Origin of the sequence: Halothiobacillus diazotrophicus (assembly GCF_001663815.1) — a bacterium.
GTDB lineage: Bacteria > Pseudomonadota > Gammaproteobacteria > Halothiobacillales > Halothiobacillaceae > Halothiobacillus > Halothiobacillus diazotrophicus.
Map to the genome: position 1 here is coordinate 57,672 of NZ_CP016027.1, position 55,302 is coordinate 112,973.

The following is a 55,302-nucleotide window of genomic DNA, read 5'->3' on the forward strand; positions in this document are numbered from 1 at the left end:
CGAAAGCATCAGGCAGATGAACAGAAATAGGGAGACTAATTGCCAGAATCGGACAGGATTCCGCTGTAATAGGGGTCTGGCTGGGGGAAGCCCTTGAGCTTGACCACTTAGGCCCTGTTCGAGTTCGAAGGCGAATTCCATGCTGTCTTGCGGTCGCTCGGCAGGATCCGTGCTCAGCGCCTTGTCGAGCAGATGATCCAGCCATAGCGGGAGATCTGGTCGTAAGGTGCATAGGGACTTACGCTTGGCAAATCGCGGATGGCTGAAGGGTTCAATCTCGCCGTACGGGTAACTTCGGGTGAAAAGGTAGAATAGGGTGACGGCGAGGGCGTACACGTCCGTTGCCGTGTTTCCGCGCTCGCCATCGAACTGCTCGGGAGCCATGAAGCTGGGGGTTCCAGGTATGGCGTTCACAAGTGCGGGATCGTTGCGATCTTCCCAGCCAGGAAGTCGCGCGACACCGAGGTCGAGCAGCTTGAGTTCTCGATTTTCGAGTAGCAGGACGTTTTCGGGTTTGATGTCGCGATGGATGATCCGCTGGCGGTGGAGCGCATACAGTGCCTTGGCCAATTGAACGCCGATTCGCCCTCCCGTCGTCAGGCCGATGGGGTGCTGTTGCTCGATGAATGCACTCAATGTCTGGCCCGTGTAGTAGGGCATGACGGAATAGAGACAACTTTGCCGAGCCCTTGGGAGGGTGATGATTTCGGCGATCCAGGGGCTATGCACCCTACTGCCGATCAGTGCTTCTCGGACGAAAGCGGCACGATATTCTCGGTCGCTGGCAACGCGGGGTTGCGGAAACTTGAGGACGACCGGACGGGGTTGCTTCTCCGCGGCATCCGTCTCCTGGGCAAGCATTAACCGACTATAGCGGCCATTGGAGATCGTGCGAATCAGCTGAAACCCATCGATGATTTCCCCTGCTGCGGGTGGCTCCTTGATGGGGAGAAGACCAAAAGTCGTTTCGAGGTGATGGCGGTCCGTTGCCGGCAGACCGCGAATATGCACAACGAGCGCGGTGACGTTGTCCTGACTGCCCTGCCGTAGTGCCTCTGCCACGATTCGCTCACTAAGTACCTGAGGTTCCGTGCCGCTTGCCAACAGGTCGCGAAGCGTTTCGGTGCTCAAGGCGCCATGGACACCGTCGCTACAGAGCAGAAGGCGGTCGTTGACCTGAAGTTCGCGGGTTTGGTGGTCGACGCGAATCTGCTCCTCGAGTCCGACGGCCCGATAGAGTACATGCTGAAGATCCGGTTGTTTGAGGGTATGGTCCTCGGTCAGAATTTCACAGTGCCCCGCCTGAAGGAGATAGGCTCGGGAATCCCCAATATGGACGACATGGAGATTCCGGCCGCGCAGAATCAATGCCGTAAATGTCGTAGCCATGCCTGAAAGATTCGGATCCTGTCGTCCCTGCGCATGGATCCAGCTGTTGATTGCCCCGAGGGAGCGAGCCGCCAGCGCCTCGATGCCAAGTGTATCGGCAAGCGCATAAAAGCCTTCTAGAAAATTTCCGACGGTGAGCTCGGCGGCGATACGACCGCCTGCGTGACCACCCACGCCGTCCGCCACGCAGAAGGTGGCCCCGCGAAGGCTGAGCGCCGGTTCGTTCGGTATGACTGCACCAACGAAATCCTGATTCTCTCCCCGTCGACCGGGATCGGTCGCGAAACCGAAGTCGACTTGCAGCCCAGGCGTTTCGATGTCGGTCATCTTCGAGGGTGCGTCATACTCGAGCGCCGGAGGTGGCGCCCCAGGTCGTGCGCCAGCGGTGGCGGACACGCACCAGGCCGATAATGCCGATCACGGGCAGGGCGGCAAATACCAGGAAACCGAGCATGAAGCTGTGGGTGTTGCCGTAGGAGATGCCAAGCGCCTTCGCGAGCAGAAAGCCCCCGATGCCGCCTGCCGCACCGATCAGCCCGGTCATCACGCCGATTTCGCCACGGAAGCGGAGTGGGACGAGTTGGAACACGGAACCGTTACCCATACCAAGGCCGATGGCGCCGATGAAGAACACCAGGGTCGAGATCCAGGCGATCGCCGGCATGGTGGACAGGCTCCATCCGGCGACCTTCGCGTTCGTGAGGTCGGCGGCAGGCGGCATGGCCGCGCTTGGCATGAAGGCGACCGTGAGATAGCTGAGTGCGACGATGCCGAACAGAATCGTCAGGGCGCGAATTCCGCCCATGCGATCGGCCACGTAACCCCCGACCGGACGGAATAGGGAGCCTGCCGCCACTACGATGGCCACCATCAGGCCGGCGGTGATGCCGGACACGTGGTGCCAGATGGTGAAGTACAGAGGCAGCGCGTTACCGAGGCCGACAAAACCGCCAAAGGTGATCGAATAGAAGAACATGAACCACCAGCTGTCCGGGTCGCGCAGGAGCAGACCGTAGTTTTTCAACGTCACGGGTTTGCGCGCCTCGGGGGCGTCTTTGGCCATCAGGCTGTAGGCGATAAAGATGATGACCAAGGGGATCAGCAGGAATCCGAACACCTGTTGCCAGCCGTAGACCTCCGCCAGCCATGGCACGATCATCGAATCCAGGACGACGCCCAGGTTGCCTGCCCCGGCGATGCCGAGCACGATGCCCTGGAATTTCGGCGGATACCAGCGGCTCGCCTGGGGCAGCGCCACGGCGAAACTGGCGCCCGCCAGACCGAGGAATACGCCCAGGATTTCCACGGCGAGTTTGGAGTGCAGGCCGAACAGGAACACATAGGCCATGGCGGCCATGACCAGGATCTGGGCAAACTGTCCCGCCCGCTTTGGCCCGATTTGATCGGCCAACATCCCGAGAGGAATGCGCAGCAGGGCACCGAAGAGGATGGGGATGGCCACCAGGGTGAATTTCTCGCTGAGCGGGATGTTCAGATCCTGGGTGATGTACAGGGAGAGCGGGCCGAGGACCACCCAGACCATGAAGGAGACGTCGAAGTAGAGAAAGGCCGCGAGTAACGTGGGCCAGTGGCCGGCCTGCTTGAATTCCTTGAGATTCATGGGGCTCCCTGCGGGATCGGGCCCGCGCAATGCTGTCGGTGGATGGGTTCTTTGACTTAGGTAAAGACAAAAGGTGCCCGGCTGCGCGAGAGAACTCGGCGGCTCTGGACACCTTTGTCGACTTTTCGGCTGAACCCACATTGGTTCAACGGCGGGCATTAGAGCATTTTTTTTCCTGGGGCGTAAGCCCCGGTGATCGCATCGTCCGGGGCGGCCAAGGACGGTGTGTTCGCGTCGTGTCTCGCGGCTATGGATCAGCGACGGCCTGGCTTCATGCGGCTCAGCGCAGCAGTTCCTCGGCAGTAATCAGCATGCGGGCGATCTCGATAAGTCGGGCGTTCCGGTCCATGGCCATCTTGCGAAGGGCGGCGTAGGCGGCTGGTTCGTCCATATTTTTGGCCCGCATGAGGATGCCTTTCGCACGTTCGATGTCCTTGCGTTCCGCGAGTTGGTTGCGGGTGGTTTCCAGCTCGGATTTCAGCGCCTGGTGCTCCTTGAAGCGGGCGATGGCGACATCCATGATCGGGCGGAGCCGACGGGGGTCGAGCCCATCGACGACATAGGCGCTGACCCCGCTGGCGATCGCTTCGTTGATGGTCTGACTGTCGCTTTGTTCCGCGAACATGACGATCGGACGGGGGATTTCGTTCGTGATCAGCCGCATGGCTTCGAGCGTGTCCCGGTCGGGAAGCGCCATGTCGATCAGGATGACGTCCGGCTTGTTTTGATGGACGGCCGTCAGGATGTCGTCATTGGCCCCGAGCAGTGCCACGACCTTGTGGCCGAGGTCGAGCATGGCCTGCTCCAGGACGGCGGTACGATCCGGGTTCTGGTCGATGATGATGACTTTCAGTGCCATGTTGGACGTATTTCGGTTTCCTTTGCAACGGCGCCAATGCAAAGCACTGCAACCACTGGATCGGTGAGGTGGGCTGGCAGGGTTCTATCGCGCAGAACGTGAAGCATGCCAGCGCCCGCAATTTTTCAATGTCGTTTGCCATAAAGCAAGCATAAGCCAAGCCAGATCGGTCGAGACGGTTTTATCCCGATTTTCCTGCTCCCTCCAAGAATATCGCGCCAATCGAGTGCAGGCCGTGTCTGATTCTGGTGCGTGGGCAGGGGGGGGTCTCGTGTGAATATTGGTAACCATATGTATTTTATATGGAAAAATAATTGGCACCCGTCTTGCATAGTTGTTTGTCGTTGATGGGCCAACGGTGGTCTGTCTGCTAATCGAAGGGTGATGAGCAATGGCGCTCACGCGGGATAGTCCTGCGTGGGCGTTTTTTTTTGCAAATTTTGATGAGGTACAGAAGATCATGACGGATTCAAAGGCTTTTAACGCACAGCGACGCAACTTCCTGAAAATGACGGCGACCGCCGCAGCAGTCGGCACCGCCCTCGGCAGCGGTCTGGCAGCGATGCCCGTGTGGGCGGATGAAAAGCTCGGCTATCCCGAGAAGCCGCAACTGACCTTCGGCTTCATCAAACTCACCGACATGGCGCCGTTGGCCATTGCCTACGAAAAGGGCTTCTTCGAGGACGAAGGACTCTACGTTTCCCTGCAGGCTCAGGCGAACTGGAAAGTACTGCTCGACGGCGTTGTGAGCGGCACGCTCGACGGCGCACACATGCTGGCGGGGCAACCGCTGGCGGCGACGATCGGCTACGGTACCAAGGCCCACATCATCACGCCGTACTCCATGGATCTGAATGGCAACGGCATCACGGTTTCCAACCAGGTGTGGGCCGATATGCTGCCCAATCTGCCCAAGCAGCCGGATGGCAAGCCGGTGCACCCGATTTCGGCGAAATACCTCAAGCCGGTGGTCGACGAGTACAAGAAGGAAGGCAAGCCGTTCAAGATGGGCATGGTGTTCCCGGTATCCACGCATAACTACTATCTGCGCTACTGGCTTGCCGCGGGCGGTCTGAATCCGGGCTTCTACAATCCCCTCAAGGGCGATACATCCGGTCAGCTTAATGCCGACGTGCTGCTGTCCGTCACGCCGCCGCCGCAGATGCCGGCGACGCTGCAGGCGGGCACCATCGACGGCTACTGTGTGGGCGAGCCGTGGAACGAGCAGGCGATCGTCAAGGGCATCGGCGTGCCGGTGATCACCGACTACGAAATCTGGCAGAACAATCCGGAGAAGGTCTTCGGCATGACGGCGGATTTCGTCAAGAAATATCCGAACACGGCCGTTCGGGTGGTCAAGGCATTGATCCGTGCCGGTTACTGGCTGGATGCGAACAACAACGCCAATCGGGAAGAGGCGGTGAAGATCCTGTCCAAGCCGCAGTACGTGGGTGCCGATCCATCCGTGATCGCCAAGTCCATGACCGGTACCTTCGAATACGAGAAGGGGGACATCCGCAAGGTGCCGGACTTCAACGTGTTCTTCCGTTACAACGCGACCTATCCGTTCTATTCGGATGCCGTCTGGTTCCTGACCCAGATGCGCCGCTGGGGTCAGATTCCGACCGAAAAGACCGATGCCTGGTACGCGGAAACCGCCAAGTCGGTCTACCGTCCGGACATCTATCAACGTGCGGCAATGGCCCTGATTGCCGAAGGCAAGTTCAAGCCGTCCGACTTCCCGGACTTCGCCAAGGAGACGGGTTACAAGCCGGCTACCGCGAACTTCATCGACGGCGTGACCTACGACGGTACCAAGCCCAACGCGTACCTGAAGAGTTTCACCCTGGGTCTGAAGGGTGATCAGACCATCTAACGCGTCGGTCGTCCGGTCAGGGTGGCCGGGCGCCTTCCAGTCACATTCGGGAGTTTTCCATGACTAAGAACATGTCTCTACCGGCCTTTCTCATGCCGGTCGTCAAGTTGCTGCGGGGCGAAAATCCGCGCGATCAGCTGGCGATCATGGGACGAACCTTGGGTTTGCCCTTGATCGGGATCGCCGTATTCCTGGTGATCTGGTCGGTGGTGGCCGAACAGATTCATACCTCGCTGGGTACCTTTCCGGGCCCGGTGCAGGTTGCGACGCAGGCCGACAACCTGTATCAGGAGTACGAACAGGCTCAGAAAAAAGAGGCGGCTTTCTATGCGCGCCAGAAAGAGCGCGATGCCGAGCGGATGGCCAAGGATCCGAGCTACAAGCCGGTCATCATTCCCTACACCGGCCAGCCGACCTTTTTCAGCCAGATCGGGACCAGTCTCTTCACGGTGCTTTCGGGCTTCATCGTCGCGTCGTTGATCGCGATTCCGATCGGCATTGCCATCGGGCTTTCGTCGGGGCTGTATGCGGCGATCAATCCATTGATCCAGTTGTTCCGACCCGTGTCGCCGCTGGCCTGGCTGCCGCTGGTGACCATCGTCGTCAGTGCGGTGTACGTCAGCAGCGATCCGATGTTCTCGAAGTCCTATCTCGTGTCCATGATTACGGTGCTGCTGTGCTGTCTGTGGCCGACGATCATCAATACGGCCGTGGGCGTGGCCCAAGTCAGCCAGGACCTGAAGAACGTATCCCGCGTCCTGCGTCTGGGCTGGCTGACCCATGTGCGCCGCATCGTGCTGCCGTCCGCCGTGCCGATGATGTTCACCGGTCTTCGCCTCTCCCTGTCCATCGCCTGGATGGTGCTGATTGCGGCCGAGATGCTGGCGCAGAACCCGGGTCTGGGCAAATTCGTGTGGGATCAGTTCCAGAACGGCTCTTCCGATTCGCTCAGCCGCATCATGGTGGCGGTCATCGTGATCGGCCTGATCGGCTTCATCCTCGATCGCATCATGCTCATGCTGCAACGCTGGGTTTCCTGGGACAAGGGCGCAGTACTGCGTTGAACGAATAAGAATTGAGGAGTAAATCAAGATGAGTACGGCCCACTTGGAATTAAGTCAGGTTTCGATCGACTTCCCCACGTCGAACGGTATGTTCCGGGCGTTGGACAAGGTCGATCTCAAGATCGATCGGGGCGAGTTCGTTTCGCTGATCGGCCACTCGGGCTGCGGCAAGTCGACGGTGCTGAACATCGTCGCCGGCTTGTATCAGGCCACGGAAGGCGGCGTCCTGCTGGAAAACCGGGAGGTGACCGAACCGGGTCCCGAGCGTGCCGTCGTGTTCCAGAACCACTCGCTGCTGCCCTGGCTGACGGCCTACGAGAACGTCGAACTGGCGGTGCAGCAGGTGTTCAAGGGAAAGAAGACCAAGGCCGAGATGAAGGATTGGATCGAGCACAACCTGAAACTGGTGCATATGGACCATGCCATGCACAAGCGGCCTGATCAGATCTCCGGCGGGATGAAGCAGCGGGTGGGGATTGCCCGTGCGTTGGCGATGCAGCCCTCGGTGATGCTGATGGACGAACCGTTCGGTGCGCTGGACGCCCTGACGCGGGCGCATCTGCAGGATTCGCTGATGGAGATCCAGGCGGATCTCAAGAACACCGTGATCATGATCACCCACGACGTGGACGAGGCGGTGCTGCTCTCCGACCGTATCGTGATGATGACCAATGGTCCGGCGGCGACGATCGGCGAGATTCTCTCGGTCGAGCTGCCGCGTCCGCGCGACCGGCTGGCCCTGGCGGACGATCCCCAGTACAACCACTATCGGCACGAGGTGTTGAAGTTCCTGTACGAGAAGCAGCGCAAGCCGGCATAGCGTGGCCGCATCGCCCTCAAGGCATGGCGCGTTCGGACGGATTCAACGGGGTGGCGGGCATGAGAATGTCCGCCACCCTTTTTTGCAGCGCGGGAATCACGTCGCGCTCGAACCAGTCATGCTGTTTCAGCCAGCGGTTGTTGCGCGGGCTGGGGTGCGGCAGGGGGATGATGTCCGGCCAGTGTTTCTGCCAATCCGCCACCACTGTCGACACGCCGGGATTCCGCCCATAGTCGGGCAGATGATAGGCGATGGCGTAGCGGCCGATGACGACGGTCAATCGAATGTTGGGCAGCCGCGCCAGCAGGGGCGCACGCCAAGTGTCGGCACATTCCGGCCTCGGGGGCAGGTCGCCGGATTTTCCTGTCCCCGGATAGCAGAACCCCATGGGAACGATGGCCATGGCAGTCGGGTCATAGAACTGGCTGCGATCGATGCCCAGCCAGGTCCGAAGGCGGTCTCCGCTGGGATCGTTGAAAGGCAGGCCGGTCTTGTGCACCCGCGTGCCGGGCGCCTGTCCCACGATCAGGATTTTCGCGAGTTCGGCTGCCTGCAGAACGGGACGCGGACCCAGCGGGAGGTGGGGCGCACAGAGGCGGCAATCCCGGATTTCGGTCAGAAGCTCCTCAAGGTTTTGCATGATCGGCGCCTTTTTTCATCGAATCGGGCTAGAGTACAAGCAGTGTCGCAGGTGTGCGAGCCTGAGGGCGGGGCGTCAATGAAGGGCAGGGGGGCAAGATGTCGGACTTGAACGATCCACGGGTATTCTTCGCGGCGGAGCGTACGCTCATGGCCTGGAATCGGACCGGGCTGACCCTGATGGCCTTCGGTTTTGTGATCGAACGGTTCGATCTCTTCGTCAACATGCTCGCCAAGATGCCCCCGGCCCAGATGTCCCGGGGGGTATCGTTCTGGATCGGTCTTTCCTTCATCCTGCTGGGCGCGGTCGTGTGTGCGGTGGCGATCAAGCAGTACCGGACGACGCTCGATACCTTGCGACCCGTCGAGATTCCGCCCGGGTACTGGGTGCACATGGGGGTGCTGACCAATGCCCTGGTGGCTTTGCTCGGGTTGGCACTGACCGGCTATCTGTTCACGCACCAGGCCTGATCACCGGCCCCCGTGCGTTGTGGGATTTGCAGGGGGCAAAAAAAGAAAAGGCGCGGAAGTCCGCGCCTTTGCGTCGTCTGAAAGCGGTGCCGTCGGGGCGGGGCTCAGAATGGTATGTAGGAGTGATCCTTGGTGAACTGCATGTAGCCGACGGAGGCGCCCAGTCGCATGCCGACACCCACGCGGATCGGGGCGACGACGATATCCTGTGAACGCAGGTAGTTCATGCCCAGGCCACCGACGAAATACAGCGAGCCGTTGACACCGGCGAAGCGCTGATAGATCAGGTCCGGTTGCGGCAGGTTGTAGACCAGGATGAATACCTTGCCGGCATCGGCGCCGAAATCCCAGCCCACGGAGGGGCCTTGCCAGTAGACGGTGGTCTTGAAGCCCGATTTCGTCACGAGTTCGCCCTTGCCGTAGCGGACGCCGAACACGAATGCACCGCCGCCTTCCTCCCCCTTGATGTAGGCGTTGGGCCGGCCATATTCGGCAAAGGCCTTGTCCATGAGTTTGGCGACCGCTTCAGCCGATCCCCCCAGGAAATTGACTGCTTCGTTGGTGGTTTCGTACTTGTCGTAGCCGCTGCTATCCGCCGCCGCCGAGTTGCTCGCATTCGGCGCGCTCGTCGCGGGGGCGGCGTTGGCTGAGTCGCTGGCGGGGGGATTGCTTGCGCAGCCGCCGATGCCCAGTGCCAGTACGGCGGCCAGCAGGGCGGCGCCCAGTTTGCGATGGGTGCCGTTGAACGGGGGATGGGTGCGATGGTGAACGCTGCGCATGGAATAACCCTCAGGTAATGGTTGAGAAGGCTGTGCCCGGTGGATTCGGTGCCTCGGTGACATTTTAGCATTGTCTGGCGTTGGCCGACGCCGCCAGCTGTCTGGGTCTGCTCAATAATAGTGCCCCGGTGTTTTTCGAGGTTCAAGTTGGTGCGACGGCCCGTCTTGCTCCATCGGAGAATTACCGGGTTCTTATGGAAAAAGAGGGGGTTGGATCGATGGCGCGTTATTTGCATCTCGATAGGGCAATCAAGCTCACCTGAGATCAAGGGGTAAATGATGGATCCTGAATTAATGCAGTTGGTTGCACGATTCAAACTCAAACTGCTCCGTGCCCTGAACGTCAAAGTCGATACCTACCGGTTCATTGCCGAGAAGGATTATGCGATGAAGATTCTCCAGATCGCGGACCAATCGGAGGAAGAGGATCTGATTCTCCTGGCATTGCAGTTGGCCGAGCATCAGGGACTGCTCGGCGATGGTGAAAAGGCCCCGCCCGCGAAGAAGTCCGCGCCAAAACCGAGTGCCCGGGACGATGCGGATGGCGACGCGGAGGACAAAAAGCGCTATATGTTCGGTGCAAGAGGCTGATCGCACCGCAATTCCTGCTGGACATCGGTTGCCCGCGTCACCAAAATGCGGACGCAATCAACCGGTTTACTGTAGGAGTGGGGTATGAGTATCAAATCGGATCGCTGGATCCGCGAAATGGCGGAGAAGCACGGCATGATCGAACCGTTTGCACCGCAGCAGGTGCGGGGCGGCTCGGGTGATCAGCGGCTGATTTCCTATGGAACGTCGAGCTACGGCTACGATGTGCGTTGCGCCAACGAATTCAAGATATTCACCAACATCAACTCCACCATCGTCGACCCGAAAGCCTTCGACGAGCGCAGTTTCGTGGATGTCGAGTCCGACGTCTGCATCATTCCGCCCAACTCCTTCGCCCTGGCGCGGACCATCGAGTATTTCCGCATCCCGCGCAACGTGCTCACGATCTGTCTGGGCAAGTCCACCTATGCCCGTTGCGGCATTATCGTGAACGTGACGCCCCTCGAGCCCGAGTGGGAAGGCCATGTGACCCTGGAGTTCTCGAACACCACGCCGTTGCCGGCGCGTATCTACGCGAACGAGGGTGTGGCGCAGATGCTGTTCCTGGAATCCGATGAGGTCTGCGAGACCTCCTACAAGGATCGGGGCGGGAAGTATCAGGGTCAGCGGGGCGTAACCCTGCCGACGACCTGATCCACGCGGGGCGTATGCTCGTTACCGATCGGGTCCAACCCGATCACACGCGTCCCGATCAGGAACGCAGGGAAATGATCGACCAGCCTTCGTTTTCGGCGTGCTGCTTCAGGACCGTGTCCGGGTCGACGGCGACCGGGTGATCCACGGTGGCCAGGAGCGGGATGTCGTTGCGCGAGTCCGAGTAGAACCAGGTCTTGGTCGGCTGCACGCCACGTTCGTTCAACCATTCGTCGAGGGCGACCCGTTTGCCCGCCTGGAAGGTGGGCGTACCCACATAGTTGCCGGTGTACCGATCATCCTTGATTTCCGGACGGGTGGAGAGCAGATGCTCGATCCCGAACAGGGCGGCGATCGGTTCCGTGACGAAGGCGTTGGTCGCGGAAATGATCATCAGTTCGTCGCCTTTCTCGCGGTGGTGGGCGACCAGATCCCGGGCCGGTTCGCGGATCATCGGCACGATGATGTCGTTCACGAACTGCGATCGCCAGGCGTAGAGCTGTTCCCTCGGGTACCGAGTCAGCGGCGCCAGCGAGAACTTCAGGAAGGCTTGGATATCCAGTGTGCCGCGCTGATATTCCTCGTAGAACATCTGGTTGCGTTGGGCATACTCCGTGCCGTCGACGGCGCCGATGTCCGCGAGATATTGTCCCCAGGCATGGTCGGAATCCCCTTCGATCAGGGTGTAGTCCAAATCGAAAATCGCTAACTGCATGATGTGCTCGACGTCTTGTGGTGAATGAGCCGAGGGCGGTCCGGCAGGACTGGCCCGGCGTGAAACGGGCCGAAAGTATACGCACAGCCCGGCGTCGAAACCAAGATCAACGGACAAATTCAACTCGCCACTCGTCGGGCGGAATGGTTTGCCTGGACGATCCAGCGTCTGTTTGATCGATTTTCCGGACTTGGCCGAATTTTCGACCGTGGTTCTGCTTATTGCAAAGTGTCATGGAATATTCATAAATTTTATGGGTTCTGCGTGATAGATTCCCGGCCTAATTTTTTGCAGGGGACCTTCAACGATGCAATTCAAGTCAGTCGCCCAGGCCGTGGCCTGGAGCATGGCCGCGATGATCTTCGGCTTAGCCGTGACCAAGGTATCCACGGTGCAGGCCGGAGAAATCACGGTCTACACCGCACTGGAAGAGCCGGAAATCGCCGATTACCTGGCTGCAGCGCGCAAGGACATGCCGGATCTCACGGTCCACGTCCTGCGTTTGTCCACGGGTGATCTTGGTGCGCGCATCCTGAGCGAGGGCAATCATCCGCGCTACGACGTGATCTGGGGTTGGGCACTGACCAACATGATGGATCCCCGCGTGCAGGCGTTGCTGCAGCCCTACACGCCCAAGGGTATCGACCGGGTGCCGGCCCAGTTCAAGGACCCCAACGGCAAATGGTTCGCGCCGACGGGTTACATGGCTGCACTGTGCGTCAACACCGATCGCCTGAAGCGCAAGCATCTGCCCATGCCGACAGGCTGGCACGATCTGCTGAATCCGGTCTACAAGGGCGAAATCGTCATGCCGAACCCGGCCTCCTCCGGTACGGGCTATCTGCAGATCGTCTCCATCCTGCAGGGGCTTGGCGACCAGCAGGGCTGGGATTTTCTCCAGAAGCTGAACGGCAACGTCGCGCAGTACGCCAAGTCCGGATCGCGGCCCTGCAGCATGGCCAGTACCGGTGAGTACGCCATCGGGGCATCTTCGGCCATCGTGGCCATGCAGGCCGTGCGCCAGGGTTATCCCGTGAAGATGGTGATTCCTAAGGAGGGTGCGGGCTACGAGCTGGAAGCCGATGCTCTCGTCGCCGGCGCCGCGCATCCGGCAGACGCGAAGCGTTTTCTCGACTGGACGCTGTCCGATTCCGCCGCAAAGCTCTACCACAAGTACAAGGAGATCGTGAGCATCGAGTCGCCCGCCGTCGCGGCGGAGGCTGATGCCGGAATGCCCACGGACGTGAAGAAGCTGCTGTTCCCGATGGACTTCACGAAGTCGATGGAAACCCGTCCGGCCACGCTGGCGCGCTGGCAGAAAGACATCGAGAAACACTGATCCCGCTCTTCGGCAGAGTGGCCCCAGTTCCGCGCTGCCAATCCATTGGTTTGATTGCCCATGACTCAGCCCAACAACGCCGCCTTCCTGCGCCTGTCCGGAATCGGCAAGACCTTCCAGAACCGAACGGTGCTCCAGTCGATCGATCTCGATATCGCACCGGGGGAGTCCCTCTGCTTCCTCGGCCCCTCGGGCTGTGGGAAGACCACCCTGTTGCGCATGATCGCCGGACTGGAAACGCCCGACGCCGGGCAGATCCTGCTGGCGGATACGGATATCACCCTGCTGCCACCGCGCAGCCGGAATTTCGGCATGGTGTTCCAGTCCTATTCGCTGTTCCCGCATCTCACGGCGGGTCAGAACGTGGCCTATGGTCTGCGCTGCCGGAAATGGGATCGCGCGACCACACGTCGCCGCGTACGGGAAATGCTGGATCTCGTGCAGTTGGCCGATCACGTGGACAAGTTGCCGAGTCAGTTGTCCGGCGGGCAGCAGCAGCGCGTCGCCATTGCGCGGGCGCTCGCGGTGGAGCCGCGCGTTCTGCTGCTGGATGAGCCCTTCTCGGCGCTCGATGCCAAGGTGCGCGGGCAGTTGCGCGCCGACATGCGTGCGCTGCAGCGGCAACTGGGGTTGACGACCATCCTCGTCACCCACGATCAGGAAGAAGCAATGGCTGTGGCCGATCGGATCGTCGTGATGAACGGCGGTCGGATCGAGCAGGTCGGTACCGGGCCGGAGATCTATCACCAGCCCGTATCGACATTCGTCGGCCATTTCGTTGGCGAGATGAATATCCTGCGGGTGCGTGCGGATGATCAGGGGCGCGTGTTGCTCGGCGATCGCGCCCTGGTTCTGGGCGAACCGCAGGCGGCAGGCGTAGCGCAGATTGCGATCCGTCCGGAATCGATCCGGATCGACCCGGAAGCCGGCTGTGTGAATCACTTCCCCGCGACGGTGGTGCAAAGCCGCTTCCTCGGCAAACAGACCCGCCTGGATCTGTCGCTGGATGGTCAGTCGCTGCTGGTGGATGTATATGGTCAGCGCGATCGGGTATTCAAGCCCGGTCAGGTGATCCCGGTGCATCTGCCGCCCGAAGAAATCCGTTTCATCGGTGCGGTGTGAGCATGCAGCGTGAATGGATGATGCCGCCGGCGATTGGGGCGGGCGGGGCGGGCTTCCGGGCGCGCGTCCTGGGGCGTCGGCAAATCGAGATTGGCATTGCACTGCTGGCATTGCTGCCGCTTGCCCTGTTTGTCCTCTATCCCCTGTGGACGATCCTGCGGGAAAGCCTGTTGCATCCGGACGGTCATTGGGGGCTGGATTACTACGATCTGTACATCCGCGATCCCCATTTCCGCCAGGCATTGCTCAACACGCTGTCGGTCTCCTTCTGGGCGACGCTGGCGACCGTGGTGATCGCATTCGGTTACGCCTTTGCCCTGAAGCGCACCCAGGCTCCGCTCAAGTGGCTGTGGCATTCGGTGATCCTGTTGCCCCTGTTCGCGCCGTCTCTGATCCAGGCGCTCGGTGTGCAGTTCCTGCTGGGGCGGAACGGGATCGTCAACCGCACTCTGGGTACCGACTTCGACATCTACGGATTCTGGGGGATTCTCATCTCCAACGTGCTGTACGGATTGCCGCATGCGTATCTCGTGCTGATGGTCGCCCTGACCGGCGCGGATGCCCGTCTCTACGACGCGGCCAAGATGCTGGGAGCGGGGGGATTGCGTCAGTTCCTGAGCGTGACTCTGCCGGGTGCCCGTTACGGGATTCTTTCCGCCGTATTCCTTGGTTTTGCCATCAATATCAGCGAGTTCGGTAATCCGATGGTGCTGGGTGGGGACTACAACGTTCTGGCCACCGAAATCTACAACCAGGTCGCAGGGCAGGCGAATTTCCACCTCGGCGCCGTCATCGGCGTGCTGCTGCTGGTCCCGGTACTGGTATCCGTCGTTGCCGAAAAATGGATCGCCCGACGCCAGCCGCCGATTTCGGCCCAGGCGACGCCGTACCGTCCGGCGCGCAGCTGGCGTCTGGACGGGGTCATGCTGGTCTTCCTGGGCGTCGTCGCCATGGCCATCGTTGCGGTGATGGGGGTCGTGATCGTCGCCAGTTTCATGCGGCTGTGGCCCTACAACCTCAGTTTCACCCTGCAGCACTATCGGCTCGATGTGCCGGGCGGTTACGGTGCCTTGTGGGTGAGCCTGAAGATGTCCCTGATCGCTGCCGCCATCGGGGTCGTCGTCGCCACGGTGGGGGCGATGATCGTGCAACGGTTGTCCAGCCGGTTGCGACAGGTGCTCTATCTCGCCTCGGTGGTGCCGGCCGCCGTGCCGGGCATGGTGCTGGGCCTCGGCTACGTGCTGGCGTTCAACCAGCCGTCGATCCCGGTGTACTGGCTATATGGCAGCATTCTGCTGCTGTCGCTCTGCACCGTGTACCACTACCACGCCCAAGCGTTCCTGATTGCCACCACCGGCCTGAAGCAGATCGATCACGGTTTGCAGGAGGCTTCTCAAGTGCTGGGTGCCGGCGTGCTGCATACCGCCCGGCATGTCACCCTGCCGTTGATCAGCCCGGCGATGGCCAGTATCGGGATGTTCTACTTCATGCACAGCATGGTGACGATTTCCGCACTCATCTTCCTGGTTTCGCCCGGCACCACGCCGGCGGCCGTTTCCGTACTTTTGCTGAACGATGCAGGTAATTGGCCCCAGGCAGCGGCCTTCGCCACCATCATCATGGTGACGATTGTCGCGGTCATCGGCGTGGCAAAGGCGCTGGTCTGGATCCTGGGAAAAGCGCGTCGCAGCGCGGTCGTCCCTTCGAGTTCATCGCATGTGAACCATTCGTAAACAAAACGTAATCAAACATTCACAATTAGGTCATAAACCATATTTATAGTTACCTAATTAATTGATTGGTTGATCAGGCGTCAGTCGCGCCGCCCCATCGGAGCGGCAGGAAGCAACCCGACAAACCCCCGAAAACTTTCGATGCGCCCCTTGGGGTGCAGGGGTTTCTCATGTCTGAAAAAGCCAATTACCCGCTCCCGAGCGCGTTCGCAGCCGGGGGATCCGGGGTCTGGATGACCCTGATGCGGCCCTCAGCCGTGAATCGCCGGCACGATCCGGAAGCGGTACCCCGTCCAGGAAGGGCGTTACGGTACCGGGAATAATTATTCAGGAGTTTTCAGATGTTTATTTGGGATAACGCACCACGCAAGAAGGGCCGAATCGAGATCATTCCCATGATCGACGTGATGATGTTCCTGCTGGTGTTCTTCGTGCTGATCAGCATGAACGTGATTCCGGCGACGGGCATCAAGACGCAACTGCCGGGTTCGGCCCAGCCTGATCGTCTTACGCGCTCGTTCCATGTGGTCATCATCATCGGTGCCCAGGGTCAGATTCAGATGGAAGGCAAGGATTACGACCTGACCACGCTGGGCCCGGCACTTAAGGCGCTGCGGCAGGAACACAAGGATATCGACCTCGTGATCGACGGCGACAAGGCGAGCGCGCTGCAGAATCTGGTGGATGTCATGGACGTGGTGAAGACTTCGGGAATCACCGCCGTTTCCATCGCAGCCAAGAAGAAGTGACGGGGAACGGATCGACTCTCATGCCGCAACGTCATCATCTCTTCACCAATCGCGAGTGGGTTGCCCGGGGCGTGGTCGTCCTGGCAATGGGTGCCCTGATCGCCTCCGACCAGATGCTGCATCTGAAGGAGCCCGTGCTGGTCAAGCCACCGGCCAAGCCTTTGAAGATTACCCTGGCCGCTCCGGAGCCGGAGCCCGTCCCGGTACCACCGGCGCCGCCGCAGCCGGTCGAGCCGCCGCCTCCGCCACCACCACCACCACCACCACCACCACCGCCGCCACCGCCGCCGCCTGAGCCAACGCCGGTCGAGCCACCGCCGCCACCGCCGCCGCCCGTGCCGACGCCGGCCCCCAAGCCGGTCGAGCCGCCGCCACCGCCGCCGAAGCCCGTGGAGAAGCCGAAAAAGCCAGTGGAAAAGCCGAAGCCCGTGAAGCATGTGCATCACGAGAAGAAGCAGCCGCCCAAGCAGCCGCCCAAGCAGCCGCCCAAGCAGCCACCAAAGCCCGTGGCCAAGCCAGCGCCGGTCAAGGAACCTGCGCCGCAGAAGCCGGTGGCTCCGGCACCTGCACCGGCGAAGCCGGTCGCGCCCCCGGCGCCGGCCAGCAATCCGAGTCATGAGGCGGCCTACGTCAGCGAAGTTCGCCGGCAGATCGAACATCACAAGATTTACCCGGCGCTTGCCCGTCGGCTCGATATGAGCGGCACCGTCGAGGTGGCCTATGTGCTCGATCGCCACGGCAAGTTGCTGAGCGTAAAGATCGTCAAGTCTTCCGGCAGCGACATTCTGGACAAGGCGGCATTGCAGGCGGTTCGTTCCGCGCTGTTCCCGCCGATTCCCGAAGATGCCTGGCGGGGGGATGGACAGAAACAGTTCCGAACCAGTCTTGTTTATTCACTTTCCGATAATTAATTAGGGAGAAAACGATGCGAGCGACTTTTAAACCGACGCCGGTATTCCTGGCGATCATGACCGCCCTGGCAGTCAATGCCCCGGCCCATGCGGACACCACCGACAGCGCTTCTGTCGACACCGGTTCCGTTTCCGTGATCGGCGAGGGCCAGGTCCGTGCCGCCAACGCGGTGGATCGCAAGGAATTCCAGGAACAGCAGCCGGGCAAGAACCCCGTCATGGCGCTGGAACGCGTGCCGGGCGTCAACGTCAACACGGCTGACCCGTACGGTATCTATGAGTACGGTACGAACATCGAAATGCGCGGTTTCAACTCCAGCCAGATCGGCGTGACCGTCGATGGCGTGCCGATGTCCAACAACGCGGCGGCGGGCGGCAACCCGGCCAGCCGTTTCATGGATAGCGAAAACCTGGAGTCCGCGAAGGTATCGCAGGGTTCCGGCGATCTGGCCACCCCGTCCTACAGCGCGCTGGGCGGCTCCATCGCCTACCAGACCATCGATCCGCGCAACAAGGCCGGCATCCAGGGTGAAGTTTCCGGCGGCAGCTTCAGCTCCCACCGCGAGTTCCTGCGTCTGGACACCGGCAAGTTCGCCGACAATACCAAGGCGTTCATCAGTGCGTCGCGGACCGACACCGAAAAGTGGCGCGCCAAGGGCAAGAACACCCGTGATCATTTCGCCACCAAGATCCAGAAGATCTTCGGCGAGAACAAGATCGGCCTGTCCTACACCTACAACAAGCGCCGTGACCACGATTACCTGGACATGAGCCTGGCGGATTACGAAAAGTACGGTCGCTACTATGGCCTGAACACCACCTGGACCGGCGATCCCCTGCAGGACCAGAACAACTACACCGGCTGGACCAACGGCCGTACCGACCAGCTGCTGAGCCTGCAGGGCGACTTCAAGCTGACCGATCGTGCACGTCTGTCCCTGGTTCCCTACTACCAGCGCGAGCATGGCTACGGTACTTACAACCCGGGCCACAACCCGATCACGGGTGCGGTTCAGCTGATGTACCGCGAATCCCGCTACTACACCGATCGCTACGGCGTAACCAGCAAGCTCACCTACGATCTGGGTCAGCATCAGCTGGCAGCCGGTGTCTGGCTGGAAAACTACAAGTACCGCAACGATCGCAACTGGTACACCACCATCGATCAGTCCGTCAGCGGCGCGCCGACGCATGACGTGGTCCAGACCGACTTCAACCGTCGCTTCGTGACCAAGTCCGCGACCTTCTACGTTCAGGACACCATCACGATGATGAACGACCGTCTGAAGCTGGACGTCGGTGCGAAGGCCATTCACGTGACCCGCGACTACACCAACCTGCTCGACGGCACCAACGATCGCAGCGCGACCTATTCCAAGTCGTTCCTGCCGCAGATCGGTGCGACCTATCAGCTGACCGCCAACGAGCAGATCTTCGGCAACATCGCCAAGAACTTCAGTGCCCCGTCCACCAGCGTGCTGACCGTCGGTACCTACAACCCGGATCTGAAGCCGGAGTCGTCCACGAACATCGACCTGGGTATCCGTACCAAGCGCGAGACCTTCGATGCGTCCCTGGCGCTGTATCACGTCAAGTACGACAACCGCATCCTGCAGATCAAGGATTCCACCAACCGCTACCTGCTGAATGCCGACATCTACTCGAACGTGGGCAGCATCACGAGCAAGGGTGTGGAACTGGCGTCCAACTGGCATCCGGTCCAGCAGTTCAACCTGTACACCTCGCTCACGCTGAACCAGTCCAAGTTCGACCAGAACTACCAGGCTTCGTCCACGACCGTGGTGCAGAGCGGTGGCAAGACCGTACCGGATTCGCCGAAAGCCATGCTGTTCGCCGATGCCAGCTACCACGTCGGTCCGTACTTCGCGGGCATCAACGGCAAGTATGTCGGCAAGCGTTACTCCACGGTGGACAACACCGAAAGCGCCCCGTCCTACACCGTGTTCGGTCTGCGGGCCGGCTACAAGGTCAAGAAGTTCTACGGTCTGAAGGACTTCCGCGTACAGGTGAACGTCGACAACCTCTTTGACAAGAGCTATCTGGCGTCCATGTACACCGGTACCACGGCGGGCAACCCGACCTACTTCACCGGTACCCCGCGTGCGGTCTACCTGACCATCGGCGGCTCGCTCTAAGGCGTCACCCTACGCGCTTGGATTCTTAAGCGCCTGGCGGGGTCTGGTACCCCGCCGCATTCGTTATACAAGAAGAGGAAATGACCATGTCTTTTAACCTGCTGCACGACGTGATCATGTACGCCATGATCGGCATGATCCTGCTCGCGACGTTCGTGATCGTCGAGCGATTGATCTTTTTCGGCTACGCGATGCGCGAAGGCAAACGCATTGCTGCTTTCGTCAACAGCCACCTGCACGACGCTAACTTGCACGAAGAACTGCGTGCCGAATTCACGGGCAGTCATAGCCCGCAGGCCCAGGCCCTGTGCGAAATCGTCGATGCGCCGGCCATGTCCCATGCGGCCTCGGAGTTCTTCGTTCAATCCGTCTATGTCGCCAAGCAGCCGCAGCTCAGCAAGCGCCTGTGGCTTCTGGATACCGTCGTGACCCTGTCGCCGCTGATGGGTCTGCTCGGCACCATCATGGGCATCATCGATGCATTCCACAGCCTGTCGACCAACGGCACCTCCGACCCGGCCGCCGTCAGCCACGGGATCGGTACCGCCCTGTTCGCGACCGGTCTCGGTATTGCGATCGCCCTCTACAGCCTGGCGTTCTTCAACTACTTCGGTGAGAAGGTCGAGCAGGTGAACAACCAGATGAAGCTGATCTCGCTGAAGTACCTGGCGACGAAATAACCGCGTTCGCCGGTTCCGTCGTCGTAACCGACCCGGTTCCTGCAGATTCCGGAGGCCTCAGATGTTGACGAAAATCGGTTCTGGTCACTGGGCATTCCATCCCGTCCGTCGTCTGGGAACGACTAAGACGTTGGTCGGGGCGATGTTCACGCTGGCGGTTCTCCTGCCCTTCGGTGCTGCCGATGCGCAAGGGGGTTCAGCCCAACTGGCGAGCACGCCACTGCCGACCGGGGCGCGCATTACGCCGACAGCCGCCCCGGGCGCCTTGTTTCAGCGGATGAATCCGAACCTGCCGACGTTGCCGGACTTTCAGGCAGGGCAGGCAGTCTCCACGGCGCTCAGCCCGGACGGCAAGACCCTGCTCGTGCTGACCAGCGGCTACAACCGGAACTGGAATCCGCAGGGCAAGATCGATCAGGCCACGTCCGAGGAATACATCTTCATCTACGACGTCGGTTCCGGTGCCCCCGTGAAGCGGCAGGTGCTCCGGGTGCCGGACAGCTTCTCCGGCATCGCCTGGCATCCGGATGGGCGACAGTTCTACGTGGCGGGTGGGGTCGATGATGACATCCACCGCTATATCCTCGACGTAAGCCAGTGGCATGAGGTTCTTCCGGCCATGCCCTTGGGGCACCACGATCAGGGGTTGGGCCTCAGGGTGCGACCCATGGCTGCGGGTGTTGCCGTCAGCCCCGATGGCAAGCGTCTGTTGGTCACCAACTTCGAGAACGACAGCGTCTCCGAGATCGATCTCGCCACGTCCAGGGTCATTCATGAGCTGGATCTGCGCCCCGGCAAGATCAATCCGGCTCGTGCCGGCGTACCGGGCGGCGAGTTCCCGTTCTGGGTGGCCTACCAGAGCGACGGGAAGGCCTATGTCACGAGCATGCGCGACCGGGAGGTCGTGGTGCTGCGCATCCGCGACGGCGCACTGTCGGTCATCAAGCGCATTCCCGTGGGCGGTCAACCGACCCGGATGGTTCTCAACCGCGCGAAAAGCCGACTGTACGTCGCCAACTCGAACAGCGACACCGTGACCGTGATCGATGCCAAGCGGGATCTGGTGCTGGATACGCTCGGCACGACCGCCCCGACGAAGACCTACGCCAACGCCAGCCAGCTGAAGGGCAGCAACCCCAACAGTCTTGCGCTGTCACCCGATGAAAAGACCCTGTACGTTACCAATGGCGGCACCAATGCCGTGGCCGTCATCGGGTTGTCGGCGCGCAAGGGCGACTCGGCTGTTCGCGGGCTGATCCCGACGGGCTGGTATCCCAACTCCGTCAGCGTGAGCCGGGACGGCAAAACCCTGTACGTCGTCAACGGCAAGAGCATGCCGGGCCCGAACGGCGGCAATTGTCGCGATTCCCTGTCGACGGAAAAGGCGGCGACCGTGCGCTGTCGTGCCCACAACCAGTACATCTGGCAATTGACCAAGGCCGGCTTTCTGACGCTGCCCGTACCGAGTGGCGTCGAACTGGCCAAGCTGACCCGACAAGTCGCTGTCAATAACAACTGGGCCGACGTGCGTGGCCGGGCGGCGGCAGCGCAGGATATGGCCTTCCTCCGGTCGCGCATCAAGCACGTGATCTATGTCGTGAAGGAAAACCGGACCTACGATCAGGTGCTGGGCGACCTGCGCCCCGGCAACGGCGATGAACATCTGGTGCTGCTGCCCGAACCGATCACCCCGAATCACCATGCTCTCGCCCGTCAGTTCGTGACGCTCGACAATTTCCTGGTGAGCGGCGCGGCCAGTAACGATGGCTGGATCTGGAGCACGGCAGCCCGTTCCACCGAATATTCCGAAAAGAACATCGCCATTAACTATGCCGGTCGGGGGCTGAGCTACGACAACGAAGGCCAGAATCGGAACATCAATCTGGGGCTGGCCGACCCGGAGGCCCGTCATGAGGAAGATGCGCGCGTGCCCGATGATCCCGACCTGCTGCCGGGGGATCGCGACGTGGCTGCACCGGATGGACCTGGCGGGGAAGAGGGCGCCGGGTACCTGTGGGATAGTGCCCTGCGCGCCGGTATCACAATCCGCAACTATGGTTTTTATGCGGACGAGGCACGCTACGACTTGCCGCACGACGATCCGGCCTACGTGCCGCCATCGCGTCACCCCTATGCCGACAAGATGGTTCAGGCCTACGCCAACAAGTCTGCCCTGAGACCGATTACCGATGTCTATTTCCGCGGCTTCGATCAGAACTACGCCGATTACTGGCGCTACACGGAATGGGCGCGGGAATTCGACAACTACGCCAAGTCCGGTACGCTGCCCGCTCTCGAACTGGTGCGTCTGCCGCACGACCACTTCGGCGATTTTGCGACTGCCGCCGATGGCGTGAACACCGTCGAAACCCAGATGGCCGACAACGATTACGCGCTGGGTCTCCTGGTACAGAAAATCGGCAACAGCCCGTTCCGCGACAATACCCTCATCTTCGTGGTGGAGGACGATGCCCAGGATGGCGGCGACCATGTCGATGCGCATCGCAGTCTCGCCTATGTAATCGGGCCCTACGTGAAACGCCATGCCGTGGTTTCCACCCGCTACACCACCGTCAACCTTCTGCGGACCATCGAGGACGTGTTGGGCTTGCGGCCCATGGGTCTGACGGACGGCAATGCCCTGCCGATGGCGGCCGTGTTCGACCGACAGTTGCAACCCATGGATTACACCGCAATCGTTCCCGAAGTGTTGCGGACGACCCAACTGCCTTTGCCGCCACGCACCGCACGGAACAGTCTGCCGGCCTCGGCCGAAACGGCCCGGTATGCCCACTCCCGACGGACGGCCGCCTATTGGTCCACCGTGATGGCCGGACAGGATTTCTCCTCGGAGGACCGGCTCGACACGCAGCGATTCAATCGTGCGCTGTGGATGGGGCTGCGCGGGGTCGATTACTCCGTTCCGTAATCCGCGCGGCATAAATCCCTTCTGCCAATCTCCGGTGGGGTCTCCCGCCCAGATGGACCCAGGCTGCCCCGGCAGCCTTTTCTTTGCCGCCCCGGAAAACCCTGATGCGACGGGTTTCAACCGGCCCATCGCCGAGGGATCCGAGTCGTTGCGTGAACCGTAGCCAAGGGCCTTTTGGTCCTCTTGTCGCGGTTGTCGCGCCTGTGCCTGCGCCATCCGGTGAAACAGATGTTTTGCTAAACCTCATCAACCTGTGGAAAATGAGGTGAACGACTCAAGGCACCGTTCGATCGTTGGGCGGAGCCTTGAGGGATCTGGGGACGATTCGTCGACGGTGCCCGTACGGGGTTATCGGTCACGGCGCCCCGTTTTATTGGCGCCTGACCTTTCTGTTCGAGTACAAACGTGATTGACCGTGATGGATTCCGCCCGAATGTCGGCATCATACTGATTAACCAGGCCGGCGAGGTATTCTGGGGCAAGCGTGCCGGGCATCGTTCCTGGCAGTTTCCGCAGGGGGGAATCAATGAGGACGAGCGGCCGCTGACCGCGATGTTCCGAGAACTCCACGAGGAAACCGGGTTGCTGCCCAGCGATGTCGAGGTGATCGGCTGGACCTGCGGCTGGCTGCGCTATCGATTGCCCAAGAACATGATCCGTCGGCATCTTCATCCGACCTGTATCGGCCAGAAGCAGAAATGGTTCCTGCTGCGTCTGCGTTCGTCAGACAGCGCCTTCAACCTGAATGCCACGTCCAAGCCGGAATTCGATGGTTGGGAATGGCGACCGTACTGGTCGATTCTGTCGGAAGTCATCTATTTCAAACGCGCCGTCTACCGGACGGCCATGAGCGTTCTTGCGCCGACCGCCGGCGCCGGCGAACCGCCGGCCGAGACGGACGAGCACTGGGATGGCCGCGAGGACAAGGAGTCCGCCCATGTTGGATGAACTGCGCCGGATCGTGACCGAAGTCACGCTGTCCGTCGACTTGCGGGCAGCGCTGGATCTGATCGCCCGTCGCGTACGCGATGCCCTTCAGGTCGAAGTCTGCTCCGTCTATGTGCTCGATCACCCGGAGGACGCCGAGGATACCGTCCTCGTCCTCCAGGCGACCGAAGGTCTGAACAAGAACATGATCGGCACGGTTGCCCTGCATCTGAACGAGGGCCTGGTCGGTCTCGTGGCGCGACGGGCCGAACTCGTCAACCTGGAAAATGCCCCGGATCACCCGGCGTTCAAGTTCGTGTCCAATATCGGCGAAGAGCGCTATCACGGCTTTCTGGGCGTGCCCATCATCTACCGGGGCGATGTGCTCGGCGTTCTGGTCGTGCAGACGCACGATCAGCGGCGTTTTTCCTCCGATCAGGAATCCTTCCTCGTCACGCTGGCTTCCCAGCTCGCCTCCGGTATCCGTCAGGCTCAGGTCAGCGGCGAGTTGTCGAGCACGACGATCGCCAAGCCAAAACTCGAATCCGCCGTCACGGCGCGTGGTCTGCCGGGCTCGCCCGGCGTGGTGTTCGGCACGGCGGTCAGCGTGCTCGATGTCGTCGATCTGGAAACCGTGGTGGATCGCGCCGTCAGCGACCCCGAGGAAGAGTGGCGCGTGCTCCAGGCGGCCATCGAGGCCGTCCGGGCAGAATTCGCCCAGTTGAAGCAGGACTTTGCCGAAGCGGCGGGCAATACCGACGAGAACATGCTCTTTGACGCCTTCATCCTGATGCTGGGGGGCGGTTCGCTCGTCGACAGCATGGAGCAGCGGGTGCGCAAGGGGCAATCGGCTTCCGCTGCCCTGCGGGATGCGGTGCGCGAACACACGGCCGTCTTCGAGAAGATGAGCGATCCCTATCTGCGCGAGCGGGCTCAGGACATTCGCGACCTCGGCTCGCGGATTCTCGCCAAGCTGCAGGCGCGCACCCAGGGCGAGCGCGAATGGCCGGAGCGGATCGTCCTCGTCGGCCGGGATCTGTCCGCCTCCCATCTCGCCGAAATCCCGACGAACCGGCTGGTGGGCATCGTGTCCAGCACCGGCTCGGGATCGTCGCATCTGGCGATTCTCGCCCGCGCGCTGGGCATTCCCGCCGCCATGGGCGTGCCGGACCTGCCTATCGCCCAGCTGAACGACCAGGAAGTGGTCGTCGATGGCTATCGCGGTCTGCTGATCGTCCGCCCGGTGGGATCGCTCCGCCAGGAATTGATGCGGCTGGCCCAGGAAGAAGCGCAACTCACGGCCGAGCTGAGCGGCCTGCGCGATCTGCCGGCGACTACGCCGGATGGTGTGCGTGTCGGCCTGCACGTGAACATCGGCCTGTTATCGGACATGGCACCGTCGATGACCGTGGGGGCCGAGGGCATCGGTCTGTACCGGACCGAAGTGCCGTTCCAGATCCGCAAGCAGTTTCCCGGCGAGGTCGAACAGGCCGGCATCTACCGCGAGGCACTGGAAACCTTCAAGGGCAAACCGGTCGTGCTGCGCACCCTGGATGTCGGCGGCGACAAGCCCTTGTCCTATTTCCCGATCAAGGAAGACAACCCCTTCCTGGGCTGGCGGGGCATCCGGTTGGTGCTCGATCACCCGGAAATCTTCCTGACGCAGATCCGGGCCATGCTCCGGGCTTCGGTCGGGCTGGACAACCTCGGCATCCTGCTGCCCATGGTGGGATCGGTGGACGAACTTGAAACGGCCAAAGTCTATATCCATCAGGCCCTCACCGAACTGCGGGAAGAGGGCGAGGCGGTCGCGACGCCACGAATCGGCGTGATGATTGAGGTGCCGTCCGCTGTCTACCAGATCGACATCATCGTCGGCATGGTGGATTTCCTGTCCATCGGCACCAACGACCTGACCCAGTACATCCTGGCCATCGACCGCAACAACGAACGCGTCGCCCCGCGCTATGACGCCCTCCATCCGGCCGTATTGCGCGCCATCGTCCAGGTGGTCTCCGCCTGCCAGGGCTCGGGGCGTGAAGTGGCCGTCTGCGGCGAACTGGCGGGCGACCCCATGGGGGCCGTGCTCCTGCTGGGCATGGGGATCGACGTCCTGTCGATGAGTGCCGGTTCCGTCCCGCGTATCAAGTGGGTCATGCGCACCATGTCCCATGCGGACGCCCGGAATCTGCTCGCCGAGGCCCTCAATTGCCATCGTCCGAGCGAGATCCGCCAGATGCTGTATCAGGCACTCCATGAGCGGGGGTTGGGCGGTCTCGTCCGGGCCGGTCGCTAGGGGATTGGCCCGCGGTGGAAAGCGCGATCATTTCCCGGGCCAAACCGCCCGAAAAGCCGTCAGACGAAGGTTGACATCCGAGGGTGAGATGCCTAATATGCGCGCTTCGCGTGGTTCGGGCTAGCGCCCGCATTTCACGAAGGCGCGGTCTCAAAGCCAAGCCGATCGGAGTGTAGCGCAGTCTGGTAGCGCACCTGGTTTGGGACCAGGTGGTCGTAGGTTCAAATCCTATCACTCCGACCAAACTGCATATTACTTGCGCCCGTAGCTCATCTGGATAGAGCATCGGCCTTCTAAGCCGAGGGTAGCGGGTTCGAGTCCTGCCGGGCGCACCAAGCGCTCATATACCAAACAATGGTGGCCGTAGCTCAGTTGGTAGAGTCCCGGATTGTGATTCCGGTTGTCGTGGGTTCGAGCCCCATCGGTCACCCCATATTCAGAAACGAAATTGCCCGGTTCCGACCGGGCTTTTTCGTTTCCGCCTTCCGTATGTCGTCCAGCAAGGCGACCGTTCTCATCCTTTGTGATGAGATGGACCTGTGGCCCTCAGTCGCGATTGATCAGACCCTGAGCAACCCTTTACAGGGTCGTCATTTCCATCGATTCACAAGCGCATCCACCGCCCGGAAACGGGGATTGATGTTGCACGCTTGCACCGTTCATGGATTGCCTCGGCCAAGGTGTCTCCCTTGTTGCCAACCGATCGTGCAGTTCCGCCGCCAGCTTCAGCACAAAGGACGGATCTGCCGCCTATTTTGTCGGTTAGTGCGAGCCGAGCAGTCGAGTGGCACTAAGTATTACTTCGCAGAACCGCAAAAATTGCCGTCATGTAATTGTCATATTTAAGTTTTTTTGGCGCACTGTTTGTCCTGAGTCTCTGGCGTGAAAAGTGGCGAGAACCAAGTGTTAATGCGGGATTTAAAGATTTGTTGCCATAAGCTCATGATAAAAAAGAAATATATAAATAGTCTAACGATTTTATTGTGTTTGAACCGTTGAAAAAGACTGGTTAGGGTGAGCAGCACATAAAGGACTGAACAGCATCCAAGGAGTGAGGATGACCAAGTCACAAAGTTTGTCAGAACAATCACAGCAAAGCGCAGTATCGGTTTGTGCAAAACACGGGCCGTGGGGTTTCGTTCAGCTCATTGCCATTATTCTCCATGATTGAAAAAAACAGCGGTCTGTCCCCTATAGTTCAGTTTTTTTATTGGGTAGGTGTCATGGGCTTCATTAATCAGAAAATCTCAAAACACTCCCTGAAGCATTTGAAATGGCTTTTGTTACCAATTGGTGCCGCAGCTTTCTATTACTATTTGTGGGTATGGAATCCACTGCCGAGCGACGAAGAAATGATCAGAAACTTCAAGGATCACAGGGCGGATTTCGTCGAAGTCGTGCGTCGCTACCGTGAATATCCACGTCCGCCGGGAACGAGCTCGGCATTTTGGTACAAGGAGGGCGATACGCTGGAACTCTTCAAGCGGGCGGGGATAGATAGCGTTGCTCGCTCAGCGCCATTGTGGTTACCCAATCCCTATACGCTTGAGACAGCTCGTCGGGAGTTAAGTCTCTTGAGCTCACCTCAAGAGCTCCATGCTGCCCTCTATCGGTATAGTCCCCTGCGTATTAAGCCTGCCACGACCCCGCGAATCGATCATCCTGATCAATCGGACGATCGTAGTTATCGCCGGAATACCCTGCTCTTTGGCATGATCTGGAAGGACTACATTTTCTTTCCTGAAATACCCAGAATCGAAAACGGAAAATTGTTAGAGCCACTACAGATAGTTGGCAAAGGCTTCGATGATGCCAAATTTCATGAGACGGAGGGTGTCTTCACACGCCAGACAACTAACCGCGCACTTCCCTCACTTAATTACCTGCCCAGTCACTGGAAAGGATTTGAATGTGTGTATCGGCAAATCGAGCCGCAGTGGTTCATCCGCATGTGCAATGGTCATTAATCGTTTTATGGAGGACTCTTCCCATGACAAAGGTCATCTATCTGAACAGAGCAACCAATGAATAATTGGGGTCAGAGTAAAATTACCAGCCTCTGAGTTTTGAAACCTCTCCAGGGAAGGCGGTTCGACGATGGCAAGATTGCCAAGACTATGCGTGCCGGATGTGCCGCAGCACATCATCCAGCGTGGCAATAATCGTCAGGTCTGCTTCGCGGGCACGGAAGATTTTGCCGCCTACGCGGGGTGGTTGGGTGAGTACGCGCGCAAATACGAGGTAGCGATTCATGCTGAACGGAACTGAGATAAATACACAGGGACGATTGAGATAAATGTGGGATATCCAGGGATGAACAGGGCTGTGATGGGATGGGCGATGAAAATATATTTCGCATCACGCAAGACCTAATCGCTCAGCAGATACCCTTGAACTATATCAATGATCGCTTTCTGATCAGCCGGTGAAATGGTACCAGCAACCGGGTCATCAAAAATCATTTGGCGGCCCGGCATGTAGCGCGTGCTGAATTCATGAAAGACCGCAACGGGATCACCAAACCCGATCTTCGAACTGTCACTGTCAGCCTGGAAATTCAGGCTATCGAGCATATCCCCGTAGCGATCGAGAATGCGGCCGTTTCCGTCCTCCGGGTAGCTTTTTTTCGTTGACTCGGCCCATTGTGCCCAGGGGTGCCCCATCGGATCGGTTTGGGTTTCAAATCGATTCGATATGCGGGTGACAAGCTCTTGTCCGATGCTGGCCATCGCCGGTTGCATGTCAGTGACGTGCTGCATCAGATGACTGAGCGCATCGACTACGAACCGGTCATTGACATTGATGGTGAGCATGATACGTTCTTCTCCAAGAAGTGGCGGCAAAGTCTCCCGGCAGCCGCTGAGGGCATACCTGAGGCCCAAAGGTTCCGTCGATGGTCAGGGGAGCCCATCGCGCCATTTCCACGGGGCAGTTCAGGTGCTGCCTCATTTTTTTTGCTTGTTCAGCAGGCGTGCAATCTCTCTGTCCCGCGCTGCTTCTTTGCGCGACAAACGCCGATAACTCGTCACGAATAGCCCTTTGCCCGTTTGGGTCGCCTTCACCACCAGCACGTACCCGCCCAGATCCGGCGTATCCTTGATTTGCACATAAATCAGGCTGTTTTGTTCCTGAGCCTTGATTTGCGCCTGATCGATCACCGATTGCGCCTGCAAATACTCGGCATCGGTCATTTCGACGTGCTTTCTATCCTGTTTCGCGATCGTTTCCGGTGACAGGCTGGCCACAGGATTTTTCCCCTGAATCAGCGATAGGTCATCAAGCGCCAAGAACGCCAGTGGCCAATTGCCTTGAGGGTTGGCCCGCCATGCGGAAAAGGCCTGCTCAGCATCTGCCCCGCTATTGATGGCTTCAAGGGCGGCCCTGCCAAGCGGAGGAGAAAGCCCGGCCAGTTTGTCGGCCGTCATCTTGAGCTGGTTGGCAAGGAATGCAGCTCCCGGGTTGTAGCCGAATCCCGGAGTAATGCCGACCGGAACACGGGTGACTTCACCGGTGCGCTTGTTGATGAATTCCTGCGTACCCAGATTGGGTGCGGCTGGTTTCAACGGGGTGCCGTCAGGTGCCTGGCCGGCCTCGAAATCGCCTTTGCTCATGGCCACCAGGCGACAACGGCAACGGTAACCCAGTGGGGGTGTATGGCTATGCCAAAAGGGATCATCGATCGGCAGGGTCACATTGTCGAAAACCCGGTGGCTGACCCGGACGCGCTCGTCGCGTTTGGTCACGTAACGCAGATAGGGATGACTGGCTCGTGTCGATTCAAACCGCTGCCAGCGTCCTGCAGCCTGGGCCGTACGGATGTTGGTGTCGTAGATCAGCTTCAGACGCGATGCATCGAAAGTGGTCGACAGCATTTTTCCCGTTTGAGGATCGAGCACCTGGTTCTCGCCCCACCAGCCCGCCTTTTGCAACTCGGATTTCATATCGCGCATGAAGTCGCGTCGCGACAGATCGCCTTTGACGGAAGCGGTGATTTTGTCCCGGAAGGTTTGCAGCAAATCGGCATGAGCCAGACGGCTTACCGTGAACGAGCGGGTATGTTCTTCCGCCCACAAGTCCTGCCAGTTGAAGGTTTTCTCGATGCGGCCGCGGGCTACCATGTACGCCACCGCCTCGGCCGGCGGTAGCTTCATCATGTTGGCGAAATCCGTGGCGTCGCTCATTGCGGCACATCGATTTGCAGTCCGCTTGCTGCGGCGAGTCGGGCGATGAAATTCTGACGGGTCAACTGAGCCTGCAATGCGGCCGAAGCCTGTGGCGTCAGCAGATCGGGCAATCGGGAAAGCAGTTGATCCGCCGTTTCGCCATTTTGAATTGCTTCATCGATCAGCTTTTGCAAGGGATCGACCATCGGCGCCAACACGGCCTGCCATTGATCCATTTCCGCAGTCACGGCCTGGTCGAGCGCATCCGTGGCGGATGGGTTCTGCCCATCGGAAAACTCGACCCCACTGCAGCAAGGGCACCCGGATCGAGTTCCCGACTCGGAAAATGCCGCCCCATTCGCCGCTCCGCCCTGCGGACTGGTGGGCGATGACGGCGGCGCTACGACCTCCAGATCGTCATCGCGCAGATCGTAGCTGCGCATATAGTAGGACTTGGTGAACTTCACACCCGTGCGGGACAGAATATCGTCGCGTTTGGCCTGGGTATCGTCGATTTCAGCCTGCTCGAATAGCTTGAAGGTCGGCGCTTCCCCGTCGCTGTTGATCTCGACGATCCAACGAATCAGTTCGTTCATCGCCTGTTCGATCATGGTCACGTCGGAATCGCGGATCTCGCGCGTCACTTCCAGGCCAGCCGTGGCGCTGGCGCGGTTGGCATTCGCCTCCGTCGTCTGGTTCTGACCCAGCAGCGCGATGCTGATCTCGCTGCGGCAGTACATCAACAGATCCTGGTAAATGCTCGACGAGCTCGTGCGCGCGGCATCGCCGACGATATCGACGCTCGAATCGTCCGGGATCACCGCCACCGCGTCCTGAACCATCGCCTCTAGTTGATCGAGCAGACGATCGGTTTCAGTCTTCGGTGTACCGCGCGGCGTTTTGCCGACGAGCCACGGCGTGCCGTACTTCTCGGTAAACACCACCCAGAACTTCAGCCCGCCGCGCTTGAAGGTCGCCGGCCAGAAGCACATCGACAGGTCGGCGATGCCGTAGGGATTGACATAACTGGCATCCTGACGCGGCAATAGGAATTTTCGTTCCGGCAGCAGTTCGCCATCGAACAGACGATCTTTCGAGCGGAAGCGCAAGCGCGACTCGGGATCGAACAGAAACCATTCCGGCGGCTTGGCGACGACCCGCTCGGGCACATTCCATCCATCGGCAAACCCGGCCGCCTTCGTCCACATCACTTCCAGCGGCTGATAACCGTACAGCGCCGCCTCCATCGCCTCGGCGCGCAGATGGTCCAGGTCAAGCCGTTGAAAAATGGCGTCGATGCGCTTGGTCACCCGTGCCGTGGCATTGCCTTGTTCAATGCGCCATTCCAGCGCCTTCACCGCGGCCTTGCGTCGACGAATGCAGCCGCCCACATGGGCATCGGCGCGCAGATCCCGATAGACCGCAATGTCCCGACCCATCTTCTTCAATACCGGATCCGGATTCGGCAGGTACTGACCCAGTGCATTAAAGTCCGGGCTGTGATCACGGCTGGCGATCTCGGCCGTCAGGTTCTGCCTGGCATTGTCCGCGAACTCGACGAACTGGTTGGGGGATACCCAGATGCCTTTGCGATTCATCAATACCCCTCCATCAACGCGGCAGACTGGCGACGGCGACGGGACGCCACTTCGATCGGGCCGCTATCCAGCATGCTGGCGAAATAAGCCAGGAACAGGGCGACCGCACTGTCCCCATGTCGTTTCCGGCCATCGCTGCCGATGTATTCGGCCTCCTTGTCCAGTTTGGGAACGCCCCGGACGACGGCAATCGATCGAAGATCGCGCCGAACGTCCGCATGGCGCGGGGTGCGGATCAAACCGTCTTCGAACGCCGCTTTGAAAATCGGCATGTTGGCACCGTAGAAGGCATCGTTGAACTTGATGGGGTGGATGCGGGAACCGAACTTGTCCCGGGTGTATTCGGCCATGGTTTCGCCGTTTCCGGTGCCATCCATGGCGCCAGCCTGGAAGCGCGGCAACCGTTCAACCACATACCAGAGGATCTGTTCCTGCTGACGGGTCGGCACGTTGCGCATTTCGATCATGAAGGGCACCGAGCGGACCAGATCAGGGGTGATCGCCATCGGCGCGATCACCGACAAGTGCCCGGATCGGGCAAAATCCTGGCCATACACATGCAGCAGATTCCCGTCGAGTTCGCGCAGTAACGGGTCCAGCTGTTGGGCGATCCAATCGGCAACGTCGGCGCGGCGGGTCGGCTCCGGCAACGCCCCGAAGGCATCATCGAACGCCAGGCGGAGAATCGGCACATCGACCATGGCCTTTTCGATCAGGATGGCCGGCAAATAACTGCCGCTGCCGGCCTTGGGGATGACGTCCAGTTCCTCGGTGGCATCATCGCCATAGAACGCATACACGCTGTCGATCCATGCCGCTTCGCCCTCGGGCTTCCATGCCTTACCCAGGCGCAAGCAAACGCGCTGATAGAGCCCCTGCGCCACGGCTTCGCGGAAGGTCGTGCGCTGCACGCTGCCGGCGCGCGCACCGGTTTTGATATCGTTGACGAGTTCGTTGAACGGGTTGTCTTCGCCGTCATGCGTGGAAATGACGCGTACCTTGCCGCCCCAGATCAGCAGCGCCAATGCAGCCTTGAGCAGTTCATCCAGTTTCTGGTGGAATGCCGCTTCGTCGATCACGATCACGCCCTGTTTGCCCCTGAGGTTGGCCGGGCGCGAGCTTAAGGCAACAATCCGGTGACCGGAGGCCGGAAAGCGGATCGTATAGGTTTTGATGTGCTTGTCTTCCGCATCCTCTTCCCAGATGCCTTCCTCGATCTCGCCGGCCACGTAGTTGAACGCCTTGGCCCACATGGCGCAGGCTTCGATGTATTCCAGGCCCATGTCCTGGTTGTAGCCGATGTAGTACACGTTCATCCCGCCGGAGGGTTTGCCCGAAGACGCAATCAAAACGTCGTCGGCGGCTTCCGCCCAGGTCAGGCCGATGCGGCGTGATTTCGGGCCCACCTTGAGCTGAGCCTGGTCGGCGATCCACGCCTGCTGATAGGGCAAGAGCACCGCCGGGACTTCGGCGTTGCTGGTATTCGGCAGAACGACCGGTACCGCGCTCACGAGGCGATCCCGAGGATTTCGCGGCGGATCGTCTCCACCGCATCGGCGGATAGGCCGCCCTTGCGGGCGATGGTTTCAACCGACGTGGCGGTCGCTTCGATACGGGCGCGAACTTCCTGTTCAAACCGCTTCTGCCCCTGACTGGCACGGCTCGCCTCCGCGATGGCCCGGGCGGCATTGGCCAACAGCTTCACCCGATCGGCGGGGTCGGCTTCCTCATCCGCTTCCTCCAGTGCCAACATCGCATCGAACAGGCTGGATTGAACCAGGGAAATAACGGCGGCCGAGCGGTGATCCGCGTCATCGGGCGCGGCTTCGGCAATGGCGCGGGCGGCTTCGGTACTGGCACGGATCGCACTCAAACGGCGTTCGAGCTTCTGGCCGTAGCGGTGCAGGCTGCTTTTGCCGATGCTGACGCCATGGGCATCCAGGATCATCTGTTCGAGCATGTCGTAACCGGAGAAACCGGCATCGATCAGCATGCGGTCGATGGTGGCGCGCAGATCCGGCGGCAACTGACTGATCTTGTCACGGGGTGGCATCATTTCCACCTTCAACATCGTATTCAGCTGCGATTTCGTCTATCAGGTCATACACATCACGACCCGACTCATAGTCCTCTCGGACTGCATCCTCATCGTGAAAGCGAACGCCACGATCCATCAGGTGCAAGGTCAATGTGTCGAACCAGACCTCAAAATCAAATTCTTGGTTTGTCATGGACGCGGCCTCGCAATCCCGTCGACCAGGGTATGGCCATTGGCCACGTCGACGCCGCGCACGGTGATGCGGGCAGCCTGGACGTCATCGTGGTACTCGATATCGATCAGACCCCGGTCGGCCAACCAGCGGAACTCCGCCCGCAAATCATCATGGCCGATCGCTAGACGCTCGCCCTCCAGCAGTCGCACCAGCACGGTTTCGCGCAGGGCGTAATCCGGTGAGACAGCCAGCGCCTGGAGCAGCACCAATCGACGATCCTGCGCTACCAGGTCTTTGTAATTCGCCGTGAACCCGCTCATCGTGATCCCTCGTTGATCAGTTTGGTTTCCACCCGATCCAGGCTGCGTTGCACGCCGCTCATCACGCCGACGAGTTCGCGCACGGCACCGGAGAGATCGTTGATACGTTCATGCAGATCGCCCAGATCCTGATGGGTGGGAGAATTGAAAATGCGCTGCTCCAGCAGCGCGATGGTCTGTTTTGCGTTGGCCAGTTCCGTTTGCAGTTCGCGCAGAACTTGCGCGTCCGCCATTTCCTTTTTCATCACCCAGCCGTACCAGCCCAACACGATCATGCCGAGGGTCTGCAGACCATCCATCAGCCAGGTGTAACCCTGTGAAGAAATCACGATCCGTATCCTCCCTGGTGCCTGTCGACGTTATCCGCGCAATCGCTCATGGGGCCTCCTGCTGGGTTTGTTCTCGGTGTTCACGGCGAATCACCCATGCCTGCAAGTCGACAAAACGCCGGGTGAACGCGTGGTACTGATCCGCCGCCTCGATGTAGGCCTGCCACAGTTGCCCCACCGTCAACTCAGTGGCGCTGCCCGGCACGGGTAGCGGTGGCGGGGGCACCATCAGATCCGCAGGCGCAGGCTGACGGATCGGTACCGGCGGCGGCAGAGCGGGCGAGGCACACCCCGCAAGCATCGAGACGACGGGCATAAAGATCAGGATTTTCGGCAACATGGCGGGCAGCCTCCTTAACACGGATAATCGTCCGGGTCTGTTCGATCACCCGTACCTGTTCGCTGGCGCGCAGAATCTCGGCATCTTCCGCCGCCCGTTCATTGGCCTGGCGTATCGCCCGATTCACGTTCTCCATTTGGGATTTCTGCGCGGTCAGCTGAGCTTTTTGGGCAACCAACTCGGCATCGTGATGGCCCCAGCGATACCCGGCCCCCGTCGCGATGCCAATCGAGATCGTGGCCACCAGGGCACCGATGGCGAGGGCATTCATGACGCGTCTCCGATGCATTGCGCATACTCGCGTTCACGACGCTTGACGAGGCCGGGAATGACCTTGCCGTTATCCTTGTTCCAGCGAAGGATCTGGCGACAGGCTTCGGCGTAATCCGGTGGGGACTGGCGCAGGCGCTTCACCAGCGTGGAACCGCAAAATGCCCCGCTGCCAATGTTGTAAGCCAGGCGAACGTAGGCATCCCACTCGTACTGATACAGCGGCACATTGCCGATACAGGCATGCATGGCTTTTTCCGTCTTGTCGACGTGCGCCCGCAGCGCGATCAATGCCCGCACCGGCGTGGTTTTCTCACCGGCTTTGACGGGCGTGCCGTCCAGGTGCGTGGTGGTACCGAAGCCGACGGTTTGCACGCCGCCGCCATCGGGGTAGCTGTTGCCACGATAGCCTTCATCGGAAGCGAGATAAGTCAGGCCGACGGCTGAAAGCGCCGCAAGCCCGGCAATAATCCCGCGACCGCCTCCTGTCCTTTTCATGCCACCCCCAAACGTACAAAAGCACACACCCCGCATTGTGCGGGGTGTGGTATGGATGGTCTTTTAAAGGGGTTTAGAGATGCGCGCCTATCAATGTGGTTCGTGCCTACTTGATAAATTTTCAACTACCAAATAGAACCACCACCCGCCGACAATAAAGAGACAAATTGCTACTGTAAGAAGCCACATTGACAGCATTCCTATCCATGGGTCGGATAAAGATGGCATCATCAGGAAAAGTAGTGAGATGATCAAAGAAGCTAGGAAGAAAACACCTGAATGGAAAAATCCAAGTACCATCTGCCTCAAATGACCTGTTCGCCTCATATTCTCAATCAGTCTATGTCCGGTTAAAGTCATTAAGATCGACAGCGCCGTCACCAAAAAACCGAGCATGGTTGCTGACACGCTTGCAATAACAGGAACCAAATTCACAAGCGTTTCTGGATGCCCCTTGATGGCAAACCAGACGAGCGGCAGGGCCACTACAGGACAGACTAAATTATACCCACGCATTTTCGCCATGGCCTATGCTTTCAAGGACGATTTCTTGGTTTTCATTCCAGCTTGCAATCAACGCATGGAGAATATCCGTTTCCGCCGGGTAGCGCCCGCTAAGCTCAACTACGACACTATCTGTAATCCGATCGGTTAACAGATCTATTGGATGGGTATCACCATCCTCGGAGACGTGAAACCTTGCAACAGAAACAACTCCGTGATCCATTAGTTCCGCAACAGTGTCCTTAAAACCGGAAGACAATCTTTGGAGTCTGGTATGTCGACCTCGCCCGAGCGAGAATCTCATGTACATCTGCATCCCCTCAGAGCTATTCATCAACGATACTATTTCCCTGGTAATAGCGGATTCACCCAAAAAATTAGCTGCAGGTTTTGCGATGCTTAACTCCACCATCTTAGGTTCAACATTTCCCCTCATCAAACGCCGCAAAGCATCTGGTTGAATAATTGGGTTAACACTAACCGTATCACCGATGGCCTCGGTCAAATAGTTGCCAAACTGAAGATAAGTTGACCCATACCCTTGATGCTGGTAAATCAAAGCGTTGTGAGTAATTGAATAGATAAAGAAGTTCTTTTCAATCAATCCCTCATCATCATCAAGGTTAAGCTCCCGCTCCTGGCCGCCAGGTCTGCTGGCATGAGGCAGATCATCAAAGCGAAGCTTACCTATGAATCCACGGATAAAATTTCCGCGCCTAGAAAGTCGGCGTAACTCAAATTTTGTACTTCTGCTCTCAACAGTTGGGGCTTGGCCTGCATCAATCCAACTTTGGAAGTAATCTGTGATGCTCCCCTCGAAATCGTTAGAGGTTCCAAAAGTATAGAAACCAATCTTGTATGTTTTGGATTCTGGCATTAGAACTTCCTTTCCATCATAAAGTAATAAAATGTATTGAAAACTTACTGCGCATACTGCGGGATTTAACGTAGTTACTATCGCCGGATTGAAGTTTTCGTTCTGGATCAAACATCTTGGGGAAAAATATTGACAGTTGGTGACTCATCAGGTGGATTTATTGCTTCCAGTCTTCTGCGCAGAGCAGCGATGATCTCCATTTTTGAATAACCTTTCTCAAGCAAATCTCGTACGAAATTGATCGTGTCTCCATCGGGCATGAAGAATTTGCCATACACTTCACCGATTATTTCAAGTATCAGCGGCCACAAATCGTCGAATTCAGTACCGTCCATTACGCGCAGCTCCATAGTGGTGATGAAACCAATTTAGAGTTTCTTGGGAATCAAGCCTTTTCCCCTTCGGCTCAATGCGGTGATCAATCAGCATACTGCTCCTTCAACATCCGATTGCTCAGGAGCGCGCCGAGCAGAACCAGAATCCCGCCGAGATACATCACACCCCACCCCCATTCGAGCGACACGCTATTGCTCACCGCAAGCGCCAGCCCGGCAAATGGATTGCCCTGTACATCGTGCGCGACCTTGTCCTGCATCTCGCTGATCTTTTGCGTGGCCATATACAGATCGAAGCTGATCAAACCAAGGCAGATAAACCCGAGGAACCCGGCGATTGGTCTTGATTTCCCCAGGGCGCCGAGCAGGATCAACCCCGCCAGAATCAACACATACAGGCCATCGCCGTGGCCGTTCTTGTAATAGCTGAACTTGAGCACGCCAATGCTGACAATCGGCATGAAACAGCCGGCGGCCAGCACGGCGGCTCCAATGAAGATCAGACCCAAATTCAACACGCTGAACGAACGGGATTTCGGCTGATCGTCTGCCACGTCGGGTTGCGGATCGCGCGGATAGCGGGCGTGCTGCGGGGCCGATGCCGCCTTTGCATAAACTACCCCGCAGTGGGGGCAAATGATCGCCGAATCGTCCGGGTTGCCTGTGCCGCATTTCTTGCATGTGATTGACATATTCGCTCCTTGTCGATTCCTTGAAGGCAGACGGATTCAAATCAGGTGGCCGGAATATTCCTGTCGCAATTATCCAGCGCCCGCTGCACGCGCTGCGCCGTACGGAAGGGATGAATGAACGCACTCACGGAAAGCCAGAGCGAATAGATGAATACAGGAAGTCCCGCCCAAAACACCAGCAGCGTTTTCAGGTTCGAAACGTGACCCAGCGACATGCCGATCGACGAGATCATGATGACCGCCGCTGACAGCCAGAACATGCCCCAGCCCAAGACGATATAGGTGAACCAGTTGAGCTTGGCTTTCAGCTGCTGTTCAGGCTCGGACCAGAAAATGGTGTCGCTTTTCCAAGCGCTGCGCAATTCCCGATGGGTAAAACCGCAGTGCGTCATCAGCCATTCCAGGGTCTCGCGGGTCGGCCGGTTGCAATGGATTTTGGTATCGCGGGCGAACTCTGCCTGGCGGCGTGATTCGGGTGTCTGTTCGCCCATATTGAAGGTTACGGGGGCATGGTTGTTGATGTCGCCACTGGCATGAAGACCATGAAAATCGCCGTTGACCCGTGCTGTTCGCTGTTCTTGTTTGGCAGTTGCCTGCTGAGATATTGCTTCTTCTTTTAGGGTCACTTCTTCCGCTCCTTGTCGCTGCTGATATTGAAGGTGACAGGCGCCGTATTGGTCGCGCCACCCTCGAAAACCTGTGCATTCATATTGCCGCCGACGCTGAACTTTGATGCCGCTGCCGACGGGGCATCGGCGCCCAGCAGCACGCGCAATGCCGCATCCCGTAGAGCCTGTGGGCTGGTTCGATACCGCTCCAGCAGCATGGTCTCGTCCGGTTGCATGGCTGTCGGCGATCGCTGACCGGTGAGGATGTAGAGCACATCGACACCAGCCTTAGCGACGCCAGACAAATACAGCGCATCTGGATATCGATCACCGGCCTCGTAGTTTGCCTGGGATCTACGCTGCACCTTTCCCAGCTCTGCGAATCCGGCCTGGCTTAAACCCAGCCGCTCGCGCTCTTCGCGTAGTCTGTCTGAAATTGTGTCCAAAAAGACGCACTCACCAGTTGACATGTGCACGTACGTGCATCATTATTAACTCACACCGTCCCACCAAGAACGGCAACTTAATCGACACGCGCCAACGTGTCGCGGCCCCTGACAAGGAGACCAACATGAAACTACGCACCGCCGACGAGGCCCGCGCCGAACTTCAGGCCAAGGGGATCTCGATCACCCAGTGGGCGCTGGCCAACAATTTTTCGCCCAATCTCGTGTTCGAAGTCTTGGGCGGCCGCAAGAAGTGCGTGCGCGGCCAGACCCACGAGATCGCGGTGAAGCTCGGCCTCAAGCGAGGCGAGATCTGCACCGATCCCGCCAAGGCGCTCGACAACGCCGCCGCCTGAGTCCAGCCGGAGCACGACGCCATGAACATCACCCGAAACCCTTATGGATTTCCCCAGGCGTTGCCCGTGATCGGCGCGTCGCGCGGGCCGCATCAAGATTGCCCGCCAATTCCTGCAGCCGATCCCGCGCCACAAACAAATGCCCACTTGCAACCGGTGATGGCCGCAGCGATTCGCGCAAGCCAGCCGAAAACTGGGGGCCGTCGATAATGCCGCGCTCTTCAAGCTCCACGGCCATGTGCAACATCACGCGCGTCACGGCCTCGATCCGTCCCGCCAATTCAGTGAAATCATTAGGCTGCATGCGCTGGTCTCCCCGTTGTTTTATCACGAAACCAGCCTACGGTGCGCAAGCAATTTTCACCAGATGCAAGCGCGGTTTCATTTTGGCGGGTGCGGCATGAGCAGAAATCGCTTATCGCCAAACCGCGCGCGCTTTTGGAAGCGGCATGTGCCGACCAGCCTCCGCGCCGCCGTGGACGACTCCCTGGCCTACGCGCTTGAAGCGCACAACCTCAGCGTGGAACAGATCGCCGAACTCATGAGCTACGGCAGTTTTTGGACGCTGTACAAACACCTGGCGGATCTCAATCTGAAACTCACCCAGGTGCGAGCCTTCGAGCATGCCTGCGGCATCGATCTGCTTTCGCGCTACTTCGCAGCCGGCGCCGGTCGGCTGGTGATCGACATTCCCACAGGTCGCGCCGCCAATGCCGAGGACATGCAGGCGCTGCAACTCAACATCAATCAGGCCGTAGGCGCGCTGCTGGCGTTCTATTCGGGCAAGGAAGGGGCGGATGCGACGCTCGCCGCCCTGACGACCAGCATGACCGAATTGGCTTGGCATCGGGAAAACGTGCGCAAGAGCGCCAGCCCGGAACTGCAACTGGAGGTGACCCCGTGAAAGAAGATTCGAAAGCCACGGGCGTCAATGCCAGCGCTCTGCAGGTGTTCAAGGTGTTGGATGTGCTGATGCGCCACTTCGCCCATGGCCTGACTCCGGGCGATCTCATTAAGGCGACCGGCATTTCCGGACCGAACATCACCCGTTATGTCGCGACTCTGGAGGCGGCCGGCTATGCCGAGCGCATTCCGGAGACGGGCCGCATCCGGCCAAGCATCCGGCTGGCCCAGAGCGCGATCGCCATTCTGGCGGACATGGACCGCCTGAGCGCCCGAGTCGATGAAATCAAATCCCGCTTAACCACCCGCTAACCGAAAAGGAGCCGACCATGGCACGTACGCCCCGTCAAACCGTTCTCGATCCCGTTGCCGTTCCGGATATCACCGAACAGGCCACCGAACTCGTGCGCGCCGCCGATGCGGCCGAACTGATGGTGAATGATGAAACCAAGGCGCTGGCGACCCGGCTGCGCTACAGCGGCAGCCTGAACCCGGCGGCGTTGGAAGATGGCATTGCCGAAGCCAAGGCGATGATCAACCACGGCCTGTTCACCCTGGGTGCCCGCCTGCTGCTGCTCAAGGAACAATGCGGTCACGGCGAGTTCATTGCCTGCCTGGAACGGCAAGGTATTGAGTTGCGACTGGCTCAGCGCACCATGAAAGTGACCGAGCGATTTTCAAAAACGGGAACGTTCCCGCTTTTGGAAAAACTGAGCAAAACAGCTTTGCTGGAGTTGGCTGTACTGGACGAGGAAGAAGCCGAGGATCTGGCTAATGGCATGGCGGTGCGTGGCATTGAGCCGGATGAAATGGATACGCTTTCATTCAAAGAATTGCGCAAACGCCTGCGCGAGGCCAAGGCCGATGCCGCCGCAAAGGATCGTCTGATCGCCAGCAAGAACGAGCGGCTGGATACCCTGGAAACGGAACTGGGCAGAAAGCGCGCGGCACCGCCGAAACCCGACGAACGCCTCGTCGAACTGCACGAGGAATTATCCCGGCAGGCGCTGCAAGCGGTGGCGAACCTCGATGCCGGGATCCGCGCGGTATTCACCCAGCTGGCAGACCACCATGCGGCGCATGGAGGCGACAGCAGCGCGCTCATGGCCGGGGCTCTGGAGCAGATCGACCGGGCGGCGCGTATGCTCAGGGAGGATTTCACCCTGACCGACGCCGGCGACGTGCAGGATTTCCTGGCCAGTCTGCAGTCCACGCCCGGGGCCAGCCGCCTGGTCGAGGGCGTGTGATGATGGCCGCCCTGTCGCCGGCACAGATCGATGCCTTGCTCGCGGCGCATCGCGCGGCCGAGGGTGCGGGTCACGGCCAGAAGGCGGCCATCTACCGCCGTACGGCAGAGTCCCTGGGCATGAGCCTATCCACGTTGCATCGCCACCTCGGCAGCATTGCCTTGCGCAATCCGCGCAAACGCCGCATCGACGCGGGTGGCTGCACGCTGGATCGGGCGGAGGCCGAGTTGATTGCGGCGACCATCGCCGAGTCGGCCCGGAAAAACGGCAAGCGGCTGTATTCCGTGGCCGATGCCGTCGACGTGCTGCGCGCCAACGGCATGTTGCGGGCCGAGTTCGTCGATACGGCGACCGGTGAAGTCCGCCCCCTGTCGCTGTCCGCCATCCGTACCGGGATGCGGCGGCATGGTTTGCACCCGGATCAGATCAATGCACCGGCACCGGCGGTGCAACTTGCCAGCCTGCATCCCAATCACGTCTGGCAGATCGATGCCTCGCTGTGCGTGTTGTACTACTTGAACAATGGCATGCACAGGGGCAAGGGCCAGCGGGAATCCGGCCTGCAGGTGATGGCGCAGGAGGTGTTCTACAAGAACAAGCCGAAGAACCTCGCGCGCATCGCCGCCGATCGGGTCTGGAGTTACGAGATCACCGACCATGCGACGGGCTGGATCTACGTGGAATACGTGCTCGGCGCGGAATCCGGCCAGAACCTGCAATCGGTACTGATCAACGCCATGCAGGAACGCAGCGCCGGGCAGGATGGCGTGTCCGGGGACGTGCTGCACGGCGTACCCGACATTTTGTTCATGGACCCGGGTTCGGCCAACACGGCCTCGAGCACGCGCAACCTGTGCCGCGCCCTGGGCATCCGGATGATCGCCCACGCGCCGGGCAATGCCCGGGCCACCGGGCAGGTGGAGAACGCGCGCAACATCATCGAGCGCAAGTTCGAGGCAGCGCTTAAGTTCCAGACGGTGGACAGCCTGGAGGAAATCAACCGGCTGGCCGCCAAATGGCGGGCGCATTTCAACGCCACGGCCGTGCATAGCCGTCACGGCAAAACGCGTACGGCCTACTGGCTCGGCATTACCGCGGCGCAATTGATCAAGGCACCATCGGTGGACGTATGCCGGGAACTGGCGGTGGCCGATCCGGAGAAGCGCAAGGTCAATCCGTTCCTGCGGATCTCGTTCCGGGGCGCGGAATACGACGTTTCCAGCGTACCCGGCGTTCAGGTCGGCGAAAACCTGCTCGTAACCCGCAACCCCTGGCGGGCGGATGCCGCGCAGATCGTGCTGATCGATGAAGCGGGGCGCGATGTGTTCCACGTCGTGCCGCGCGTCGAGAAGACGGATGCCGGCTTTGCCGTGAATGCCCCGGTGATCGGCGAAAGCTACCGTCGTCATGCCGATACCCCGGCGCAGCAGACCGCCGCGCGCCTGGAACAGATCATCACCGGTACCGAAAATGTCGAGGATGCGGCAGAGGCGCGCAAGGCAATCGCGAAGGGCAGAACGCTGCCCTTCGGCGGGCGGCTCGATCCCTTCAAGCATATCGACGATGCGGATATGCCCACCTTCCTGCCCAAGCGCGGCACCGCGCACGGTCTGAACAAGCCGCGCGTCACCGAGCCGCCGCTCAGCCATACCGAAGCGGCCTTGACGCTCAAGGCGCGTTTGCCGGGTTGGTCCGCTGCCCATTACCAGCACATCGTCCAGCTTTACCCCGAAGGCGTACCGGCCGAGGACGTCGATCACCTGCATGCCGATCTGCTGGCCCGTTTCCACGGGGCACCCGGCGAACTCAAGTTGGTGGGAGGCAGAGCATGAACGCCTCGCACAACGCCAACGACTCCCCCATTCAGCTGAAAGCCGTGCTCGTTGCACATGGCCTGTCGCAACAGGCGTTGGCCGTCGATCTCGGCATCAGCCGCAGTGCCATCACGGCGCTGTGCAGCAAAGGCCTCTGGCCGAAAAAAAACCGTGAGGCACTTCGCGAGCGCATCACGGCTTTCCTGGTTTCCCACGGAGTCGGCGCGGCAACGCTGACCACCGTATTCAATCCGGCCGCCTCATCCACAGAAGCAACAGCCGAATTCACCCATCCCAAAGAGGACAGAGACATGCTACTACGCAAACAGCCCTTGTTTCCAGCCACCAAAAAGCACTTTCAGATTTTCGCCGATCCCTTCGGCGAACTGCAGACCAGTGAAGAGGTATTCACCAGCCCCGACGTACGCTACGTGCGAGCCGCCCTGGCGCAGACGCTGACGAGCGAACGATTCATCGCCATCGTCGGCGAGAGCGGCGCGGGCAAATCCACCCTGCGACGGGATTTCATCGATCGCATCAGCCGCGAATCGCTGCCGGTGGTCGTGATCGAACCCTATGTGCTCGGGCTGGAAGAAAACGACCAGAAAGGCAAGAGCCTCAAGTCCACGGATATCGCCGCTGCCATCATCCGCACCCTCGATCCCAAGGCAGGCATCCGCATCAGCGCCGAGGCCCGGTTCGCCCAATTGCACCGCCTGCTGCGCGACAGCCGCCGCGCGGGGATGCGCCATGTGCTGATCATCGAAGAAGCCCACGGCCTATCGATCCCCACGCTCAAGCACCTGAAACGGTTCTACGAACTGGAGGACGGATTTTCCCGCCTGCTGTCGATCGTGCTGATCGGCCAGCCGGAACTGGCGCAAAAGCTGGCCGAGAACCGTCCGGATGTGCGCGAGGTGGTGCAGCGCATCGAGACCATCACGCTCGATCCGCTCGACGGTCATCTGGACGAGTACCTGAGCCATCGCCTGGAGCGTGCCGGGAAAGCCATCGACGATGTGATCGATCCCACCGGCATCGAGGCCTTGCGGTCGAAACTCACCGTGCCGGGACGGACGCGCGGCAGCACGGCCACCTCGCTCCTCTACCCACTGGCGGTGGGCAACCAGCTGACCGCCGCGATGAATCTGGCTGCCGAACTCGGTGCGCCGATCATCACGGCCGACATCGTCAGATCGGTATGAGGTACCCACCCATGAAAACCATCAGCACGCAACCGATTCCCTCCAGCATGCCGGGGCTGCCCGAACTCAAGGCCATGGGCGAACGGCGCGCCCGGCTGCCGCAACACGAAGCATACGCGGTGCGACTGGCCCGGGTACGGGATGCCCTGTTCATCCTGCAACGGCATGGCATCGACGTGATCGATATCGACATCAATCGGCCGAAGCCCGTGATCAGCATTCCCTATCTCAAGCGCAATGCCGTACTGGGCACGGCCGTGCCCTACCAGTTCGGGCGGGATACACGCGGACGTATCCGCCGTTTGCAGATCCAGCTCGAAGGCTGCCGCGTCGAGTGGGACGAGGCCGTGAATTAACGCCCGAACGAATCCATCAGGAGAAACCCATCATGTCGAATGAAACGAATATCCCCGAAGGCTACATGCGCAATGCCACAGGCCACCTCGTCCCGACGGACAAGGTCCGAGAACAGGACAGGCTGCGCGATGAAGTCACCAGGCGTTTGGTTTTGCGCGCCCTGCAAATCAGCAAGGAATTGGCGGATTTCAAGAAGCAGGCATTGGCAGAGATCGAGGATCTGATCCAGATCGCCGCCGATCGCTATGAAGTCACGATCGGCGGGAAGAAAGGCAACGTCTCACTGGCCAGCTACGACGGCCGGTACAAGATCGTGCGCAGCATCGCCGATCGGATCACCTTTGGGGAGGAACTGGAAGCCGCTAAGACGCTGATCAACCGCTGTATCGACCGGTGGAGCGAGGGGGCAAACGACAACATCCGTGCCCTGGTCGACCGCGCATTCCGCACAGACACCAAGGGCCAGATCAAGACAGCCGCTGTGCTCGAACTCTTGCGCTTGGATATCGATGACGCCGAGTGGCGGCGTGCCATGGAGGCGATCAAGGACAGCATCCAAACCACGGGCAGCGCTGTATACGTTCGGGTGTACGAGCGTGTGGGCGAGTCCGAGCAATACCGGGCCATCAGCCTGGATCTGGCATCAGTGTGAGGAATGCAACATGCAATGCGAATGCATCGAAAACATCGAAAAAATGCTGAAAGAAAGGCTGTCTGTACCCGGCAAGTTCAAAAAGCCATTGGCAGATGTGAAGCTGAAAGGCACGACGATCGTCATGCGTGGGCTGGATCTGGATTTGGTGACTTGCAATCCAATTGAAATCACGCTCGTCGGCCAGAAGAAGGCTGTTGAAAGCACGATGGCGCATACGTTTTGCCCATTTTGCGGGGTGCGTATCAATCCTGAAAAGGAGTCTTCGAATGAAACCCCAAATCAATAATCCCAGCGCCATGGGCAATTCGATCAATGCACAGGCGTCAGTCAAAAAGGCTGAGGCCGCCGTCATGCTCTACGTCTATCCGGATCGTCGCCTCGGTCGCGGCATCGAGCTACCTGTTAACGTTATCGTCATGGCCCACGGTCGCATGGGCTGTATCAACGAACTGGTCCGTCGCACGGCCACCCGGGACATCCAGCGGCAGTGCTATCGGCTGCCGCCGCAACCCCAGGTGATCGAAGGTCATCCCAATACGCTCCTGGATGATGCCGTTCAGTATATCGAGTGGGTGCGCGGTCTGCCGTTCGGCAAATCGATCGAATTCGCGAGGTTGAGATCATGACGCAGCACAACGATTCCCGCCAGGCGAGACTCGCCAAAATCCACATCGCCAAAAAGCAATTGGGCCTGGATGACGAAAGCTACCGTGCCGTGCTGATCCGTCATGGCGCGAAGAGGGAAACGCCATCCAGCCGCGATCTGACGATTACGCAGATGGATGGGGTATTGCGCGAGTTCACCGGCAAGGGCTGGATTCCCAAACCGCCGAAGACGACATCCGATGCTGCGGCGCAACCCAAACGCAAGCTGGCCCAACGCAAGCTGGCAATGGATGACGAGGTTCGCAAGATCCGCGCCTTGTGGCTGTTCCTGCATTCTGCCGGTGTGGTGCTGAATCCCGAGGAATCGGCCCTCGCGCGTTATGCCAAGCGGATCGCGGGCATCGACGATCTGCACTGGGCCGATGGCCGTCAGTGCAACCGGCTGATCGAGACCCTCAAGGCCTGGGGCGTTCGCACGCTGCCGGGTGTGTTGATTGCCCGGATCGGGGCATTGCAGTCCCTGGGCCTGATCGATGCCGGAATACCGGCGGCCGACGTGCTGGCCAAACTGCTCGCGCATCCCACCCGGCGGCCCGATACCTTCGATGCCCTGCGGGGAGCGTTTGCCTATCTGGACGATCTGGAATCGAAGCGACTGCCGAATCGCCCGGCATGACCGGGAACAGGGGAGGAAAATCATGGCACAGCAAGAACTACCGCCGTCCCGTCTGATGCGCGATGCGCCGGACCTGTTGCGTGATCTGTTCGATCAGGCCGCCCATCTGGCGCGCCAACAGGGTCTTGCGCCGGAACCCGCCGATCAGCTGGCACTGGAACTCGTCGATGTGATGGCCGCGAACTGGGGCGGACGGCACATCAATTTCCCTAAGGGCGTCACTCTGCGGATGATCCAGCGCGACCTGGCCATCTGGCGGGAATTCGACGGCAGCAATCACAACGAATTGGCGACGCGCCATGGCGTGACCACGGTTTGGGTCTATGCCGTGATCCGCAAGATTCGCAAGATGATTCGTCAGGATCGCCAGCCGGGCCTGTTCGATCCGGTCGACCGACTGGAGCATGATCGATAGTCCGCCCGCGCCCATCGGCGTAGAATCCCCTCTCGGCGTTTCCTTCGGAAAAACCGACCCATTGCTCATCTCGGCGCGACAAATCGTTTTTGACGCCTTTTGACCACGTCAAAAAACCGATTTGCCCTTCATGCCGCCATCGGATCGCACATCGCGGCTCATTTCACTCTATAAACGCCATTAAAAGACGCCGACCGCGCGTATCCCGATACTGGGCTCATTCAATCAGAACGAGCGCCGGTCATGCCCAAGCAAGTACTGCCCATTCATATCTTCAAGGCCGGTCGCCAGATCACGGCGGCGGGTGAAGTCATCCAGTTTACCGAGGGTGATCTCGCGGCCAGTGCCAAGGCCTACGACCCGAAACGGCATGAAGCGCCGTTCGTGATCGGTCATCCCAAGACGGACGATCCGGCAAAGGGCTGGGTGCACGCGCTCAGCCATACCGATCGCGGTCTGTTTGCGCTGCCGGACCGGATCGATCCCGCATTTGCCGAGCAGGTCAACCGCCGTGATTACGGCAAGGTATCCGCCAAGTTCTATCGCCCGGACTCGCCACGCAACCCTGTGCCGGGCGTTTGGTACTTGCGCCACGTCGGTCTGCTCGGTGCCGAGCCGCCGGCCGTGAAGGGGCTGGACGATCCGGCGTTCTCCGAGGTTGAGGACGATTGCGTCCTGTTCACCGAAGGCCTCGATCTCCCCAACGATGCCATGCCCGCTGAAGTCGCGATGACCGATGTCGTGCCCGCTGATCATTCAACCCCGACCGATCCTGCTGCCCTAAATCCGGCAGCTCCCTCGCCAACCCAAGCCGACCCGAACCCGGAGGAAACCGCCGTGACCCCTCAAGAAGCCGACCGTCTGAAGTCCGAGAATGCCACGCTGACCCAGCGCCTGGCCGATATGGAGGCCGCACAGCAGAAAGAAGCGGCGGACCGCCGTCATGCCGACAACGTGGCCTTTGCCGAAACCCTCAGCCAGGAAGGGCGCATCAAGGCCGATCATGTTCCGCTTATGGCCGCTGTTCTGGATACGGTGCAGGCCCCCGACGCCGAGGGCCATTCGGTCGCCTTCGGCGAGGGCGACGATGCCCAACCGATGCACAAGGTTCTGCGGGTATTTCTCTCGGCCTTGCCGACCGCCGTCGAATTCGGCGAGGTCGCGACCAAGGATCGGGCTGCGCCGGATGCCGAGGACGACAGCGTGCAATACGCCGAGGGTACCGACCCGGGCCGCATCGAAGCCGACAAGAAAATCCGCGCATACATGAAAACCCACAACGTCGATTACCGCACCGCCGCCCAAGCGGTCATGAAGTAATCGCCACCGTCATCAGCCGATCAGGAGAACCCCATGAGCCGTCTTTCCAAACTGCGTATCGTCGATCCGGTACTGACCCAACTGGCCATCGGCTACAGCAACGATGCCCTCGTGGCCGAAACGTTGTTCCCCATCGCCCCCGTCGATAAGGAAGGCGGGAAAATCCCGAAATTCGGCAAGGAAAGTTTCCGCCTCTACAACACCGAACGCGCGTTGCGGGCCAAGAGCAATCGCATTCAACCCGAGGACATCGGCGGCATCGACGTGGTGCTCGACGAACACGATCTGGAGTATCCGATCGACTATCGCGAGGATGCCGAGGCGGCATTCCCGCTCCAGGCGCATGGCACCAACGTGGTGACGGAAGCCATCCAGCTGCGTCGCGAGAAAATGTGCGCCGACCTGGCCCAGAATCCGGCCAATTATCCCGCCGGTAACAAGATCACCCTGTCGGGCACCAGCCAGTTCACCCATGCCGATTCGGATCCGGAAGGCGTGATCGACGATGCCAAGTCCGCCATCCGCGGCAAGATCGCCAAGAACCCGAACACGATGGTGATCGGCGATGCCGCCTGGCGTGCCCTCAAGCGCAATCCGCAGCTCAAGGCCATTCTGGCCGACACCCGGCCGCGACTGGTGCAGCTGGCAGACCTGAAACAGATTTTCGAAATCGAGAACATCGTCATCGGTCGGAGCGTGTACGTAGCCGACAACGCCGATACGTTCTCCGACATCTGGGCGGACAACATCGTTCTGGCCTACGTACCGATGACCGCAGGCGGCAGCCGCACGCCCTATGAGCCGAGCTATGGCTACACCCTGCGCAAGCGGGGAAATCCCACGGTCGATACGCGCACCGAAGACGGCAAGCTGGAGCTGATCCGGGCCACCGACACCTATCGACCGTATCTGCTGGGTGCGGAAGCCGGCTACCTGATCAGCGATACCAACGTTTGATCCGGTTTGCCTGAAGCCAAATCCGTCACGTAAGGAGTCATCACCATGGCGAACAAACGCACTGCCGATACCGCCGCTGCCTCCACCCCGGTCGAAGATACCCCGGTCGAAACACCCCAAGCCGGACAAACCCCGGAGGCATCAACCGAAACCGGCAGCCCGGCACAGCAGTCCACACCGCCCGGCGATTTCGTCGCCGTCGAACCGCTGCTGCATGACGGCGACCGATACGCCCCGGGCGATTCTTTGCCCGAGCTGACGGAACGACAGGCGACTGATCTGCTGAAGGCCGGCGTCATCATCCAGGGCGTATCCAAGACCTGATCTGCCGAATGAACGAGCCCAGTACCCGGTCCAGATGGCCGGGACCATGACCTCAGAGGAGCCAACCGATGAAAACCTATCAACCGATTCTGACCACCTCGATCACCGCTGCGGCGGATCTCACCATCAACCGCTTCATCGGTTTCGATGGCAACCCGTGTGCCGCGGGCGCCAAGGCCATCGGCGTCGCCGAACTGGATGCGGCGGCCGGAGAACAGGCCACGGCGAACAGTCTGGGCGTGATTCTGGTGGAAGCCGGCGCGGCGATCACCGTGGGCGATCCGGTGGAAGCCGATGCCAATGCCTGTGCGATCCCCCTGTCCGCCGGAGCGAACAATGGCCATGCCCTGGATGCCGCCGCAGCTGCCGGTGACGTCATCCGCATTCTGCGCGGCATCTGAACGGATTAAGGCTCGATCCCATGACCGGTTACGCCACCATCGACGACATCGCCCGCGCCGCCACCGGCGGTTGGGATGAATTGGCCGAGCGCGCCATCCCGGATCCGCGCGTCGATGGCACGTTGCTGCAATTGACGGTGACGGGCGGCGATCGCAGCGGCTATGCCGCCGAGGTGATCGCCCTGGCCGACGATGCCCTAGTCTGGCTGAGCGAGGTGCTGGCCGGTGCCGGTCGTCATGCCGACACCTACCTGGCGCCCCGATATCAGGCCGTGATGCCGCTGTCGGATGAATTGATCGGCAGTTCGGACCTGCCGGCCGCCGTAGCTGCCATTGCCCTGCGCCGACTGTATGGCGCCCAGTTGCCGGACGCCATTCGCAAGGGCACCGATTGGGCGGATACCTATCTGCGCGATCTGTCCGCCGGTCGGGCCAGCCTGGGTGTGGCCGATACCCAGACGGCGCAGGTACCGGGCCGCATGTCGGTGCAGACCGCCAAAAAATCCTTTGATTGGGAGCGTTACTGATGCAACTCGACCATGGACAAAGCCAGCTCGTCGCCGACGGGTCGACGCAGCGCATCGACATGCCGGGCGCACCCTGGACGGCATGTCTTTTCCCCGCGGCCGGCGCCACGGCGACGGTACAGATCAGTGCCACGCCCTTGCACATCGGCGGTGTACCCGTGCCGGAAGGCAACATGCGCTGGGTCGATCTGCAGACGAGTATCGCCGAACCGACGTCCGTCACTTTTCCCGGGCCGGTAATGGCCGTTCGGGTACTGGCCACCGGCGGTGACGTGACGCTGGATTTCATCGACAGTGAGACCTGCTGATGCCTGTCATCGTGTATCCGCAAACGAATCTCACGCCGGTACTGAACGCCATTGCCCAAGGCGGCGGCGGAGCAGCGGCCCTGCCGCCGGGTTACATGGCCGCCTATCTGCCCGATGCGATCCCCGCAGGCTGGATTCCGCTCGACAACAGCCAGTCTCCCGTTATTGCGGATAACCCCGTGCTGTATGCCCTGTTCGGCGATCGCTACAACAACCCGGTCGACGAGTTGACCACCCGGGCCCAGGCGGCCAGCCTGATTCCGGCCATGACCGCCGACAATGCACCGGCGGGTTATGTGTCCAGCGCATCGACGGTCTATGCCGCGGGTTATGAAGCATATCGGGCATTCGATGGGACAACGGGCTCGGATTCGGCATCAAACTGGATCACGGCCAGTGGCGTGATGACCGGTCAGTTGAAGATCGTACTGCCTGCTGCCCAAGGACTGACGAAATACGCCATCGTCAGCCGGGCGGGCACGGGGGCCGAACCGAAGGACTTCACGCTGGAGGGCTCTACCGATGGGGGTTCAACCTGGATGGTGCTGGACAAGCGCACCGGAGAGGTCGGCTGGGGCGATGCCGGATCCAGCCGAACCTACGAACTCGATGCGAGCAAGCTCGATGGCGAATACAACGCCTTTCGGCTCAATGTCACCGCCTCGGACGGTTCGACTTATCTCGCCATCAGCCAGCTGATCCTGTATGGCGGCCATCCAGTCATTTCGCAAACGCCGTCTGGGGCCTTCGGTTTACCCAATCTCAAATCCTCACCTGCCGGATTCACGGGCGGCGTGTGGTGCGTGAAGGCCGGTTGATATGGCATTCATGGGAATTGAGGCCGAACTCGTCGCGCGGCTGGAAGGAATCATGCCGGAGGAAGTCAAGGTACTCACGGCGCAGGATCTGGCGAATGTCAAGGAACAGACCCAGCCAGCCCCGGCCGTGCATGTGATCTACCTGGGATACAAGCCCATCGAAACCCACCCGATCGTGGTGTTGGGCGAAACCTGGATGACGGTGATCGTGGTACGCAATGCCCGAACCCTGAAAACCGGTGAAGCCCTGCGTTTGAACGCCGCGCCGCTGATGGATACCGCCTTCGATGCCCTGAACCGCTGGCGCCCGGCATCGGGCTACAAACCATTGCAGATTGCCTCGGCACCCCTGCCGACCTACCAGAACGGCTACGGATATTTCCCGCTTGTCTGGAGCACTTCGTTCAACCACATCAGCGCCTGCGAGGAGGCATCATGAAAAAAGTCAAACTGCTCAAACCCCACACCCATGAAGGCGTGGAATATCCCAAGGATACGGTTCTCCTCCTATCGAACAGCGATGCCGCCTGGTGTATCCCCATGGAGATCGCCGAAGAGGAGAAATCCGCCGCACCGGCGGCCAATGAGAAACCAGCCGACGATCCGGCCCCTGTACCGACCCCATCATCCACCGCCAATGCGAAAAGCCAGGCAAGCAATCAGGAGACTAAAGCATGATCACCAAGAAAATGATCTGGGACGGACAGGGCCCGGTGTACTTCGGCAAATACGACCCGATCAACGGCACGCCGGAAATGGGTTACCTCACCAACCTCTTGCCGATCGGCTGTGGTACCAGCAGCTTCGTCACGTCGCCGAAAATCGAATACGACACACTTAAGGAAACCTGTTCCGGGCAACGACTGGATCTTTCCCGCCGGATCAAGGGCAAGTCGCTGGATGTGAAACTGACGATGCTGCAGTTTGATGCACAGGCATTCGCCCGGGCATTTTTCAGTGAGTTGCTGATCGTGGATCCCGGCAGTCAAACCGGGGAAAAGCTGCCGGCGAATCTGAGTGCCGGCGAATACTTCTTCCTCAAAAACACGAAAGCCAGCGCCGTCGTGTTGACCGACAGCAATGGCACGCCGGTGACCTTGGTTGCGGGCACTCATTACAAGCTGATCGACGCGGACCAAGGCATTTATCAGGTGCTGGATTTCAGTACGCTGACCACGCCCATCAACGTCGCCTACAGCAACGACACCCATGTGAACGTGGCCGCAATGACCAGCACGAAGGTCAGTACCGGCGTGCTTTTCACCGGAAAGAACCAGGATGGCGACAAGGGCCGAGTCATCATCCCGCAAGCCGATCTCAATCTCGATGGGGATTTCGGCTGGATCTCCGACACCGCAACGCCGCTGACGATGTCCGGCCCTGCCGTATATAGCCAGGAACTGGACGTTCCCGGTTCCCTGTTCGGGCCGTACATGCAGGTCAAGTGGATGCCGGCCGCCTGATGACGGCACGTCGATCGTCCGCAGACGGTCGACGATCTATTTGAACAATGCGCGGCCGAAATACCAGGCCAGATAGCCGCCGCCGATGCCCAGCACCAGCAAGGGCGCGGCGATGATCAGAAAGCCGAAGGCGCGGTCGTGATCGGCACCGATGAACACGAACAGCGGAACGATCACGAGCCAGGTAATCAGCTGGGCAACCGGCTGATTTTTAACTTTGCGATTTTCATTCATGGGGTGCCTCCGTGTCCGGGCAGAATCTCGAACTCTCGCTCAAGCTCAAAATAGCGCAAACCGGGCTGGAAAACATCCAGAACCTGATTGGCGAAATCAAGGCTGCCGGCGGGGAAACGACGGAATTCGAGGCCCAGGCCGCTGCCCTGAATGCAGAGATAAGCAAGCTCAATCAGCAGCAGGCGTTGATTGATCAGTTCAAGCAAATAAAGGCGGCAGTTGGTGATTCCGCCACTGCGCTAAAACAGGCCAAGTCCAATACCGCGGAAATGGCTATTGCCCTTAAGTCAGCCGAACAAAACAGTGCGGGCTGGCGCAAGGCTCTGAAGGATGCGGCAACAGACGAACAGGCAACATCCCAGCAAATAACGGAGCTAAGTCGAGCCCTCACACAGTCAGAGAAAGACGTAAAACAGCAAACCGCTGCGTTCGAACGCGCAAGAACCGTCACCCGCAATACTGAAAAAATCTATCAGGACCAGCGGCTGGCATTGCAGTCCCTAAGGCAGCAAATGGCTGAATCCGGGGTGGCAACGACGTCTTTGTCGGAGAAACAGACTCGGATCAATCAAAGCACTCGCGCTTTGAGCCAGGCGCAGGAAGCGCTGATCGACTCGCTGAAAACGGAATACGTTGCGCTGACGAATACTGCCGAGGCTGCCAAACAAGCGGCAGATGCCAACGAAAATTCTACCAAAAGTTATACCAAGACGGCTCAGGGTGTGCGTTCGATCTCGGATCAGCTTGCCGAGGCACGAAGGGGGTTACTGGCTTTCCTCGGGGCACAGTCGGCCATCACCGCGGCGGGTAATCTGGCCAAACTGGCCGATGATTACAAGAGTCTCGAAGCCAGGATCAAACTGGCCATCGGCGATCACGGCAATCTCGACGATGCCATGGCGGCCGTCAGCGAAACGGCACTGACGACCGGCCAGAATATTCAGACCGTCGGCGAACTCTATGCCTCGTTGGGGCGCTCCACCCAATCCGAGCTGTCGGAAATCACGGCGCTGACCGATACCATCGCCAAGGCGACCGTCCTGTCCGGCGGTTCAGCGGCATCGGCTGATGCCGCCATCATCCAGCTCAACCAGTCACTGGCCAGCGGCGTGTTCCGGGGGGATGAATTCAATAGCGTGATGGAGCAGGCGCCGGTGATTGGCGATGCCATCGCGAAATCGCTGGGCGTTACTCGCGGCGAAT

The 55,302-nt window shown here is 59.9% G+C and carries 65 protein-coding genes and 3 tRNA genes (2 of these 68 running past the window's edge); 44 read left to right on the plus strand and 24 right to left on the minus strand.

Translation table 11 applies throughout. The features are described 5' to 3' along the window. The 3 genes from A9404_RS00190 to A9404_RS00200 all read right to left on the minus strand — a co-directional run. On the minus strand, positions 1-1,716 hold the 5' portion of the coding sequence (locus A9404_RS00190) for a bifunctional protein-serine/threonine kinase/phosphatase (RefSeq protein WP_066097580.1). Its footprint begins 24 nt before the window's first position; 1,716 of the gene's 1,740 nt are visible here — the first part of the coding sequence; the start codon lies at positions 1,714-1,716; the stop codon falls past the left edge of the window. Positions 1,717-1,729: 13 nt separating this feature from the next. Then, a complete protein-coding gene (locus A9404_RS00195; RefSeq protein WP_066097583.1) occupies positions 1,730-3,010 on the minus strand; it encodes an MFS transporter in 1,281 nt (426 codons plus the stop codon). A 280-nt stretch (positions 3,011-3,290) separates the two neighbouring features. Then, positions 3,291-3,869 (minus strand): ANTAR domain-containing response regulator, encoded by a 579-nt coding sequence (locus A9404_RS00200; protein WP_066097585.1) that lies wholly within the window; start codon positions 3,867-3,869, stop codon positions 3,291-3,293. Between the two features lie 460 nt (positions 3,870-4,329). Between A9404_RS00200 and A9404_RS00205 the strand changes: the two genes are divergently transcribed. Genes A9404_RS00205 through A9404_RS00215 form a run of 3 tightly spaced genes read left to right on the plus strand, consistent with a single transcriptional unit; the run spans position 4,330 to position 7,629 of the window. Next, positions 4,330-5,745 (plus strand): CmpA/NrtA family ABC transporter substrate-binding protein, encoded by a 1,416-nt coding sequence (locus A9404_RS00205; RefSeq protein ID WP_197490365.1) that lies wholly within the window; start codon positions 4,330-4,332, stop codon positions 5,743-5,745. 59 nt (positions 5,746-5,804) lie between these two features. Next, a complete protein-coding gene (locus A9404_RS00210; protein WP_231880926.1) occupies positions 5,805-6,809 on the plus strand; it encodes an ABC transporter permease in 1,005 nt (334 codons plus the stop codon). A 28-nt stretch (positions 6,810-6,837) separates the two neighbouring features. Further along, complete coding sequence (locus A9404_RS00215) at positions 6,838-7,629, plus strand: ABC transporter ATP-binding protein (protein WP_066097589.1); 792 nt, start codon at positions 6,838-6,840, stop codon at positions 7,627-7,629. Positions 7,630-7,645: 16 nt separating this feature from the next. Here A9404_RS00215 and A9404_RS00220 read toward each other — a convergent pair whose 3' ends face one another. Next, positions 7,646-8,269 (minus strand): uracil-DNA glycosylase family protein, encoded by a 624-nt coding sequence (locus tag A9404_RS00220; protein ID WP_066097591.1) that lies wholly within the window; start codon positions 8,267-8,269, stop codon positions 7,646-7,648. 98 nt (positions 8,270-8,367) lie between these two features. Here A9404_RS00220 and A9404_RS00225 point away from each other — a divergent pair, with 98 nt between their 5' ends. Then, the gene (locus A9404_RS00225) at positions 8,368-8,739 is read left to right on the plus strand and encodes a YidH family protein (RefSeq protein WP_066097593.1); all 372 of its coding nucleotides are present in this window, start codon (positions 8,368-8,370) and stop codon (positions 8,737-8,739) included. 104 nt (positions 8,740-8,843) lie between these two features. Here A9404_RS00225 and A9404_RS00230 read toward each other — a convergent pair whose 3' ends face one another. Next, positions 8,844-9,518 (minus strand): DUF1134 domain-containing protein, encoded by a 675-nt coding sequence (locus A9404_RS00230; RefSeq protein WP_066097595.1) that lies wholly within the window; start codon positions 9,516-9,518, stop codon positions 8,844-8,846. 294 nt (positions 9,519-9,812) lie between these two features. Between A9404_RS00230 and A9404_RS00235 the strand changes: the two genes are divergently transcribed. Both A9404_RS00235 and dcd read left to right on the plus strand, forming a co-directional pair. Then, positions 9,813-10,109, plus strand: coding sequence for a hypothetical protein (locus tag A9404_RS00235; protein WP_066097597.1), 297 nt, complete (start codon positions 9,813-9,815; stop codon positions 10,107-10,109). 84 nt (positions 10,110-10,193) lie between these two features. Further along, positions 10,194-10,763 carry a dCTP deaminase gene (dcd, locus tag A9404_RS00240; protein ID WP_066097598.1) on the plus strand — a complete coding sequence of 190 codons (570 nt, stop codon included), beginning with the start codon at positions 10,194-10,196 and terminating at the stop codon, positions 10,761-10,763. 58 nt (positions 10,764-10,821) lie between these two features. Here dcd and A9404_RS00245 read toward each other — a convergent pair whose 3' ends face one another. Then, complete coding sequence (locus A9404_RS00245; RefSeq protein WP_066097601.1) at positions 10,822-11,478, minus strand: histidinol-phosphatase; 657 nt, start codon at positions 11,476-11,478, stop codon at positions 10,822-10,824. A gap of 307 nt (positions 11,479-11,785) precedes the next feature. On the opposite strand from A9404_RS00245, the gene A9404_RS00250 reads away from it, so the two are divergent. The 15 genes from A9404_RS00250 to A9404_RS13590 all read left to right on the plus strand — a co-directional run bounded on the left by A9404_RS00250 (position 11,786) and on the right by A9404_RS13590 (position 28,588). Further along, positions 11,786-12,817 carry an ABC transporter substrate-binding protein gene (locus tag A9404_RS00250; protein ID WP_066097603.1) on the plus strand — a complete coding sequence of 344 codons (1,032 nt, stop codon included), beginning with the start codon at positions 11,786-11,788 and terminating at the stop codon, positions 12,815-12,817. A 60-nt stretch (positions 12,818-12,877) separates the two neighbouring features. Next, positions 12,878-13,939, plus strand: a complete 1,062-nt coding sequence (locus A9404_RS00255) for an ABC transporter ATP-binding protein (protein WP_066097605.1) — start codon at positions 12,878-12,880, stop codon at positions 13,937-13,939. 2 nt (positions 13,940-13,941) lie between these two features. Then, the gene (locus A9404_RS00260; RefSeq protein WP_082922608.1) at positions 13,942-15,672 is read left to right on the plus strand and encodes an ABC transporter permease subunit; all 1,731 of its coding nucleotides are present in this window, start codon (positions 13,942-13,944) and stop codon (positions 15,670-15,672) included. Positions 15,673-16,013: 341 nt separating this feature from the next. Next, positions 16,014-16,421 carry an ExbD/TolR family protein gene (locus A9404_RS00265; protein ID WP_066097608.1) on the plus strand — a complete coding sequence of 136 codons (408 nt, stop codon included), beginning with the start codon at positions 16,014-16,016 and terminating at the stop codon, positions 16,419-16,421. A gap of 20 nt (positions 16,422-16,441) precedes the next feature. Then, complete coding sequence (locus A9404_RS13250; RefSeq protein WP_066097610.1) at positions 16,442-17,332, plus strand: energy transducer TonB; 891 nt, start codon at positions 16,442-16,444, stop codon at positions 17,330-17,332. A gap of 14 nt (positions 17,333-17,346) precedes the next feature. Next, positions 17,347-19,488 (plus strand): TonB-dependent receptor family protein, encoded by a 2,142-nt coding sequence (locus tag A9404_RS00275; protein ID WP_066097612.1) that lies wholly within the window; start codon positions 17,347-17,349, stop codon positions 19,486-19,488. 86 nt (positions 19,489-19,574) lie between these two features. Continuing rightward, complete coding sequence (locus A9404_RS00280; protein WP_066097614.1) at positions 19,575-20,168, plus strand: MotA/TolQ/ExbB proton channel family protein; 594 nt, start codon at positions 19,575-19,577, stop codon at positions 20,166-20,168. A 61-nt stretch (positions 20,169-20,229) separates the two neighbouring features. Then, positions 20,230-23,097 carry a bifunctional YncE family protein/alkaline phosphatase family protein gene (locus A9404_RS00285; protein WP_082922611.1) on the plus strand — a complete coding sequence of 956 codons (2,868 nt, stop codon included), beginning with the start codon at positions 20,230-20,232 and terminating at the stop codon, positions 23,095-23,097. A gap of 405 nt (positions 23,098-23,502) precedes the next feature. Continuing rightward, positions 23,503-24,045 (plus strand): RNA pyrophosphohydrolase, encoded by a 543-nt coding sequence (locus tag A9404_RS00290; RefSeq protein WP_066097616.1) that lies wholly within the window; start codon positions 23,503-23,505, stop codon positions 24,043-24,045. After that, positions 24,035-26,320: a phosphoenolpyruvate--protein phosphotransferase gene (gene ptsP / locus A9404_RS00295; protein WP_066097618.1), complete on the plus strand. Its 2,286-nt coding sequence runs from the start codon at positions 24,035-24,037 to the stop codon at positions 26,318-26,320. The genes A9404_RS00290 and ptsP overlap by 11 nt, the downstream gene beginning before the upstream one ends. A 166-nt stretch (positions 26,321-26,486) precedes the next feature. Further along, positions 26,487-26,563: transfer RNA gene (locus A9404_RS00300), tRNA-Pro, on the plus strand. Between the two features lie 15 nt (positions 26,564-26,578). Then, positions 26,579-26,655 (plus strand) — tRNA-Arg (locus A9404_RS00305). Between the two features lie 22 nt (positions 26,656-26,677). Next, positions 26,678-26,753 (plus strand) — tRNA-His (locus tag A9404_RS00310). 730 nt (positions 26,754-27,483) lie between these two features. Then, entirely contained in the window at positions 27,484-28,287 is an 804-nt protein-coding gene (locus tag A9404_RS00315; protein ID WP_066097620.1) for a hypothetical protein, read from the plus strand. 130 nt (positions 28,288-28,417) lie between these two features. After that, positions 28,418-28,588: a hypothetical protein gene (locus A9404_RS13590; protein ID WP_156521170.1), complete on the plus strand. Its 171-nt coding sequence runs from the start codon at positions 28,418-28,420 to the stop codon at positions 28,586-28,588. A gap of 101 nt (positions 28,589-28,689) precedes the next feature. Here A9404_RS13590 and A9404_RS00320 read toward each other — a convergent pair whose 3' ends face one another. From A9404_RS00320 to A9404_RS13490, 16 genes are all read right to left on the minus strand, one after another. Next, positions 28,690-29,133, minus strand: coding sequence for a phage virion morphogenesis protein (locus tag A9404_RS00320; RefSeq protein ID WP_082922612.1), 444 nt, complete (start codon positions 29,131-29,133; stop codon positions 28,690-28,692). Between the two features lie 132 nt (positions 29,134-29,265). Beyond that, positions 29,266-30,336 carry a phage head morphogenesis protein gene (locus tag A9404_RS00325; protein WP_197490367.1) on the minus strand — a complete coding sequence of 357 codons (1,071 nt, stop codon included), beginning with the start codon at positions 30,334-30,336 and terminating at the stop codon, positions 29,266-29,268. A gap of 161 nt (positions 30,337-30,497) precedes the next feature. After that, complete coding sequence (locus A9404_RS00330) at positions 30,498-32,081, minus strand: DUF935 domain-containing protein (protein ID WP_066097624.1); 1,584 nt, start codon at positions 32,079-32,081, stop codon at positions 30,498-30,500. Beyond that, entirely contained in the window at positions 32,081-33,592 is a 1,512-nt protein-coding gene (locus A9404_RS00335) for a hypothetical protein (RefSeq protein ID WP_066097626.1), read from the minus strand. The genes A9404_RS00330 and A9404_RS00335 overlap by 1 nt, the downstream gene beginning before the upstream one ends. Beyond that, entirely contained in the window at positions 33,589-34,137 is a 549-nt protein-coding gene (locus tag A9404_RS00340; RefSeq protein ID WP_197490368.1) for a DUF3486 family protein, read from the minus strand. The genes A9404_RS00335 and A9404_RS00340 overlap by 4 nt, the downstream gene beginning before the upstream one ends. Continuing rightward, positions 34,121-34,312 carry a hypothetical protein gene (locus tag A9404_RS00345; RefSeq protein ID WP_066097628.1) on the minus strand — a complete coding sequence of 64 codons (192 nt, stop codon included), beginning with the start codon at positions 34,310-34,312 and terminating at the stop codon, positions 34,121-34,123. The genes A9404_RS00340 and A9404_RS00345 overlap by 17 nt, the downstream gene beginning before the upstream one ends. Further along, entirely contained in the window at positions 34,309-34,614 is a 306-nt protein-coding gene (locus tag A9404_RS00350) for a VpaChn25_0724 family phage protein (RefSeq protein WP_066097630.1), read from the minus strand. The genes A9404_RS00345 and A9404_RS00350 overlap by 4 nt, the downstream gene beginning before the upstream one ends. Further along, on the minus strand, positions 34,611-34,943 hold the full coding sequence (locus tag A9404_RS00355) for a hypothetical protein (protein ID WP_066097632.1): 333 nt from the start codon (positions 34,941-34,943) through the stop codon (positions 34,611-34,613). Before A9404_RS00355 ends, A9404_RS00350 begins: the two co-directional genes overlap by 4 nt. A 185-nt stretch (positions 34,944-35,128) precedes the next feature. Beyond that, positions 35,129-35,554, minus strand: a complete 426-nt coding sequence (locus A9404_RS00360; RefSeq protein WP_066097633.1) for a hypothetical protein — start codon at positions 35,552-35,554, stop codon at positions 35,129-35,131. Further along, positions 35,551-36,051 carry a lysozyme gene (locus A9404_RS00365; RefSeq protein ID WP_066097635.1) on the minus strand — a complete coding sequence of 167 codons (501 nt, stop codon included), beginning with the start codon at positions 36,049-36,051 and terminating at the stop codon, positions 35,551-35,553. The genes A9404_RS00360 and A9404_RS00365 overlap by 4 nt, the downstream gene beginning before the upstream one ends. Positions 36,052-36,141: 90 nt before the next feature. Then, complete coding sequence (locus A9404_RS13260) at positions 36,142-36,576, minus strand: DUF2254 domain-containing protein (protein ID WP_156521171.1); 435 nt, start codon at positions 36,574-36,576, stop codon at positions 36,142-36,144. Further along, complete coding sequence (locus tag A9404_RS00370) at positions 36,554-37,432, minus strand: DUF6731 family protein (protein ID WP_066097637.1); 879 nt, start codon at positions 37,430-37,432, stop codon at positions 36,554-36,556. The genes A9404_RS13260 and A9404_RS00370 overlap by 23 nt, the downstream gene beginning before the upstream one ends. A 107-nt stretch (positions 37,433-37,539) precedes the next feature. Further along, positions 37,540-37,767, minus strand: coding sequence for a hypothetical protein (locus tag A9404_RS00375; protein WP_156521172.1), 228 nt, complete (start codon positions 37,765-37,767; stop codon positions 37,540-37,542). Between the two features lie 83 nt (positions 37,768-37,850). Then, complete coding sequence (locus tag A9404_RS00380; protein ID WP_156521173.1) at positions 37,851-38,276, minus strand: hypothetical protein; 426 nt, start codon at positions 38,274-38,276, stop codon at positions 37,851-37,853. Positions 38,277-38,500: 224 nt separating this feature from the next. Further along, on the minus strand, positions 38,501-39,085 hold the full coding sequence (locus A9404_RS00385; RefSeq protein WP_066097643.1) for a hypothetical protein: 585 nt from the start codon (positions 39,083-39,085) through the stop codon (positions 38,501-38,503). Next, a complete protein-coding gene (locus tag A9404_RS13490; RefSeq protein ID WP_197490369.1) occupies positions 39,082-39,432 on the minus strand; it encodes a hypothetical protein in 351 nt (116 codons plus the stop codon). Before A9404_RS13490 ends, A9404_RS00385 begins: the two co-directional genes overlap by 4 nt. Before the next feature lie 206 nt (positions 39,433-39,638). Between A9404_RS13490 and A9404_RS00395 the strand changes: the two genes are divergently transcribed. Further along, a complete protein-coding gene (locus A9404_RS00395) occupies positions 39,639-39,869 on the plus strand; it encodes a DNA-binding protein (protein ID WP_066097647.1) in 231 nt (76 codons plus the stop codon). A 28-nt stretch (positions 39,870-39,897) separates the two neighbouring features. Here A9404_RS00395 and A9404_RS00400 read toward each other — a convergent pair whose 3' ends face one another. Beyond that, positions 39,898-40,173, minus strand: coding sequence for a hypothetical protein (locus tag A9404_RS00400; protein ID WP_156521174.1), 276 nt, complete (start codon positions 40,171-40,173; stop codon positions 39,898-39,900). A gap of 147 nt (positions 40,174-40,320) precedes the next feature. Between A9404_RS00400 and A9404_RS00405 the strand changes: the two genes are divergently transcribed. The 21 genes from A9404_RS00405 (at position 40,321) to A9404_RS00505 (ending at position 53,865) form a co-directional block, all read left to right on the plus strand. Further along, positions 40,321-40,773, plus strand: coding sequence for a hypothetical protein (locus A9404_RS00405; RefSeq protein ID WP_197490370.1), 453 nt, complete (start codon positions 40,321-40,323; stop codon positions 40,771-40,773). Beyond that, positions 40,770-41,084 carry a MarR family transcriptional regulator gene (locus A9404_RS00410; RefSeq protein ID WP_231880927.1) on the plus strand — a complete coding sequence of 105 codons (315 nt, stop codon included), beginning with the start codon at positions 40,770-40,772 and terminating at the stop codon, positions 41,082-41,084. The genes A9404_RS00405 and A9404_RS00410 overlap by 4 nt, the downstream gene beginning before the upstream one ends. Before the next feature lie 17 nt (positions 41,085-41,101). After that, entirely contained in the window at positions 41,102-42,019 is a 918-nt protein-coding gene (locus tag A9404_RS00415; RefSeq protein WP_066097651.1) for a hypothetical protein, read from the plus strand. After that, positions 42,019-43,851, plus strand: coding sequence for a DDE-type integrase/transposase/recombinase (locus A9404_RS00420; RefSeq protein ID WP_082922613.1), 1,833 nt, complete (start codon positions 42,019-42,021; stop codon positions 43,849-43,851). Before A9404_RS00415 ends, A9404_RS00420 begins: the two co-directional genes overlap by 1 nt. Next, positions 43,848-45,038 carry an ExeA family protein gene (locus A9404_RS00425; protein ID WP_156521175.1) on the plus strand — a complete coding sequence of 397 codons (1,191 nt, stop codon included), beginning with the start codon at positions 43,848-43,850 and terminating at the stop codon, positions 45,036-45,038. Before A9404_RS00420 ends, A9404_RS00425 begins: the two co-directional genes overlap by 4 nt. 11 nt (positions 45,039-45,049) lie before the next feature. Continuing rightward, positions 45,050-45,394, plus strand: a complete 345-nt coding sequence (locus A9404_RS00430; RefSeq protein WP_066097653.1) for a hypothetical protein — start codon at positions 45,050-45,052, stop codon at positions 45,392-45,394. Between the two features lie 32 nt (positions 45,395-45,426). Continuing rightward, positions 45,427-46,047: a DUF3164 family protein gene (locus A9404_RS00435; RefSeq protein WP_066097655.1), complete on the plus strand. Its 621-nt coding sequence runs from the start codon at positions 45,427-45,429 to the stop codon at positions 46,045-46,047. 10 nt (positions 46,048-46,057) lie between these two features. After that, the gene (locus tag A9404_RS00440) at positions 46,058-46,336 is read left to right on the plus strand and encodes a hypothetical protein (protein ID WP_066097657.1); all 279 of its coding nucleotides are present in this window, start codon (positions 46,058-46,060) and stop codon (positions 46,334-46,336) included. Next, positions 46,317-46,676, plus strand: a complete 360-nt coding sequence (locus tag A9404_RS00445; protein ID WP_156521176.1) for a hypothetical protein — start codon at positions 46,317-46,319, stop codon at positions 46,674-46,676. Before A9404_RS00440 ends, A9404_RS00445 begins: the two co-directional genes overlap by 20 nt. Beyond that, the gene (locus tag A9404_RS00450; protein ID WP_066097661.1) at positions 46,673-47,332 is read left to right on the plus strand and encodes a gp16 family protein; all 660 of its coding nucleotides are present in this window, start codon (positions 46,673-46,675) and stop codon (positions 47,330-47,332) included. The genes A9404_RS00445 and A9404_RS00450 overlap by 4 nt, the downstream gene beginning before the upstream one ends. 22 nt (positions 47,333-47,354) lie before the next feature. Then, positions 47,355-47,747 carry a Mor transcription activator family protein gene (locus tag A9404_RS00455; RefSeq protein WP_066097663.1) on the plus strand — a complete coding sequence of 131 codons (393 nt, stop codon included), beginning with the start codon at positions 47,355-47,357 and terminating at the stop codon, positions 47,745-47,747. A gap of 243 nt (positions 47,748-47,990) precedes the next feature. Then, positions 47,991-49,067, plus strand: a complete 1,077-nt coding sequence (locus A9404_RS00460; RefSeq protein ID WP_066097665.1) for a hypothetical protein — start codon at positions 47,991-47,993, stop codon at positions 49,065-49,067. Positions 49,068-49,100: 33 nt separating this feature from the next. After that, a complete protein-coding gene (locus tag A9404_RS00465; RefSeq protein ID WP_066097667.1) occupies positions 49,101-50,024 on the plus strand; it encodes a major capsid protein in 924 nt (307 codons plus the stop codon). Positions 50,025-50,069: 45 nt separating this feature from the next. Next, a complete protein-coding gene (locus A9404_RS00470) occupies positions 50,070-50,348 on the plus strand; it encodes a DUF7210 family protein (protein ID WP_066097669.1) in 279 nt (92 codons plus the stop codon). 68 nt (positions 50,349-50,416) lie between these two features. Continuing rightward, complete coding sequence (locus A9404_RS00475) at positions 50,417-50,749, plus strand: DUF2190 family protein (protein ID WP_066097671.1); 333 nt, start codon at positions 50,417-50,419, stop codon at positions 50,747-50,749. 20 nt (positions 50,750-50,769) lie between these two features. Next, on the plus strand, positions 50,770-51,276 hold the full coding sequence (locus A9404_RS00480; protein WP_066097673.1) for a phage protein Gp36 family protein: 507 nt from the start codon (positions 50,770-50,772) through the stop codon (positions 51,274-51,276). Continuing rightward, on the plus strand, positions 51,276-51,584 hold the full coding sequence (locus A9404_RS00485; protein ID WP_066097675.1) for a hypothetical protein: 309 nt from the start codon (positions 51,276-51,278) through the stop codon (positions 51,582-51,584). Before A9404_RS00480 ends, A9404_RS00485 begins: the two co-directional genes overlap by 1 nt. Next, positions 51,584-52,402 carry a discoidin domain-containing protein gene (locus A9404_RS00490; protein WP_066097677.1) on the plus strand — a complete coding sequence of 273 codons (819 nt, stop codon included), beginning with the start codon at positions 51,584-51,586 and terminating at the stop codon, positions 52,400-52,402. The genes A9404_RS00485 and A9404_RS00490 overlap by 1 nt, the downstream gene beginning before the upstream one ends. A 1-nt stretch (position 52,403) precedes the next feature. Further along, positions 52,404-52,841, plus strand: a complete 438-nt coding sequence (locus A9404_RS00495; protein ID WP_066097680.1) for a phage tail terminator protein — start codon at positions 52,404-52,406, stop codon at positions 52,839-52,841. Then, positions 52,838-53,080: a DUF7210 family protein gene (locus A9404_RS00500; RefSeq protein WP_066097682.1), complete on the plus strand. Its 243-nt coding sequence runs from the start codon at positions 52,838-52,840 to the stop codon at positions 53,078-53,080. Before A9404_RS00495 ends, A9404_RS00500 begins: the two co-directional genes overlap by 4 nt. Then, positions 53,077-53,865: a phage tail tube protein gene (locus tag A9404_RS00505; protein WP_066097684.1), complete on the plus strand. Its 789-nt coding sequence runs from the start codon at positions 53,077-53,079 to the stop codon at positions 53,863-53,865. Before A9404_RS00500 ends, A9404_RS00505 begins: the two co-directional genes overlap by 4 nt. A gap of 36 nt (positions 53,866-53,901) precedes the next feature. Here the strand turns inward: A9404_RS00505 and A9404_RS00510 are convergent, their stop codons facing one another. Then, positions 53,902-54,099 carry a hypothetical protein gene (locus A9404_RS00510; RefSeq protein WP_066097686.1) on the minus strand — a complete coding sequence of 66 codons (198 nt, stop codon included), beginning with the start codon at positions 54,097-54,099 and terminating at the stop codon, positions 53,902-53,904. Positions 54,100-54,110: 11 nt separating this feature from the next. Here A9404_RS00510 and A9404_RS00515 point away from each other — a divergent pair, with 11 nt between their 5' ends. After that, positions 54,111-55,302 carry the beginning of a tape measure protein gene (locus A9404_RS00515; RefSeq protein ID WP_066097688.1) on the plus strand. It continues 3,167 nt past the right edge of the window, so 1,192 of the gene's 4,359 nt are visible here — the first part of the coding sequence; its start codon is at positions 54,111-54,113; the stop codon falls past the right edge of the window.

Bases quoted from the DNA above. Each gene is read 5' to 3' on its own strand.
- A9404_RS00415 (WP_066097651.1), top strand. From the start codon at position 41,102: ATGGCACGTACGCCCCGTCAAACCGTTCTCGATCCCGTTGCCGTTCCG.
- A9404_RS00330 (WP_066097624.1), bottom strand. From the start codon at position 32,081: ATGAATCGCAAAGGCATCTGGGTATCCCCCAACCAGTTCGTCGAGTTC.
- A9404_RS00360 (WP_066097633.1), bottom strand. From the start codon at position 35,554: ATGAATGCCCTCGCCATCGGTGCCCTGGTGGCCACGATCTCGATTGGC.
- A9404_RS00485 (WP_066097675.1), top strand. From the start codon at position 51,276: ATGCAACTCGACCATGGACAAAGCCAGCTCGTCGCCGACGGGTCGACG.
- A9404_RS00425 (WP_156521175.1), top strand. From the start codon at position 43,848: ATGAACGCCTCGCACAACGCCAACGACTCCCCCATTCAGCTGAAAGCC.
- A9404_RS00340 (WP_197490368.1), bottom strand. From the start codon at position 34,137: ATGATGCCACCCCGTGACAAGATCAGTCAGTTGCCGCCGGATCTGCGC.
- A9404_RS00375 (WP_156521172.1), bottom strand. From the start codon at position 37,767: ATGGACGGTACTGAATTCGACGATTTGTGGCCGCTGATACTTGAAATA.
- A9404_RS00450 (WP_066097661.1), top strand. From the start codon at position 46,673: ATGACGCAGCACAACGATTCCCGCCAGGCGAGACTCGCCAAAATCCAC.
- A9404_RS00420 (WP_082922613.1), top strand. From the start codon at position 42,019: ATGATGGCCGCCCTGTCGCCGGCACAGATCGATGCCTTGCTCGCGGCG.
- A9404_RS00495 (WP_066097680.1), top strand. From the start codon at position 52,404: ATGGCATTCATGGGAATTGAGGCCGAACTCGTCGCGCGGCTGGAAGGA.
- A9404_RS00225 (WP_066097593.1), top strand. From the start codon at position 8,368: ATGTCGGACTTGAACGATCCACGGGTATTCTTCGCGGCGGAGCGTACG.
- A9404_RS00215 (WP_066097589.1), top strand. From the start codon at position 6,838: ATGAGTACGGCCCACTTGGAATTAAGTCAGGTTTCGATCGACTTCCCC.
- A9404_RS00235 (WP_066097597.1), top strand. From the start codon at position 9,813: ATGCAGTTGGTTGCACGATTCAAACTCAAACTGCTCCGTGCCCTGAAC.
- A9404_RS00445 (WP_156521176.1), top strand. From the start codon at position 46,317: ATGAAACCCCAAATCAATAATCCCAGCGCCATGGGCAATTCGATCAAT.
- A9404_RS00465 (WP_066097667.1), top strand. From the start codon at position 49,101: ATGAGCCGTCTTTCCAAACTGCGTATCGTCGATCCGGTACTGACCCAA.
- ptsP (WP_066097618.1), top strand. From the start codon at position 24,035: ATGTTGGATGAACTGCGCCGGATCGTGACCGAAGTCACGCTGTCCGTC.
- A9404_RS00435 (WP_066097655.1), top strand. From the start codon at position 45,427: ATGTCGAATGAAACGAATATCCCCGAAGGCTACATGCGCAATGCCACA.
- A9404_RS00230 (WP_066097595.1), bottom strand. From the start codon at position 9,518: ATGCGCAGCGTTCACCATCGCACCCATCCCCCGTTCAACGGCACCCAT.
- A9404_RS00255 (WP_066097605.1), top strand. From the start codon at position 12,878: ATGACTCAGCCCAACAACGCCGCCTTCCTGCGCCTGTCCGGAATCGGC.
- A9404_RS00475 (WP_066097671.1), top strand. From the start codon at position 50,417: ATGAAAACCTATCAACCGATTCTGACCACCTCGATCACCGCTGCGGCG.
- A9404_RS00430 (WP_066097653.1), top strand. From the start codon at position 45,050: ATGAAAACCATCAGCACGCAACCGATTCCCTCCAGCATGCCGGGGCTG.
- A9404_RS00285 (WP_082922611.1), top strand. From the start codon at position 20,230: ATGTTGACGAAAATCGGTTCTGGTCACTGGGCATTCCATCCCGTCCGT.
- dcd (WP_066097598.1), top strand. From the start codon at position 10,194: ATGAGTATCAAATCGGATCGCTGGATCCGCGAAATGGCGGAGAAGCAC.
- A9404_RS00275 (WP_066097612.1), top strand. From the start codon at position 17,347: ATGCGAGCGACTTTTAAACCGACGCCGGTATTCCTGGCGATCATGACC.
- A9404_RS00210 (WP_231880926.1), top strand. From the start codon at position 5,805: ATGACTAAGAACATGTCTCTACCGGCCTTTCTCATGCCGGTCGTCAAG.
- A9404_RS00500 (WP_066097682.1), top strand. From the start codon at position 52,838: ATGAAAAAAGTCAAACTGCTCAAACCCCACACCCATGAAGGCGTGGAA.
- A9404_RS00280 (WP_066097614.1), top strand. From the start codon at position 19,575: ATGTCTTTTAACCTGCTGCACGACGTGATCATGTACGCCATGATCGGC.
- A9404_RS00370 (WP_066097637.1), bottom strand. From the start codon at position 37,432: ATGCCAGAATCCAAAACATACAAGATTGGTTTCTATACTTTTGGAACC.
- A9404_RS00480 (WP_066097673.1), top strand. From the start codon at position 50,770: ATGACCGGTTACGCCACCATCGACGACATCGCCCGCGCCGCCACCGGC.
- A9404_RS00220 (WP_066097591.1), bottom strand. From the start codon at position 8,269: ATGCAAAACCTTGAGGAGCTTCTGACCGAAATCCGGGATTGCCGCCTC.
- A9404_RS00365 (WP_066097635.1), bottom strand. From the start codon at position 36,051: ATGAAAAGGACAGGAGGCGGTCGCGGGATTATTGCCGGGCTTGCGGCG.
- A9404_RS00205 (WP_197490365.1), top strand. From the start codon at position 4,330: ATGACGGATTCAAAGGCTTTTAACGCACAGCGACGCAACTTCCTGAAA.
- A9404_RS00195 (WP_066097583.1), bottom strand. From the start codon at position 3,010: ATGAATCTCAAGGAATTCAAGCAGGCCGGCCACTGGCCCACGTTACTC.
- A9404_RS00395 (WP_066097647.1), top strand. From the start codon at position 39,639: ATGAAACTACGCACCGCCGACGAGGCCCGCGCCGAACTTCAGGCCAAG.
- A9404_RS13250 (WP_066097610.1), top strand. From the start codon at position 16,442: ATGCCGCAACGTCATCATCTCTTCACCAATCGCGAGTGGGTTGCCCGG.
- A9404_RS00245 (WP_066097601.1), bottom strand. From the start codon at position 11,478: ATGCAGTTAGCGATTTTCGATTTGGACTACACCCTGATCGAAGGGGAT.
- A9404_RS00345 (WP_066097628.1), bottom strand. From the start codon at position 34,312: ATGACAAACCAAGAATTTGATTTTGAGGTCTGGTTCGACACATTGACC.
- A9404_RS00350 (WP_066097630.1), bottom strand. From the start codon at position 34,614: ATGAGCGGGTTCACGGCGAATTACAAAGACCTGGTAGCGCAGGATCGT.
- A9404_RS00470 (WP_066097669.1), top strand. From the start codon at position 50,070: ATGGCGAACAAACGCACTGCCGATACCGCCGCTGCCTCCACCCCGGTC.
- A9404_RS00505 (WP_066097684.1), top strand. From the start codon at position 53,077: ATGATCACCAAGAAAATGATCTGGGACGGACAGGGCCCGGTGTACTTC.
- A9404_RS00250 (WP_066097603.1), top strand. From the start codon at position 11,786: ATGCAATTCAAGTCAGTCGCCCAGGCCGTGGCCTGGAGCATGGCCGCG.
- A9404_RS00460 (WP_066097665.1), top strand. From the start codon at position 47,991: ATGCCCAAGCAAGTACTGCCCATTCATATCTTCAAGGCCGGTCGCCAG.
- A9404_RS00320 (WP_082922612.1), bottom strand. From the start codon at position 29,133: ATGCTCACCATCAATGTCAATGACCGGTTCGTAGTCGATGCGCTCAGT.
- A9404_RS13260 (WP_156521171.1), bottom strand. From the start codon at position 36,576: ATGGCGAAAATGCGTGGGTATAATTTAGTCTGTCCTGTAGTGGCCCTG.
- A9404_RS00260 (WP_082922608.1), top strand. From the start codon at position 13,942: ATGCAGCGTGAATGGATGATGCCGCCGGCGATTGGGGCGGGCGGGGCG.
- A9404_RS13590 (WP_156521170.1), top strand. From the start codon at position 28,418: ATGGCAAGATTGCCAAGACTATGCGTGCCGGATGTGCCGCAGCACATC.
- A9404_RS00490 (WP_066097677.1), top strand. From the start codon at position 51,584: ATGCCTGTCATCGTGTATCCGCAAACGAATCTCACGCCGGTACTGAAC.
- A9404_RS00200 (WP_066097585.1), bottom strand. From the start codon at position 3,869: ATGGCACTGAAAGTCATCATCATCGACCAGAACCCGGATCGTACCGCC.
- A9404_RS00400 (WP_156521174.1), bottom strand. From the start codon at position 40,173: ATGCAGCCTAATGATTTCACTGAATTGGCGGGACGGATCGAGGCCGTG.
- A9404_RS00455 (WP_066097663.1), top strand. From the start codon at position 47,355: ATGGCACAGCAAGAACTACCGCCGTCCCGTCTGATGCGCGATGCGCCG.
- A9404_RS00510 (WP_066097686.1), bottom strand. From the start codon at position 54,099: ATGAATGAAAATCGCAAAGTTAAAAATCAGCCGGTTGCCCAGCTGATT.
- A9404_RS00315 (WP_066097620.1), top strand. From the start codon at position 27,484: ATGATTGAAAAAAACAGCGGTCTGTCCCCTATAGTTCAGTTTTTTTAT.
- A9404_RS00265 (WP_066097608.1), top strand. From the start codon at position 16,014: ATGTTTATTTGGGATAACGCACCACGCAAGAAGGGCCGAATCGAGATC.
- A9404_RS00440 (WP_066097657.1), top strand. From the start codon at position 46,058: ATGCAATGCGAATGCATCGAAAACATCGAAAAAATGCTGAAAGAAAGG.